The organism is Caldicoprobacter algeriensis (genome assembly GCF_023838525.1).
GTDB classification, from domain to species: domain Bacteria; phylum Bacillota; class Clostridia; order Caldicoprobacterales; family Caldicoprobacteraceae; genus Caldicoprobacter; species Caldicoprobacter algeriensis.
This window is the reverse complement of sequence record NZ_JAHUQD010000001.1, coordinates 172,780-230,450: the sequence shown is the minus strand read 5'-3', so window position 1 is coordinate 230,450 and position 57,671 is coordinate 172,780. Positions and strand designations below refer to the sequence as shown.

The 57,671-nt window shown below is 46.5% G+C and carries 51 protein-coding genes, 1 tRNA gene, 1 other RNA gene and 1 pseudogene (2 of these 54 only partly in view); 47 read left to right on the top strand and 7 right to left on the bottom strand.

Annotated features, from left to right (window positions below; all coding sequences use genetic code 11):
* The 29 genes from floA to gyrA form a co-directional block, all read left to right on the top strand.
* Window positions 1-448: the final stretch of a flotillin-like protein FloA gene (floA, locus tag KVG29_RS01195; protein WP_252225838.1), read on the top strand. 548 nt of this gene lie to the left of the window's left edge; 448 of the gene's 996 nt are visible here — the last part of the coding sequence; the start codon falls outside the window, past its left edge; its stop codon occupies window positions 446-448.
* 30 nt (window positions 449-478) lie between these two features.
* On the top strand, window positions 479-976 hold the full coding sequence (locus tag KVG29_RS01190; RefSeq protein WP_252225836.1) for a hypothetical protein: 498 nt from the start codon (window positions 479-481) through the stop codon (window positions 974-976).
* A 183-nt stretch (window positions 977-1,159) separates the two neighbouring features.
* Complete coding sequence (gene yqfC / locus KVG29_RS01185) at window positions 1,160-1,435, top strand: sporulation protein YqfC (protein WP_252225834.1); 276 nt, start codon at window positions 1,160-1,162, stop codon at window positions 1,433-1,435.
* An 18-nt stretch (window positions 1,436-1,453) separates the two neighbouring features.
* Window positions 1,454-2,647 carry a sporulation protein YqfD gene (gene yqfD / locus KVG29_RS01180; RefSeq protein ID WP_252225831.1) on the top strand — a complete coding sequence of 398 codons (1,194 nt, stop codon included), beginning with the start codon at window positions 1,454-1,456 and terminating at the stop codon, window positions 2,645-2,647.
* A gap of 55 nt (window positions 2,648-2,702) precedes the next feature.
* Complete coding sequence (locus KVG29_RS01175; protein WP_420840507.1) at window positions 2,703-3,674, top strand: PhoH family protein; 972 nt, start codon at window positions 2,703-2,705, stop codon at window positions 3,672-3,674.
* Entirely contained in the window at window positions 3,652-5,943 is a 2,292-nt protein-coding gene (locus KVG29_RS01170; protein WP_252225827.1) for an HD family phosphohydrolase, read from the top strand. The genes KVG29_RS01175 and KVG29_RS01170 overlap by 23 nt, the downstream gene beginning before the upstream one ends.
* Complete coding sequence (gene ybeY, locus KVG29_RS01165) at window positions 5,918-6,454, top strand: rRNA maturation RNase YbeY (RefSeq protein ID WP_252225825.1); 537 nt, start codon at window positions 5,918-5,920, stop codon at window positions 6,452-6,454. Before KVG29_RS01170 ends, ybeY begins: the two co-directional genes overlap by 26 nt.
* A 37-nt stretch (window positions 6,455-6,491) precedes the next feature.
* Window positions 6,492-7,199: a diacylglycerol kinase gene (locus tag KVG29_RS01160; protein ID WP_252225824.1), complete on the top strand. Its 708-nt coding sequence runs from the start codon at window positions 6,492-6,494 to the stop codon at window positions 7,197-7,199.
* A gap of 13 nt (window positions 7,200-7,212) precedes the next feature.
* Window positions 7,213-7,608: a cytidine deaminase gene (locus KVG29_RS01155; protein WP_252225822.1), complete on the top strand. Its 396-nt coding sequence runs from the start codon at window positions 7,213-7,215 to the stop codon at window positions 7,606-7,608.
* A 16-nt stretch (window positions 7,609-7,624) separates the two neighbouring features.
* Window positions 7,625-8,524, top strand: a complete 900-nt coding sequence (gene era, locus KVG29_RS01150; protein ID WP_420840506.1) for a GTPase Era — start codon at window positions 7,625-7,627, stop codon at window positions 8,522-8,524.
* Window positions 8,525-8,621: 97 nt separating this feature from the next.
* The gene (locus tag KVG29_RS01145; RefSeq protein WP_252225821.1) at window positions 8,622-8,780 is read left to right on the top strand and encodes a YqzL family protein; all 159 of its coding nucleotides are present in this window, start codon (window positions 8,622-8,624) and stop codon (window positions 8,778-8,780) included.
* 6 nt (window positions 8,781-8,786) lie between these two features.
* Complete coding sequence (gene recO, locus KVG29_RS01140; RefSeq protein ID WP_252225819.1) at window positions 8,787-9,542, top strand: DNA repair protein RecO; 756 nt, start codon at window positions 8,787-8,789, stop codon at window positions 9,540-9,542.
* Window positions 9,543-9,768: 226 nt separating this feature from the next.
* Window positions 9,769-12,393: a pyruvate, phosphate dikinase gene (gene ppdK / locus KVG29_RS01135; protein ID WP_252225817.1), complete on the top strand. Its 2,625-nt coding sequence runs from the start codon at window positions 9,769-9,771 to the stop codon at window positions 12,391-12,393.
* 239 nt (window positions 12,394-12,632) lie between these two features.
* Window positions 12,633-13,625 carry a deoxyguanosinetriphosphate triphosphohydrolase gene (locus KVG29_RS01130; protein ID WP_252225815.1) on the top strand — a complete coding sequence of 331 codons (993 nt, stop codon included), beginning with the start codon at window positions 12,633-12,635 and terminating at the stop codon, window positions 13,623-13,625.
* 227 nt (window positions 13,626-13,852) lie between these two features.
* Window positions 13,853-15,685, top strand: a complete 1,833-nt coding sequence (dnaG, locus tag KVG29_RS01125; protein WP_252225814.1) for a DNA primase — start codon at window positions 13,853-13,855, stop codon at window positions 15,683-15,685.
* Window positions 15,682-16,767, top strand: coding sequence for an RNA polymerase sigma factor RpoD (rpoD, locus tag KVG29_RS01120; RefSeq protein WP_252225812.1), 1,086 nt, complete (start codon window positions 15,682-15,684; stop codon window positions 16,765-16,767). The genes dnaG and rpoD overlap by 4 nt, the downstream gene beginning before the upstream one ends.
* A 319-nt stretch (window positions 16,768-17,086) precedes the next feature.
* Window positions 17,087-17,602 (top strand): hypothetical protein, encoded by a 516-nt coding sequence (locus tag KVG29_RS01115; RefSeq protein ID WP_252225811.1) that lies wholly within the window; start codon window positions 17,087-17,089, stop codon window positions 17,600-17,602.
* A 132-nt stretch (window positions 17,603-17,734) separates the two neighbouring features.
* A tRNA-Ile gene (locus KVG29_RS01110) sits at window positions 17,735-17,810 on the top strand.
* A gap of 261 nt (window positions 17,811-18,071) precedes the next feature.
* Entirely contained in the window at window positions 18,072-18,773 is a 702-nt protein-coding gene (locus KVG29_RS01105; RefSeq protein ID WP_252225809.1) for a tRNA (adenine(22)-N(1))-methyltransferase, read from the top strand.
* On the top strand, window positions 18,746-19,870 hold the full coding sequence (locus KVG29_RS01100; protein ID WP_252225807.1) for a Nif3-like dinuclear metal center hexameric protein: 1,125 nt from the start codon (window positions 18,746-18,748) through the stop codon (window positions 19,868-19,870). The genes KVG29_RS01105 and KVG29_RS01100 overlap by 28 nt, the downstream gene beginning before the upstream one ends.
* Window positions 19,871-19,954: 84 nt before the next feature.
* Window positions 19,955-20,695 carry a zinc ribbon domain-containing protein gene (locus KVG29_RS01095; RefSeq protein ID WP_252225805.1) on the top strand — a complete coding sequence of 247 codons (741 nt, stop codon included), beginning with the start codon at window positions 19,955-19,957 and terminating at the stop codon, window positions 20,693-20,695.
* Window positions 20,696-20,754: 59 nt separating this feature from the next.
* Window positions 20,755-21,123, top strand: an RNA gene (gene rnpB, locus KVG29_RS01090) — RNase P RNA component class A.
* A gap of 111 nt (window positions 21,124-21,234) precedes the next feature.
* The gene (locus tag KVG29_RS01085) at window positions 21,235-21,471 is read left to right on the top strand and encodes a CopG family transcriptional regulator (RefSeq protein WP_252225904.1); all 237 of its coding nucleotides are present in this window, start codon (window positions 21,235-21,237) and stop codon (window positions 21,469-21,471) included.
* Entirely contained in the window at window positions 21,461-22,867 is a 1,407-nt protein-coding gene (locus tag KVG29_RS01080; RefSeq protein ID WP_252225803.1) for an MATE family efflux transporter, read from the top strand. The genes KVG29_RS01085 and KVG29_RS01080 overlap by 11 nt, the downstream gene beginning before the upstream one ends.
* A gap of 93 nt (window positions 22,868-22,960) precedes the next feature.
* The gene (locus KVG29_RS01075) at window positions 22,961-23,218 is read left to right on the top strand and encodes a YkuS family protein (protein WP_252225801.1); all 258 of its coding nucleotides are present in this window, start codon (window positions 22,961-22,963) and stop codon (window positions 23,216-23,218) included.
* A gap of 159 nt (window positions 23,219-23,377) precedes the next feature.
* Window positions 23,378-24,229: a DegV family protein gene (locus KVG29_RS01070; RefSeq protein ID WP_252225799.1), complete on the top strand. Its 852-nt coding sequence runs from the start codon at window positions 23,378-23,380 to the stop codon at window positions 24,227-24,229.
* 162 nt (window positions 24,230-24,391) lie between these two features.
* Window positions 24,392-25,132: an NAD-dependent protein deacylase gene (locus KVG29_RS01065; protein ID WP_252225797.1), complete on the top strand. Its 741-nt coding sequence runs from the start codon at window positions 24,392-24,394 to the stop codon at window positions 25,130-25,132.
* 182 nt (window positions 25,133-25,314) lie between these two features.
* Entirely contained in the window at window positions 25,315-27,270 is a 1,956-nt protein-coding gene (gyrB, locus tag KVG29_RS01060; protein WP_252225796.1) for a DNA topoisomerase (ATP-hydrolyzing) subunit B, read from the top strand.
* A 22-nt stretch (window positions 27,271-27,292) separates the two neighbouring features.
* Window positions 27,293-29,740, top strand: a complete 2,448-nt coding sequence (gene gyrA, locus KVG29_RS01055; protein WP_252225795.1) for a DNA gyrase subunit A — start codon at window positions 27,293-27,295, stop codon at window positions 29,738-29,740.
* A 709-nt stretch (window positions 29,741-30,449) separates the two neighbouring features.
* Here gyrA and KVG29_RS01050 read toward each other — a convergent pair.
* From KVG29_RS01050 to KVG29_RS01025, 6 genes and pseudogenes are all read right to left on the bottom strand, one after another.
* Window positions 30,450-31,040: a class I SAM-dependent methyltransferase gene (locus KVG29_RS01050; RefSeq protein ID WP_252225794.1), complete on the bottom strand. Its 591-nt coding sequence runs from the start codon at window positions 31,038-31,040 to the stop codon at window positions 30,450-30,452.
* Window positions 31,024-33,681, bottom strand: coding sequence for a DEAD/DEAH box helicase family protein (locus KVG29_RS01045; RefSeq protein WP_252225793.1), 2,658 nt, complete (start codon window positions 33,679-33,681; stop codon window positions 31,024-31,026). Before KVG29_RS01045 ends, KVG29_RS01050 begins: the two co-directional genes overlap by 17 nt.
* A gap of 154 nt (window positions 33,682-33,835) precedes the next feature.
* Window positions 33,836-35,398 (bottom strand): sodium/proline symporter PutP, encoded by a 1,563-nt coding sequence (putP, locus tag KVG29_RS01040; RefSeq protein ID WP_252225792.1) that lies wholly within the window; start codon window positions 35,396-35,398, stop codon window positions 33,836-33,838.
* Window positions 35,399-35,552: 154 nt separating this feature from the next.
* Window positions 35,553-36,785, bottom strand: coding sequence for an RNA-guided endonuclease InsQ/TnpB family protein (locus tag KVG29_RS01035; protein ID WP_420840505.1), 1,233 nt, complete (start codon window positions 36,783-36,785; stop codon window positions 35,553-35,555).
* Window positions 36,778-37,188, bottom strand: coding sequence for an IS200/IS605 family transposase (gene tnpA, locus KVG29_RS01030; RefSeq protein WP_252225789.1), 411 nt, complete (start codon window positions 37,186-37,188; stop codon window positions 36,778-36,780). The genes KVG29_RS01035 and tnpA overlap by 8 nt, the downstream gene beginning before the upstream one ends.
* A gap of 92 nt (window positions 37,189-37,280) precedes the next feature.
* Window positions 37,281-37,499: pseudogene (locus tag KVG29_RS01025) on the bottom strand (transposase); the annotation flags it as partial.
* Between the two features lie 237 nt (window positions 37,500-37,736).
* Between KVG29_RS01025 and KVG29_RS01020 the strand changes: the two are divergent.
* The 5 genes from KVG29_RS01020 (at window position 37,737) to KVG29_RS01000 (ending at window position 41,366) form a co-directional block, all read left to right on the top strand.
* On the top strand, window positions 37,737-38,783 hold the full coding sequence (locus KVG29_RS01020) for a C39 family peptidase (RefSeq protein WP_252225788.1): 1,047 nt from the start codon (window positions 37,737-37,739) through the stop codon (window positions 38,781-38,783).
* 16 nt (window positions 38,784-38,799) lie between these two features.
* On the top strand, window positions 38,800-39,249 hold the full coding sequence (locus KVG29_RS01015) for a hypothetical protein (protein WP_252225787.1): 450 nt from the start codon (window positions 38,800-38,802) through the stop codon (window positions 39,247-39,249).
* 11 nt (window positions 39,250-39,260) lie between these two features.
* A complete protein-coding gene (locus KVG29_RS01010) occupies window positions 39,261-39,587 on the top strand; it encodes a hypothetical protein (RefSeq protein ID WP_252225786.1) in 327 nt (108 codons plus the stop codon).
* Between the two features lie 258 nt (window positions 39,588-39,845).
* Complete coding sequence (locus KVG29_RS01005) at window positions 39,846-40,622, top strand: polysaccharide deacetylase family protein (RefSeq protein WP_252225902.1); 777 nt, start codon at window positions 39,846-39,848, stop codon at window positions 40,620-40,622.
* An 84-nt stretch (window positions 40,623-40,706) separates the two neighbouring features.
* Window positions 40,707-41,366, top strand: coding sequence for a single-stranded DNA-binding protein (locus KVG29_RS01000; RefSeq protein WP_252225785.1), 660 nt, complete (start codon window positions 40,707-40,709; stop codon window positions 41,364-41,366).
* Window positions 41,367-41,439: 73 nt separating this feature from the next.
* Here KVG29_RS01000 and KVG29_RS00995 read toward each other — a convergent pair whose 3' ends face one another.
* A complete protein-coding gene (locus KVG29_RS00995; RefSeq protein ID WP_252225784.1) occupies window positions 41,440-41,952 on the bottom strand; it encodes a LysM peptidoglycan-binding domain-containing protein in 513 nt (170 codons plus the stop codon).
* A 565-nt stretch (window positions 41,953-42,517) separates the two neighbouring features.
* Between KVG29_RS00995 and KVG29_RS00990 the strand changes: the two genes are divergently transcribed.
* The 13 genes from KVG29_RS00990 to fmt form a co-directional block, all read left to right on the top strand.
* Window positions 42,518-42,823: a YerC/YecD family TrpR-related protein gene (locus KVG29_RS00990; RefSeq protein WP_252225901.1), complete on the top strand. Its 306-nt coding sequence runs from the start codon at window positions 42,518-42,520 to the stop codon at window positions 42,821-42,823.
* Between the two features lie 30 nt (window positions 42,824-42,853).
* Entirely contained in the window at window positions 42,854-45,235 is a 2,382-nt protein-coding gene (locus KVG29_RS00985; protein ID WP_252225782.1) for an ATP-dependent helicase, read from the top strand.
* A 46-nt stretch (window positions 45,236-45,281) separates the two neighbouring features.
* A complete protein-coding gene (gene ligA, locus KVG29_RS00980; RefSeq protein ID WP_252225780.1) occupies window positions 45,282-47,279 on the top strand; it encodes an NAD-dependent DNA ligase LigA in 1,998 nt (665 codons plus the stop codon).
* A 128-nt stretch (window positions 47,280-47,407) separates the two neighbouring features.
* Window positions 47,408-50,179, top strand: a complete 2,772-nt coding sequence (locus KVG29_RS12345) for a peptidoglycan-binding protein (protein WP_276576320.1) — start codon at window positions 47,408-47,410, stop codon at window positions 50,177-50,179.
* 157 nt (window positions 50,180-50,336) lie between these two features.
* The gene (locus KVG29_RS00955; protein ID WP_252225778.1) at window positions 50,337-51,326 is read left to right on the top strand and encodes an AIR synthase family protein; all 990 of its coding nucleotides are present in this window, start codon (window positions 50,337-50,339) and stop codon (window positions 51,324-51,326) included.
* A gap of 188 nt (window positions 51,327-51,514) precedes the next feature.
* Window positions 51,515-52,393 carry a YicC/YloC family endoribonuclease gene (locus tag KVG29_RS00950; protein ID WP_252225776.1) on the top strand — a complete coding sequence of 293 codons (879 nt, stop codon included), beginning with the start codon at window positions 51,515-51,517 and terminating at the stop codon, window positions 52,391-52,393.
* A 21-nt stretch (window positions 52,394-52,414) separates the two neighbouring features.
* Window positions 52,415-52,702, top strand: a complete 288-nt coding sequence (gene remA / locus KVG29_RS00945; protein WP_252225775.1) for an extracellular matrix/biofilm regulator RemA — start codon at window positions 52,415-52,417, stop codon at window positions 52,700-52,702.
* Window positions 52,703-52,723: 21 nt separating this feature from the next.
* Entirely contained in the window at window positions 52,724-53,335 is a 612-nt protein-coding gene (gene gmk, locus KVG29_RS00940; protein ID WP_252225899.1) for a guanylate kinase, read from the top strand.
* A 2-nt stretch (window positions 53,336-53,337) separates the two neighbouring features.
* The gene (gene rpoZ, locus KVG29_RS00935) at window positions 53,338-53,544 is read left to right on the top strand and encodes a DNA-directed RNA polymerase subunit omega (protein ID WP_252225774.1); all 207 of its coding nucleotides are present in this window, start codon (window positions 53,338-53,340) and stop codon (window positions 53,542-53,544) included.
* 1 nt (window position 53,545) lies between these two features.
* Window positions 53,546-54,766, top strand: a complete 1,221-nt coding sequence (gene coaBC / locus KVG29_RS00930) for a bifunctional phosphopantothenoylcysteine decarboxylase/phosphopantothenate--cysteine ligase CoaBC (protein WP_252225773.1) — start codon at window positions 53,546-53,548, stop codon at window positions 54,764-54,766.
* 139 nt (window positions 54,767-54,905) lie between these two features.
* Complete coding sequence (gene priA, locus KVG29_RS00925; protein ID WP_252225772.1) at window positions 54,906-57,185, top strand: primosomal protein N'; 2,280 nt, start codon at window positions 54,906-54,908, stop codon at window positions 57,183-57,185.
* A 15-nt stretch (window positions 57,186-57,200) separates the two neighbouring features.
* On the top strand, window positions 57,201-57,662 hold the full coding sequence (gene def / locus KVG29_RS00920) for a peptide deformylase (RefSeq protein ID WP_252225771.1): 462 nt from the start codon (window positions 57,201-57,203) through the stop codon (window positions 57,660-57,662).
* Window positions 57,659-57,671: the 5' portion of a methionyl-tRNA formyltransferase gene (fmt, locus tag KVG29_RS00915; RefSeq protein ID WP_420840503.1), read on the top strand. It continues 980 nt past the right edge of the window; only the first 13 of its 993 coding nucleotides appear in the window; the start codon lies at window positions 57,659-57,661; its stop codon lies off the right edge, out of view. The genes def and fmt overlap by 4 nt, the downstream gene beginning before the upstream one ends.

Below are 57,671 nucleotides of genomic sequence, written 5' to 3'. Positions count from 1 at the left end.
CGTCGGCTCGGCTGAAAGCCACAAGGAAGTGCTGGAGAACCCTGACCGCATTTCGCAGACGGTGCTCAACAAGAGCTTGCATGCCGGTACGGCATTTGAGATACTCTCAATCGATATAGCCGACGTGGATGTGGGAAGGAATATAGGCGCCCAGCTTCAAATTGACCAGGCAGAAGCCGATAAACGCATTGCACAGGCCAAGGCCGAGGAGAGGCGTGCCATGGCTGTGGCCAAGGAGCAGGAGATGCGCGCCGCTGTACAGGAAATGCGAGCCAAGGTGGTGGAAGCCGAAGCAGAAATTCCCAAGGCTATAGCCGCGGCCCTCAGGGAAGGGAAGCTGGGGGTTATGGATTATTACACTATGAAGAATATAATAGCCGATACGCAGATGAGGGATTCCATAGCCAGGATGGGAAGGGAAGATGCATCCGGCGAGGATAAGAAGTAGCGGCGGACGCTAGCCGGGAGATGATGACAAATGCTGGATATAATTATACTGTTTATAGTCATCAGCATGGTAGTAGCCAATATATTGAAGCATACGGGCAGCCCCGGGCAGTGGCCAAAGCCCGATGCTTCGGGGAGGCCCGTAATGCCCAGGGCACCTGATATGACAGGTCATACGGTGAATGAGCGAGACATCTACCGCCGACCCGGCAATCGGCAGGTGCAGATGTCAGGTATAGAGAGGGATGAAACGCTTTCAGCCAATCAAGGGCCTGTAGCGGGCGGCTATGCTGCCCAAGCCGAAGGTTTTTCCATTGAGAGCCCACATGATTCCTCTCTTGAGGGAATGGGACAGGAAAGCTTGAAGGATACGCCGCATGATGTTGGGGTTGGTGCTGTGAAGCTGGAAATTATACCGTCTGATTCAAAACGCCATGTGCTTTCGTTCAGCCGCCATGCCGTAATAAACGGCATTATAATGTCCGAATTGCTGCAGCCTCCCAAGGCTCTCAGAAGAAGGCCGATGTAATGAAATTCCGTCTGGGACTGACATCCATGTTTAAGCAGCACAACGTGCTGTTATAGCGTTTCATAAAAAAGATTGAACCGGGTGAAATAGTAAAATGGCCTCAAGGGCAAAAAAACTAGAATGTTCCATGCATTCTAGTTTTTCTTTTTTTTGCATATTATTTTGTATCAAGGGGGGATTAAGGTGCGAAGAAGAAAGCTGCAGGAAGTAAAAACTACCGTTTCTGAAATGTTCGAGCTTCCAAAGGACATAATGCTCAATCTGCCCAGGATCAGCATGATTGGCAACAATCAGATGCTGGTTGAGAACCATAGAGGGGTGATAGAATATACCCCTCAGAAAATACGCCTTAACTCAACAATTGGGGTGATCCGGGTTGAGGGACAGGATATGAACCTTAAAAACATTGCAGCTGATGATGTCATGATAACCGGCGTGATAAAGCTGGTGGAATTCTAATACGGTCCGGGGTGAAAGGTGTTGCTGATTTTAAGGCTGTGGAACTACATAGTTGGCTATCTGGTTATAAGGGTGGATGGCCTGTCTCTGGAAAAATTCATTAATTTGACGATAAGCAACGGGATCTTTCTGTGGGGGATAAAGCGTTCGGGCTATACCACCATGACCGCCTGCATAAGCATCAGCGGTTTTAGAAAGCTGAAAGGCATTGTGCGAAAGGTAAGGTGCAGGGTAAGGATAGTGGATAAAAGGGGATTGCCCTTTTTGCTGGTTCGACTTCGTCACAGAAAGATGCTGCTTGTGGGGTTGACGGCCTTTTTGATTATACTGTACGGCCTCTCTTCGTTTATCTGGACAGTAGATGTGGAGGGGAACGTCGAAGTGCCCGAGGATAAGCTGCTTAATGCTCTGGCCAAATACGGTATAAGGCCGGGAGCCTTCAAAAAAGGGCTGGACATATCTGCAATTGAAAACCGGTTGGTCATAGATATACCAGATATCTGGTGGGTTAGCATCCAACTTAAGGGTACCAGGGCTATAGTGAAGGTGGTGGAAGCGGCACAACCTCCCCCAATGGTAGATAAGGATACGCCGTGCAATATCGTGGCCAGCAAAGATGGGATTATCCATGAAATGGTGGTACTTGAAGGCCAACCCATGGTAAAAGAGGGCGATACGGTGAAGAAGGGGCAGCTTCTGGTAAGCGGCGTTGTTGAGGACCCCGAAACCCTGGCAACCCGTTTTGTGCACGCCATGGCCCAGGTTACCGCCCGTACGTGGTATGAAGGCCAGGCTGTCTGTTCCCTCGAGGAAGGCCTCACGCGGCGGACAGGCAGAAAGGTGGTTCACAAGTTCATTGACATGGGCCAGTGGGTGGTGGAATACCAAAAAAAGGAAATACCTTTCAAGCACTACGAGGTGGAGGAGAAGAAGGTGCCCTTTTTTGGAGAAGGGCGATTTTTTCCTGTTACCATGATAGTGAGAGAGTATTATGAAGTTGAAAAGCTGCCGGCCAATGCCACGCTGCAGGACCTGAAAGAAATTGCGCAAAAAAAGGCCATGGAGGATGTAAACAAAAAAATCCCATCTAACGCTAAAGTTGTTGACAAACAGGTGAAATACGATATGATAGAAGGTAAGGAAATAAAAGCTACGGTATACGTCGAGGTACTGGAAGATATAGCACAGGAACAAAAGATTACAGTTAAGTAGGGGGATTGTCTGATTGGAGAGCTTCAGAGTTGAAAAGACTATAGAAATTGATAGCATGGAAAAATTGCGTACACTTTTTGGCAACTTCGATGAAAATGTGGAGGTCATCGAGGAGGAAATAGGGGTAAGGATAGTGACCCGTGGGACAAATGTAGTTATAATGGGTAAACCGCAGCAGGTGGAGATGGCCTATGCGCTCATAACAAAGCTGCTTGATATAATAAGCAGAGGGGAGGTTATCGACAAGGCTCAGGTCAGGTATGCCATACAGCTGGTGGCCGAGGGCCGTGAGGACCTTATAGAGGATATAGCCTTCGATGTAATATGTTTGACTTACAAGGGTAAGCAGGTCCGCTGCAAGACGCTTGGCCAAAAGCGTTATGTTACGGCCATTGCCCAGAATGACATCGTCTTTGGAATAGGCCCTGCAGGAACGGGTAAAACCTACCTGGCCATGGCCATGGCTGTAACGGCTTACAAAAGCCGGGAGGTGGGGCGCATCATATTGACCCGCCCTGCGGTGGAAGCAGGAGAGAAGCTGGGCTTTTTGCCGGGGGACCTGCAAAACAAGGTGGATCCATACCTTAGGCCTTTGTACGATGCGCTGTATGACTTGATAGGGCTGGAAAACTATTTAAAGCTGGTCGAACGAGGGGTTATTGAAGTGGCTCCCCTTGCCTATATGAGGGGGCGCACTCTGGAAGATTCATTCATCATACTGGATGAGGCCCAGAATACCACCTCCGAACAGATGAAGATGTTTTTGACGAGAATAGGCATAGGGTCCAAGGCTGTAATTACCGGTGACATCACACAGATAGATCTGCCGCGGGGTAAAAAGTCAGGCCTTGTGGAGGCCATACAGGTATTGAAGGGCATAAAGGGGATAGAATTCGTGTTCTTGACGCAGCAGGACGTGGTGCGCCATGAGCTGGTGATGAAAATCGTTCAGGCCTATGAAAAGTTTTACTCAGGCAAAGGGGGAGCTGAACAGGAGGATATCCGTGAATTTAACAGTAACAGGTAAAAAGAGGGGGAATAGGGCTTACTTGTTTAGTATACAGCCTTTCAAGGGGGTTAATACAGAGCTGCTGTTGAAGGTTGTAATAGGGGTGCTGGCATATGTCAGCGTGTTTGCCATCATGCTGGCCGCTGTTTCGCCCAAAAGGTACGATTTGAAGGTGGGGGATATCGCCACCGAATCCATCCGTGCCCCTCGAGATGTGGAGAACAAGATTGCCACACAGCGAAGGATCGAGCAGGCCAAGCAGAGCGTGGCACCAATATATAGATTGAATCAAGATGTGAAGGTGGAGACTCTTGAAGAGGTCAACAGGATATTTGAAGAGATAAGGATAGTCCGGGGCCTTGCCAATCAAAGGCTTAAAGAGTGGAAAGAGAAGCAAGGGGCAGCTCTGCCACAACAGCAGCTACCGGGAGGAGAGGCTGCGCAGGAAGCCCAGGTACAGCAAGACAATGAGGCCAGTCAAAGTAAGGGAACCGGGCAGAAAGATATATATGATGCTGCAAAAGGGGAGACAGATTACCAGCAGGTATTTGACAGGCAGTTTTTGGAACAGCTCAAAGGGCGCATAAGCGTTGAATTATCAAACGATGAGCTGCTTGCCTGCATCACAGCAGATGAGGCCGAAATTTCTCAGCTTCAGGAACGTTTGATTGAGATATTGATCAACTTGCTGGACTTAAAGATAAAAGAGGATAATCTGCTGGAAGCCAAAAATACGCTGAGGAACGAAGTATTGACGCTGCCTATTTCTAGCGACCTGAGGCTTGTGGGTACTACTATTGGATTGACTCTCCTTAAGCCCAATATGGTATATGACCATGAGGCAACAGAAGCTGAGAGACAAAAGGCGGCGCAAAATGTTGAAAAGGTGATTTACAAAAAGGGGCAATACATCGTTCAAGATGGGCAGCCGGTCACCGAGGAGCAGATTGCTATGCTCAAAGAGCTGGGGCTCCTCAAGGATGAGCTGTTTGACGTGCCGCTCGTAGTGGGGCTGGGGCTGTTAATACTGGTACTGGAGATTGCCGGAATGCTGTACATCCATTACTTTGAAAAAGAGCTTGTCGATCAGCCCCATATGTTTATCCTGATCAGCCTGGTGGTCTGTCTGACACTGGGAGTAAGTTACGGGATGTCGGTTGTAAACCAGTATCTTATGCCTGTTGCCATGTCTGCGCTGCTGCTTACCGTACTGATAAAGCCCAGGATTGCCTTTTTTGTGAACGTTCTCCTGGCCGTATTGGTAGGTATAATGACTCGGGGGCAGTTGGGAGTGGTGGTTGCAGGGCTGCTGGGAGGAATGACGGGGATATTCATAGCTCATTGGTCCCAGCAGAGGAATGGTTTGTTTTTGGCAGGGCTGGGAGCCAGTGCCGCCAGCATGCTGAGCATATCTGGGTATGAGCTGATTGTATCGGGCAGTTGGTGGGCTGCTTTGCGTTCTTCCCTCTGGGGTGGTGGAAGCGGCGTGCTGGCTGCCGTCCTAGCGGTGGGGACGCTGCCCATTTGGGAAAACGTGTTTGGCATCATAACACCTATAAGGATGATAGAGCTTTCAAATCCCAACCACCCGTTGCTGAAGCGCCTACTGAGGGAAGCGCCTGGAACCTATCACCACAGCATAATAGTGGCCAATCTGGCAGAAAACGCAGCCCAAGCGGTGGGTGCAAATGGATTGCTGGTCAGGGTAGGCGCGTATTACCACGACGTAGGGAAGCTCAACAGACCCTATTATTTTAGAGAAAATCAGCTTACCTCCGAGAATCCACACGATAAATTAAATCCCACATTGAGCACCAACATTATCACATCGCATACCAAAGATGGAGTTAAGCTGGTCCAAAAGTACAGGATTCCAAAAGTGATTCAGGATTTTATACTGCAGCATCACGGCACCACGCCGGTAATATACTTTTATCACAAGGCAAAGAATAGTAGCAAAGATGTAAGGTTGGACGATTTTCGTTATACTGGGCCCAAGCCGCAAAGCCCTGAAACGGCCATAGTGATGCTGGCCGACACCGTTGAGGCGGCAGTACGTACCCTGCCCGATCCCACTCCAGGGAAGATAGAGGGCTTGATACGCAGGCTTATAAAAGAGAGGCTGGAGGATGGGCAGCTGGACGAGTGCCACTTGACGCTGAAGGACCTGGATTCCATCGCGATGGCATTTAAAGACGTGCTGTGCGGCATATTTCATGAACGCGTTGAGTACCCAGATGTAGACTTGAAAGAGGAGCGAGATGAAGACGATGATGGTGGACATTAACAACTCACAGGATAAAATAGAGGTAACGCCAGAAATTGAAAGGCTTATAGAGAACTGTGTATCCAAAACCTTGAAAATGGAAGGGGTAGATATCCCAGTTGAAGTGAGCGTGCTGTTGGTGGACGACCAGCAAATCCATCAGCTTAACAGGCAGTACAGGGGAGTGGATGCCCCTACCGACGTGCTGTCGTTTCCCATGCTGGAGTTCGAGGACGGCGGGCAAGGCAACAGGGATTTGCAGGCCGTGCTCAATGCAGTAGGGCATGATGGACAGGCTTTGGTACTGGGGGATATAGTGCTGTCAATGGAAAGGGCACAGCAGCAAGCCCATGAGTACGGTCACAGCTTTTTCAGAGAAGTGGGTTACCTGATAGTGCACGGCATGCTGCACCTCCTGGGATATGACCATGAGCAGGAGCAGCAGCGGCTTAAGATGCGCCAGAAGGAAGAAAAGGTCATGGAAATGCTGGGCCTTTCACGTGATACACAAGGCCCGGAAGTAAGACCTTAAGCTGGCACTTTTATTGGGATGTGGGGATAGAGCGGGGATGAAATCCAGAAATATAATCGACAGCTTCAACAATGCCATAAAAGGCCTTATACATGGATTTAAAACCGAACGAAACATAAAAATACATTTTATTATTGCGCTGCTGGTGCTTATTGCCGCGGTTCTGGCTGACCTCTCCAAGCTAGAGGTTATTTTGCTCTTTATTACTGTAGCCATGGTGATTGCGGCAGAGCTTTTCAACACGGCTATAGAGCGCATGATAGACATGGTACATCCCGACTATCACCCGTTAGCAGAAGCCGCCAAGAATATGGCGGCCGGCGCGGTGCTGGTGACTGCTGCGGGTGCCATGATGGTGGGCTATATCATATTTTACAACAGGATCAATTCGCTTTCATTGGCCTTTGTACGCAGGATTAGGAATGCCCCCATACACGTAACCGTCATCAGCCTCATAATAATAGTGCTTATCGTCATAATGCTGAAATCCTTCAATTTTAGAGGAAATTTTTTAAAGGGTGGCATGCCCAGCGGGCACAGCGCCCTGGCCTTTTCGCTGTTCACCTCCATAACCCTGCTGAGCAAAAGTGCCCTTATATCCACTCTTAGCATGTTGATGGCGCTGATGGTCATTCACAGCAGATATGAGGCCGGGATCCATACCCTGGCCGAAATAACAATAGGTGCTTTTTTGGGCATGCTGCTTACCATAATAGTTTTTGAGCTATTCCAAATTGTGGTCTGATGGGAGGAAGATGATGACGGATATCGACGTGCGAAGGCTGATAGAGGAAGCCTTGAGAGCGAAAGAGAGGGCATATGCACCCTATTCCAATTTCAGGGTGGGAGCTGCACTGCTGGCGCAGGATGGTTCGATTTATACCGGATGTAACGTGGAGAACGCGAGCTATGGCGCCACCTGCTGCGCCGAAAGGGTGGCCATATTTTCGGCCGTAGCTGACGGGAAGCGCAGCTTCAAAGCCATAGCAGTGGTGTCGGATTCATGTGGCTTTACTTTCCCGTGCGGAATATGCCGCCAGGTGATGCTGGAATTTGACATCCCCGTGGTAATTGTAGCCGATAGCGGCGGAACATACAAGGAGTACACTTTGGAGGACCTTTTACCCAACGGGTTCAAGGAATTCGGTGTGTAAGAAGGAGAGTGATTAGCTGTTGTCTCAAGGATTCCGTTCAGGGTTTGTCGCCATCGTGGGCAGGCCCAACGTGGGCAAGTCCACACTTATGAATAGCATGGTGGGCGAGAAGATTGCCATAATTTCGGATAAGCCTCAAACCACCCGCAATCGCATACAGTGCGTGCTCACCCGGTCCAACTATCAGATCATCTTCATCGATACTCCAGGGATTCACAAGCCTAAGAATAGGCTGGGAGAGTACATGGTGCAGGTAGCCAGGAGTGCGCTGGAGGAAGTGGATGTCGTGCTGTTTATAGTCGATATATGGGAGGGCATAGGCAGCGGCGACAAGTTTATAGCCGAGGAACTGAGAAAGGTTAAGACGCCCGTCATCCTGGTAGCCAACAAAGTGGACAGGGTTGAGTCGATTGAGGATGCGCGAAAGATGGCTGAAGACTTCTGCGAGTGGGGCGACTTCAACGAATTGGTATTGGTCTCAGCACTGGAGGGCACCAATCTGGGCAAGCTGGAGAGTACCATCGCGTCTTATCTGCCTGAGGGGCCCAAATATTACCCGGATGATATGATCACTGACCAGCCCGAGCGGTTTATAGTGGCAGAACTTATCCGGGAAAAAGCGCTTGAGCTGCTGGAGGAAGAGGTGCCCCACGGTATAGGGGTTGAGATTACTTCCTTCAAAGAGCGCGAGGATAAAAATATTATAGATATATACGCTACGATATACTGTGAGAAGAAGAGCCACAAGGGTATAATAATTGGCAAAGGCGGTTCCATGCTGCGGGAGATAGGCACGCGAGCCAGGCACGATATAGAACGCCTGCTGGGTACCCACGTGTACCTCGAGCTATGGGTCAAGGTAAGGGAGGACTGGAGAAACAATGTCGTTGATTTAAAAAATTTAGGTTATGATTGACGCATTCGGATGATTTTACATGGAATATGGGTCAAGTATGGCGGAAACCCTAATAAATGTAATAAATATATTTTACACAGACAGGGGGTTTATAGTTATGGTGGATTTATTATGGAGTCTGTTTGAAAAGACCGGCTCGGTTGGCAGTTATCTGCTTTATAAAGCTGTGCAGCGGGTTGAGGGGGAAAGCTATCTTGACCCATCGGTGAGCAGTTCAGGAGAGGAGAAAAAAGTCTATCAAGTTGGGAAGGAATAGGGAATCATGAATATTGTACGTACCGAAGGCGTGGTTTTGAGATATACAAATTTTAAAGAAGCCGATAGGATGCTTACAGTTTTTTCTCCAGATAGAGGTAAGATGCAGGTGTTGGCAAGGGGCTGCCGCAAGCCCAGCAGCCGGCTCCTGGCAGCCAGCCAGGTCTTCTGCTACGCTGATTACGTATTTATAAAGTCAAAGGAAATCTATATTGCTATCCAGGCCGAGGTAAAAAATTCCTTTTATAATATCCGCAACGATGTGGAAAGGCTTGCGTATGGCACATATATTCTGAACCTTACCGAAGAGGCGGTGAATTACGAGGAAGGCAATTTCCGCCTCTTTTATATGTTGTTGCACACCTTATCCCATCTGGCATATGGAGAAGTCAGCTCTGAGGATGTGACACATATATTCGAGCTTAAGCTGATTGATGTGCTTGGCTATCGCCCAGTGCTCGATAGATGCTTGATATGCGGGGAAAAGCCGGAAAGCAACCCTTTGTTTTTTAGCGCTTCTCAGGGTGGAATTATATGTTCCCAATGCAATAACGACATAAAAGATGGATACACTATCCATAGGAGCACCCTTCAAACCATGAGGTATATACTGGATGTGGACATAAGGCGCCTGGGGGGCTTAAAGTTTTCACAGTTTGTAAGGGACGAACTGGACAGCATTTTGTCGTATTATTTGAGCCATAGGCTGGAAAAGAGCATAAAGGTCAGGCAGTTTATAAACCAGCTAAAATACGGCGGATAAGCGTTTTTGCATGTTTTTGCGATATATTGCGGTAAAAAGCTAAAAAGGATATTGACTAAAATAGTAAATTTGGTATAAGATAGTGCAGGATAAGATGCAAATAGGTGTGTTAAATCCATAAATCAAATCAAGAGATGCATAAAAAGATCAAGGGCTTGTTCTAGCCTGAAGCTCAATGACAGGGTTGATAACAATAAATTTCATACATAGAACAGGAGGAAAACGGATGAAGAAATACGTGTATCTTTTCAACGAAGGCAATGCCAATATGAGGGATCTCTTGGGTGGTAAAGGTGCCAACCTTGCCGAAATGACAAACCTTGGTTTGCCTGTTCCACCCGGGTTTACTGTTACCACCGAAGCCTGTACCCGGTATTATCAGGACGGGCAGGTAATAGCTCCCGAAATCGAGGAACAGATATATGAGGCCATGGCAAAAGTGGAGAAAATAGTGGGCAAAAAGTTTGGCGACATAGACAACCCCTTCCTGGTTTCGGTTCGTTCAGGTGCACGAGTATCCATGCCTGGAATGATGGATACCATTTTGAACCTTGGGCTTAATGATGTGGCAGTAGAAGGATTGGCCAAGCAGACCAACAATGAGAGGTTTGCGTATGATAGCTATAGGCGATTCATTCAGATGTTTTCCGATGTGGTAATGGGCATAGACAAGAACAAGTTCGAAAAGATACTCGATGAAATGAAGGAGAAAAAAGGAGTCAAGCACGACGTTGACCTCACAGCCGAGGACCTCAAAGAGATCGTCAAGCGCTTCAAAGAGCTGTACAAGCAGGAGATGGGCTATGAGTTTCCGCAGGATCCCAAGGTTCAGCTTCTGGAGGCCGTGAAGGCGGTATTCCGTTCTTGGAACAACCCCAGGGCCATCGTTTACAGGCGCATGAATGATATACCCTCTGACTGGGGTACCGCTGTAAACGTGCAGGCAATGGTGTTCGGCAACATGGGCAACGACTCAGGAACGGGTGTTGCCTTTACCAGGAACCCGGCAACCGGTGAAAAGAAGATATACGGCGAGTTCTTGATGAACGCCCAGGGAGAAGACGTTGTAGCCGGTATCAGGACACCTGAGCCGCTTGATAAGCTGAGAGAGACCATGCCCGAGATATACAACCAATTCGTCGAAATCGCCGAAAAGCTGGAGAAACACTACAGAGACATGCAAGATATGGAGTTCACCATTGAGCGCGGCAAGCTGTACATGCTCCAGACGCGCAGCGGTAAGAGGACAGCTGCGGCTGCTCTGAAGATAGCGGTAGACATGGTGGCAGAAGGGCTCATCACCAAGGAAGAAGCTATATTGAGGATTGACCCCAAACAGCTGGACGCGCTGCTGCATCCCACATTTGACCCGGGGGCTCTAAAGAAAGCCAAACCGATTGCCAAAGGGCTTCCTGCTTCACCGGGTGCTGCTACGGGGCAGGTATACTTTACTGCTGAGGAGGCTGTAGAGGCAGCCAAACAGGGCAAGAAGGTCATACTTGTAAGGGCTGAAACCTCGCCTGAAGACATTGAGGGCATGTATGCCGCTCAGGGTATATTGACAGCACGCGGCGGAATGACTTCCCATGCAGCTGTAGTGGCTCGCGGAATTGGTACTTGCTGCGTAGCAGGGTGTGAACAGATCAGGATCAACGAAGAAGGCAAGTATTTCACCGTTGGCGACAGGGTGTTCAAAGAGGGTGATTACATCTCTTTGGATGGAAACACCGGTTACGTGTATGGGGAGGCACTGCCAACTCAAGAGCCTTCTCTGACGGGAGATTTCGCCACCCTTATGGAATGGGCTGATCAGGTAAGGACCCTTAAAGTAAGGGCCAATGCCGATACTCCTAGAGACGCTGCTCAGGCATTGAAGTTGGGAGCCGAAGGGATCGGGCTGTGCCGTACCGAGCACATGTTCTTCGACGAAGACAGGATTCCCGCTATGAGGGAGATGATCGTTGCTCGGACAGAGGAAGAGAGAAGAAAGGCTCTCGCAAAACTGCTGCCAATGCAGAAGGGCGATTTCAAAGCCCTGTACGAGATAATGGAGGGCAAGCCGGTAACCATCAGGTTACTGGATCCGCCACTGCATGAATTCCTGCCCCATGACGACGAAGATATCCGTAGCCTGGCAGAGCAGATGGGTATCACCTTCGAAGAGCTAAAGGCTACCGTGGCGAAGCTGCAAGAGTTCAACCCGATGCTGGGCCATCGTGGATGCCGTCTGGCCGTCACATATCCTGAAATAGCCGAGATGCAGACCAGGGCCATTATAGAGGCTGCCATCGAAGTCATGCAAGAGAAAGGCAATACCATACTGCCCGAGATCATGATACCTCTGGTAGGCGAGGCCAAGGAGTTCAAGTACGTAAAGGATGTAGTGGTCAGGACGGCTGAGCAGGTCATGAAGGAAAAAGGAGTAAAGATTGAGTATAAGGTCGGAACCATGATCGAGGTGCCCAGAGCAGCTTTAACTGCAGACGAGATTGCAAAAGAAGCCGAGTTCTTCTCCTTTGGTACCAACGACCTGACACAGATGACCTTTGGCTTCTCGAGAGACGATGCCGGTAAGTTCCTGGAAGAGTATTATAACAAGAACATCTTTGAGAGCGATCCGTTTGCCAAGCTGGACCAGGTGGGTGTGGGCAAGCTCATGAAGATGGCGGTTGAGTTGGGCAGAGCCGCAAGGCCGGATATAAAGATGGGTATATGCGGTGAGCATGGCGGAGACCCGAGCTCGGTTGAGTTCTGCCATCGCATAGGGTTAGATTATGTCTCATGCTCTCCCTACAGAGTGCCCATTGCTCGACTGGCCGCAGCACAGGCAAAACTGAAGGAGAAGAAGTAAAGGATGAAAAATTAAAGAGCAAAAAGCATGGGGATAAACCCCATGCTTTTTTGTTGAATTTTGGTGAAAAATGTACAAGGGAGCACTGTGTTCTAAAATAAAGTTTATTTTTAACTGATGCTGACTACCGTATAATTTCTGCTAATTTTTAATTTAAGGAGGATATCGGGTATAAATGTGGTATATATAATATAGGAGATATAAAAATTTTGATTTTTTGAGAAGGATGTTGAGACTTTATGATCAGACGGCGGATTGAAGAGCTGGAAGAAAAGATTCTTTCGCCGTATGCTTGTCTCAGCAGTCGAACCAGGGGAAGGCGATATCCACTGGAGAAATGCCAGATACGTACTGAGTTTCAGCGAGACCGCGACAGGATACTGCACTGTAAATCCTTTCGCCGGCTGAAGCACAAAACCCAAGTATTTATAGCGCCCGAGGGCGACCATTACAGGACGCGGCTTACCCATACTCTGGAAGTGGCCCAGATTGCACGGACCATTTCCAGGGCTTTGAGGCTCAATGAAGATCTCACCGAGGCCATAGCGCTGGGGCACGACCTGGGGCATACTCCCTTCGGCCATATAGGCGAAAGGTTTCTGGACAGCGTGACCAGCACCGGCTTTAAGCACAACCTGCACAGCCTCAGGGTAGTGGATGTACTGGAGGGCGAGAAAGGGCTCAACCTCACATGGGAGGTAAGGGATGGGATTGTAAACCACACCATGTCGAGTAAGCCGCCGGCCACTCTTGAAGGGCAGGTCGTAAGGATAAGCGACCGCATTGCATATATAAACCACGATATAGATGATGCGCTGAGGGCCGGCATCATCACCATGGATGACCTGCCGAAGGATTGCATTGAAGTGTTGGGCAGGACCCATGGCGAGAGAATCAACACCATGATACTGGATGTAATTGAAAACAGCAAGGATAGGCCGTCAATAAGCATGAGCCAAGAGATAAGCCAGGCCACCGAAAAGCTGAGGTCTTTCATGTTTGAAAAGGTGTACATGGGTTTTGTGGCCAAAAAACAGGAGGAGAAAGCCAGGTACGTACTTGAAAACCTGTATGATTATTTTATGAAGCACCCAGACGCGCTTCCACCCGAGTATCGTTCGCATATAGAGGTATATGGCGTAGAGCAGGTGGTGTGCGACTATATAGCCGGCATGACCGATCGCTATGCTCTCAAGATGTTTTACAATCTGTTTATCCCCTCGGGATGTTAAAGATGGCGTATAAAATTCATGGCAAAAGCTGAGAATACTAAAGATAGAGCCTATGCCCTTATGTAGTTTGAAGGCAAAAAAATAAAAGGTAAAGAAGGAATTTTGGTTTAAATGTCGAATATATGTACCTTATTTGAACGGTTTAAAACTCCTTAAAAAATTTTATAAAATTTAAAGAGGAAAATCAAGAGTTATGTCGAATATATTTTGGGTTAGGTGAAGAGAGAATGGGAACGTTCCTCCCGGATGAGTGGATTGATGAGGTGAGGGAAAGAAACGATATAGTAGATGTGATTTCCGAATATATGCTTTTAAAACCCCAGGGGAAGGGTTTTTTTGGGCTGTGTCCTTTTCATGCTGAAAAAACTCCATCATTCCACGTCAATCCCGAAAAGCAGCTTTACCACTGCTTTGGGTGTGGTGCAGGGGGCAATGTCTTTACGTTTATAATGGCCATGGAAAAGCTGGACTTTGTGGAAGCGGTTAAGTTTCTGGCAGAGAGAGCAGGTATGGCATTACCCCAGACCACAGACGCTGAAGAGTTTATAAGGTCCAAAAGCAGGAGGGAGCGGATATATCAGATAAACCGTGAGGCTGCCAGATATTATCACAAAATGCTGTTTTCGCCTGAGGGAGGACAAGCGCTTTCCTACCTGAAATCCAGGGGCCTAGACTTAAATACCATCAGGAAATTCGGTATAGGCTATGCACCCGATGGCTGGGAAAACGCAAAGCAGCATTTGCTGGGCCTGGGATTTGAGGAGGAACTTCTCATCCAGTCAGGTATAGTGGTGTCTAGCAAGGGCAGGACCTACGACCGTTTTCGCAACCGGGTGATCTTCCCCATCATCAAGCCCAGGGGGCTGGTGGTGGGTTTTGGTGGGAGGGTGCTTGATGATTCGCTTCCCAAATATTTAAATTCGCCCGAGAGCCCTGTCTTTCACAAGAGCAGCACTCTGTTTGGTTTAAACCTTATCAGGGCAGGTTCTTCGCTAGACCACATGATTATAGCAGAGGGGTATATGGATGTGGTAACCCTCCACCAGTTTGGCTTTAAAAATGCGGTGGCATCGCTGGGAACGTCGCTAACGCAGCAGCAGGCAAAGCTCATAAGGCGGTATACCCAGCAGGTGTACATAGCTTATGATGGCGATGTCGCTGGACAGAAGGCTACTCTGAGGGGGCTTGACATACTCCAGGATGCAGGGCTGAGGGTGAAGGTGATTCTGTTTCCCGAAGGCATGGACCCTGATGAGGTCTTGAGAAAATACGGCGCCGAATTTTTTAAGAAGTTGATGGACAAGGCTGTGTCTTTGGTGGATTACAAGCTGGATAAGTTGCGCAGCCAGTATGATCTGAATACTCCCGATGGACGGGCAAGATACGCCACAGAAGCTGCCAGAATATTGATACAGGTGCCCAACCTGCTTGAAAGGGATGTCCATATACAGCGCCTGGAGGCTCAGACAGGTTTTTCTTCCAGGCTTCTGTACCAGCAAATTGGCCAGCTGGAGGGTTCGGCGCAAAAGGAAGGTGTAAAAAGGCATTTGGTTGGTAATAATAGGTATGTCGACAAGATGGCTGCTGGCAGGGAGTCCATGCCTGGTCATATCAAGGCAGAGAGGTATCTGGTCAACTTGATGGCCAGCAGCGAGTGGTTGGCAAAAAAAATAGTTGGGAAGGTTGAAGAAGAGCATTTTGAAGAGCCCATAAACAGGGAAATTTATGGCATAGTTGTTAGTCTCCTTGATTCAGGCAAGGAGATCAGCGTTCCGCAGGTTCTAAGCTGTGTCCAGGACCAAGATAAAATACAGCAAATGGTTGAAATATTTGAGCAGCCTGTGAAGTACGATAATATTGATAAATTTATTTCAGATTGTATAGAAGAGATAATGCATCGCCATTTAGAGAAGCGCAGACAGGAGGTATTAGGGTTAATCAGGAAGATGGAACAGGAGGGGAAACAGGGGACCGATTCCTATAAAGCTCTGCTGAGCGAGATGGCTGTTTTGACCAAAAAGGTCAGTGCAAATCGACACGGAAAGGAGGGGATATTATGAAAAACGATGAAAACAAGCAAAAAAATGACAAGCTGAAAAAGATAAAAGAGCTGATTGATAGGGGAAAAGAAAAGGGCGTTTTGACGTATAAGGAGATTATGGATGTGCTGGAAGACGTTGATTTGGACCCTGAGCAGATTGAGAAGATATACGATACTTTCGAATCCCTCGGCATAGATGTGCTGGATGAAGAGGTGGTAGCTGAGGAGATAAACCCCGAAGAAGACTTAGACCTTAGCCTTCCTGAAGGCGTTAGCATAGATGACCCTGTGAGGATGTACTTGAAAGAGATAGGAAAGGTGCCTTTGCTTACCGCAGAGGAGGAGATAGAGCTTGCCAAGAGGATGGAGCAGGGAGACGAAGAGGCAAAGAGAAGGCTCATAGAGGCCAATCTCCGTCTGGTGGTCAGCATTGCAAAGAGATATGTGGGCCGGGGTATGCTGTTTCTGGACCTCATACAGGAAGGCAACCTGGGGCTCATAAAGGCGGTGGAGAAGTTTGACTACAGAAAGGGTTATAAGTTCAGCACCTACGCTACCTGGTGGATCCGCCAGGCTATAACCAGGGCTATAGCAGATCAGGCCAGGACCATAAGAATCCCTGTGCACATGGTTGAGACCATCAATAAGCTCATCAGGATTTCACGGCAACTGCTTCAGGAGTACGGTCGTGAACCTCAGCCTGAAGAGATTGCCCGGGAGATGGGCATCTCAGAGGAAAAGGTGAGGGAAATTCTGAAAATAGCTCAGGAGCCCATTTCGCTTGAAACCCCAATAGGGGAAGAGGAAGATAGCCATCTGGGAGACTTCATACCCGACGAGGATGCCCCGGCTCCTGCGGAGGCAGCGGCTTATAACCTGCTTAAGGAACAGCTGAAGGAAGTGCTTGATACATTGACGCCGAGAGAAGAAAAGGTCTTAAGGCTGAGGTTTGGCCTGGATGACGGCAGAGCAAGAACGCTGGAGGAAGTAGGAAGGGAGTTCAACGTCACGAGGGAGAGGATTCGGCAGATTGAAGCCAAGGCTTTGAGGAAGCTAAGGCACCCCAGCAGAAGCAAGAAGCTCAAGGACTTTTTGGACTAAGGATTCAGCATCTCTTAAAATAAGAGGAGGTGCTGAATCCTTCTTTGTTTTGAGTGAGGGGTAAAATTAGAGAAATTGGGGAGCGCAAGAGAACAGTAAACCCCCTTCAATTTATTAAGGGGAGGACGTCACAATAGAGTAATAGGGAATACAGCATCAAAGTAATCCCAATTAATATAAGAAATGGGACAGAATAAATAATACCAGAGCAAGTAAATGTTGGTGAAGGAACGGATGGAGAAAGATTTCAAGTTGGGTTGTGTGATAGCTGTAATAATCTTTGTGTGAGTGAATAGGGAAACCAAAAGGGAGAAGGGATTTGGATATGTGTGCTCAACAAATAATAAAATGCCTGATAATTATATTATTAACGATTGGCCTTGTTTCCGGATGTTCATTAAAAGAAGAAAGTGCTGATCTATTTGGCAAGTATTACAAATTGCCCCATAAGATCATTGTCTATAATCATGGGAATAAAGAGGAGATTGATAAAAAGGACCAGCTTTACCATCAGATAATTCAGTTATTGAATCAAATGTTTGCAAAGGTACGGGATATAGGTATAACTAAAACCGCCATTGATGAATATAACGAAAAACAGGCAAAAGAGGTATTGGCATTGGAGTTCATATATTCTGATACTTATGAATTCCATTATAAAGATTGGAGAAGTGAAATAAACAGTGAATATTGCAGATTGTTTATTCCCTTGGATAGACCTTCAAATGCAACCGAGATATTTTTCGGAAATGAGGAAAAATATTTTAATGGCCCAGTGGGGATGTTTGTGGAACCTACCGAGCTGATTGAGTTGGTCAACTCTTCTTCCAAATAAAACTCCATCTAACCCCTTTGGCCAGAAAGAGGGCATGATATTATCATAGAATAACTACATTGAGATTTTTTACCTATTGACTGAATAGTGGGATTGCGGTATAATATTACCCGCAGCTGTGGGGTTTTTTGTGGGCCTTTAGCTCAGCGGTCAGAGCAGCCGGCTCATAACCGGTTGGTCCGGGGTTCGAATCCCTGAAGGCCCACCATTTTATTTGCGTGAATGATGCTTATATAACGTCTAGTGTCAGCTATATCCAGTATAAAGTGTGGGAATAAAAGGGATTGTTGAGGTACCAGTTGGTATTAGTTATAATATGTAGGGGTAACGGTATTTGGTTGTAGCGTTGACTAATGAAGTGTGAATGGTTGTAAAAAATTGCCAAAGTGGAAAATGCTCGATGTCTTGTTGTAACAACAACGCCGGGTAAAAACGGTGTTTTTTTATTAGTTAAGGTGATAGAATGCGGTTGAAAGGCAGACTGCTCAGCGTTGCCGAGATGGTGCCACGTTCAAAGTGCATAGTGGATGTTGGGACTGATCACGGAAGGCTCCCTGTTTGGCTGGTCAAGAGCGGTATTGCAGAGAGAGCCATTGTTACCGACATAAGCGCTGCTTCGCTTAAAAAAGCGGAGGCACTTATAAAGACCCATGGATTGGAAAACATAATCGAACCAAGGGTAGGAGATGGCCTGTCCGTCATACATCCAGGCGAGGCCGATACGGTGGTCATGTCTGGAATGGGTGGCCTGCTGATAAGGGATATTTTGGAGAGCGCACCACAGGTTACAGCTAGCGTTAAGACCTTTGTACTGCAGCCCATGAGGAGCCAGAGTTTGCTGAGAAAATGGTTGGCCGATAATGGATATGCTATAGTGGATGAGTCGCTGGTACGCGAAAAGGACAAGTTCTACGAGGTCATTGTGGCCCGGCATGGCAGGCAGCACATCCCTAAGGATGTGTATTATGATATAGGATATGTGCTCATCAAAAAGCATGACCCGCTGCTTAAGGAATTTATAGAGCACAAGATGGCTAAGACGGCGGCCATCATAGAGCAGTTGGAATCTCAAGGGACGGCGGAGTGTCAAAAAGAACTTGATGAGTTCAAGCGCAAGCTTGAAGATTACAGGGAGGTTTACCAATGGGTAACACGGTACGACAGGTCGTAAAGGTGATGGAGGAGATAGCCCCACCTTACCTTGCAGAGGAATGGGACAACGTAGGCCTGCTGGTGGGTGGGATGCAGGACAGCGTTCACAAGGTCATGGTGTGCCTCGATGTGACCGAGGCTATAGTACATGAGGCCATACAAAAAGGCTCGGATATGATCATATCGCACCACCCAGTTATATTTGAAAAACTGAGGAGCCTGCGCAGCGATACGGGCAGGGAGCGCCTGCTGCACCTTCTCGTTCGCAACGACATAGCGGTTTACTGTGCCCATACCAACCTCGACAAAGCCTCGGGAGGAGTGGATGATCTTTTGGCTGCGCGCCTGGGCCTTCAAGATGTTGAGCCTTTGAGCTTTGACCAGCGGGATAAGCTGTACAAAGTAGTGGTGTTTATTCCAAAGGGCCATGAAGATGCGGTGATGGATGCAATGGCTCAGGCGGGTGCAGGGTGGATAGGCAATTACAGTCACTGCACCTTTCAGATTAACGGAACGGGTACATTTATGCCCCTTGAAGGAACAAATCCTTATATCGGCCAGCAGGGACGCCTTGAAAGGGTGAACGAGGTCCGCCTGGAGACTGTTGTTCCATCTAGCCAGCTGGACGGCGTTATCAATGCTATGGTGAAGGTTCATCCTTACGAAGAGGTGGCTTATGATATATATCCTCTGGCAAACCGCGTCAAAAAGCATGGCCTGGGAAGGATTGGAAGACTACCGCACAAGATGCCGTTTGAGGAATTCATAGAGAAGGTGTGTAACGATTTAAGGGTTTCAAGCATTCAAGTAGCAGGATGGATTGACGGCGAAGTGCAGGTGGTAGCAACTTGCGCGGGATCGGGCGCCAGCTTGATAAACAAGGCTTATTCCAGCGGTGCTCAGGTCTTTTTGACGGGTGAGCTGAAGTATCACGATGCCCAGGCTGCAGGAGAGCTGGGCATGGCTGCCATAGCCGCAGGGCATTATGCCACCGAGGTCTTCATTGTGGAAGAGTTAGTTTATCGTTTACAAAAAGCCTTTGATGCTTTACAATATGAGATAGAGGTATTTGCTGCCGAAACTATGGCTGATATCTATACGACGGTGGGGAAGTAGTTTACCACCTTTTAAATTTTGTGAAAGATGTTCTTTGCGCGGGGGTCGAGCGCTTTATGTGAAGGTTGAAAGGAGGTTGTGCTGATGGGACAGCTGGATCTGCTGTGGGAGTACCAGAATCTTGATTTAGCTTTGGATAAATATGATAAAATGAGAAAAAATTCTCCTTTGAGGAATAAATTGATAGAGCTTAAAAACTATTTGGTGCAGCAGCAAGAACACCTGATGAAACTTAACGAGGAAGCCGAAAAGAAAAACCACATATTGAACCGGATCAATCATGAATATGAGGATATTTTGAAGGCTTTTAAATCGGACTTTGATAAGGTGGAAGGGGGTCAGGTCCGAAGCGTCAAGCAGCTGGAGGAAATGCAAAAGGCTGCAGTGGAGCTGAAAAAAAAGCTGGCCAAGAAAGAGGAAGAGATAAAGGGCCTGCTCAATGATATCCAAGCCCTTTCGGGCAAGCTTGAAGAGATACGTGTTTGTATGGTAAAAGCAAAAAAAGAGTATTCCGACACCAAAGCAGAGTACGACAGCGAGGTTGCAAAGATTCAAAAGGAGTATCAGGAAGTCAAAGAACAGAGAAGCGAGCTGAGAAATAAGCTTGATCCTGAACTGATAAAAAGGTATAACAGGCTTAAGAAGAGCCGAGGTACTGCCATAGTCATGGTGGAGCAAAGCTGCTGTGGTGGCTGTAATATGAGTTTGGCGGCGCTGGTCATTGAAAGGCTAAAAAAGGGAGATGACATTATAGAGTGTGAAAACTGTGGACGCATACTGTATTGGGCCAATAAGACAGATGCTGACGCCAAAAGCGCTGTTTGATAATTTGACAAAGCGCTTGATCCGTGCTATTATATATTGCGCAAATGGAATAGAGCATGTGAGTAAGTCAGGCGATCGCGGCTGCACGTTATAAAAGTGCAGCTGAGGAAAGTCCGAGCTCCACAGGGCAGGGTGCTGGGTAATACCCAGTGGAGGCGACTCCAAGGAAAGTGCAACAGAAATAGACCGCCTGGCATTTGGCTTTGTAGTCAAATGCTGGGTAAGGGTGGAAAGGCGAGGTAAGAGCTCACCAGCAATCCAGGCGACTGGATTGGCTCTGTAAACCCCACCTGGAGTAAGACCGAATAGGGGACATTATGTGGTGGCCCGCCACGTCCCGGGTAAGGTCGCTTGAGCCTATCTGGCAACAGTAGGCCTAGATAGATGATCGCCCTCGACAGAACTCGGCTTACAGACTTGCTCACATGTGGGGAAATCCCGCCGTATGGCGGGGCTTTGCTTTTATATGCTGCTGTTTTGTTGATATACACGTAAAAATGTGATCCACTTAATTACGTGGAGGTGGTACTGTGAAAAAGATGCAGAATATAACTTTATTGCTGCCTAAAGATTTATTACGAAAAGTAAAGCATATAGCTATAGATAGGCAAACTTCTGTTTCCGGCCTTCTGATAAATATAGAAGAAATAGTTATAAAAAAAGATTTGTATGAAAAGGCGAAATGGCGCAATGTAAGTCTGTTAGAAAGAGATAATATTAATCTTGGCACAGAAGGCAAAATTACCTGGAATAGAGATGATTTATATGCATTTTAAACAGCGCATAGGAGCGCTTGTACGCCGCGATGTTTTGAGCCTTACCTTGCCGGTGGTAACCGAGCAGGTGTTTACCATGTCTATGGGCATGATAAATGCCATAATGGTAGGCCAGGTAGGGAGTCAAGCTGTCTCAGCGGTGGGCATGGTGGATTCCATAAACAACATCTTCGTAGCCTTTTTTGTGGCTCTGTCGCTGGGAGGCACGGTGGTGGTGGCACATTACGTAGGCCACGGCAACCGCGAAGAGGCAAACGATGCCACAAAGCAGGCCATGTTTTCGGGACTGATCCTGTCGCTTTTTATCACGCTTGTAACCTGGATGCTGCGCCGCTACATTATATTGGTGCTTTATGGAGCAGCTGAACTTGCCGTCATGGAAAATGTCAACATGTATTTTGGCATAACACTTCTCACTTACCCTTTTATAGCCCTCACTTCTATCGCCTGTGGCGTATTAAGGGGTGCCGGAGATACCAGAACGCCCATGAAGGTTACTATACTGATGAACGCCATCAATATCTGCTTGGGGTATGTATTGATTTACGGGCTCAATATAAGCAATATACACTTTTCTGTATCCATTCCTGCGCTAGGGGTTAAGGGAGCCGCTATCGGCCTTGCGGTAGCACGAGCGGTAGGCACTTTTATGATAATACATGTTTTGGTGAAAGGCTCTAAAGCCATAAAGCTTACTGATTTGCGCTCGTTTAAATTTAATCTACCGGTACAGAAAGCCATATTTAATGTGGGCATTCCTGCAAGCGTTGAATCTTTGCTGTTCAACGGTGGGAAACTCATCACCCAGGTGTTCATCGTAGGCATGGGTACGGCCTCTATTGCTGCCAACTATATAGCAAGTTCGGTGTTTTCCATAGTCAACGTTCCAGGAAATGCTCTGGGTGTTGCTGCCACAACCCTTGTGGGGCAATACATGGGTAGGGGTGAAAAGGAAGAAGCCAGTGACACCATGATGTATTTGACCAAGCTGGCGTCGTTTTGCATGCTGATACTGTGCATGGTTACCTACCCCTTGGCCGTTCCTTTAGCCAGGCTGTACATCAGAAGTGCGGATGTTATAGCCTTATCTGCACGCCTCATTCGCCTGACATCAATAGCCACACCGCTCCTGTGGCCCATTGCTTTTGTGCTACCCGCCGGATTGAAAGGGGCGGGGGATACCAGATACACCATGGTAACATCGTTCTTGGGCATGTGGGCGTTTAGGATTGTCCTGGGATATATCCTTGGCGTTCCCTTGAAAATGGGGGTGGCAGGAGTGTGGATTGGTATGTTTACCGATTGGCTGGTAAGGGGTGTCCTGTACTATTCGAGATTGAAGAAGGGTAAATGGGTGCAAAATGTAGTGATTCAAGACATGAGCAGCATGGCATGATGTATATTTTTGTGTAGAGAAAAGCGGTTTAGCGATGTTGTATATAGATAAAGCCTTTGACAAATAATAAGTGTCAAAGGAGGTTGCGTGATCATGAAAAATATAGCAGTACAGAAAGGCCTAGGCCATGTGGCGACTTATTTAAAAAATGCGGGTTATCGCGTGTTTGAATTTGATACCAGCCAGAAAAACCACGGCGATTTTTTCGATGGTTTTGATGCAGTGGTATTTACTGGGCTTGATGATAATGTTATGGGCATTCAAAATACCAGAGTCAATGTTCCGTTTATAGAGGCCAGTGGAATGACTCCTGAGGAAATAAAAGATGCTATAGAGCGTAAATTACAATAAATGTGAAGATGTGGGTACTTCGAGAGTAAAAGGACCTTAATCTACGATTAAGGTCCTTTTACTTTTTTAAAGGATTTTTCGCAATTATGTAGAATATATTATCAACGAAGAATATCAATTTTTTATTTTTGGCACAAGCGAAGTAAAGGAGGTTATTAGGTGGATAAGAAGGTTAAGGTGTTTACCGACAGTACGGCTGACCTTTCTCCTCAGCAGCTTGAGGCTCTAAATATCTCTGTGCTCCCCCTTTACGTGACTATGGGGGATAAGAGCTATCGAGACGGAGTGGACATAACCACTGCTCGGCTTTACGAGATGGTGGATGAGTTTCAGACTTTGCCCAAGACGGCCGCACCGCCGGTGGAAGATTTTGTTACCGCTTTTAAGCCTTGGGTAGACCAGGGCTATGACGTCATTTTTGTGGGTATTTCGTCCAAGCTGTCGGCCACCGTTCAAAATGCCCTGATTGCGGCCAATGAATTCGAGCCGGGCAGGGTGCATGTGGTGGATTCGCAGAACCTGTCTACCGGGATAGGGTTGCTGGCGGTAAAAGCGGCGGAGCTGGCCATGCAGGGTGTGGGAGCACAGGAGATTGTAGAAAAGGTAAATGCGCTGGTACCCAAAGTGCGCACCAGTTTTGTAATAAGCACCCTTAAATACCTTCACATGGGAGGACGGTGCACATCGCTTCAACTGATTGCTGGTACTATGCTGAAGATTAAGCCACAAATCATAGTCAAGGACGGTGGAATGATAGTGGGAGAGAAGTTCAGGGGTAAGGACAAGAAAGTGCTGGATTTATTCTATGTTAGTCACGTAGGAGATGGGGAAAACGTTGACCTGGAGAGAATATTTGTGACCCATTCTGATTACCAGGAAGGAGCAGAATACCTTGCTGAAAAGCTGAAAAGCGAGCTGAACCCAAAAGAAGTGTGTATAACCTCCGCAGGAGCGGTTATATCAAGCCATTGTGGTCCCGGTACGGTAGGCATACTCTACCTGGAGAAATAGGATGGCGATGAGGGTGGCAAAAAGGGGTTTTCTTTGATGAAAATCCCTTTTTTGTTTTGTTCCAAGGATTTAATGGCGTTTATGGTAAAATGTGCAGCAGGGTGCTATAATACATATGTTAAGAAGTTTTAAATTTTTCATTTTTAGGAAGGGTGAGGTGCCGTGGATGAACTTAAAAAGTTGGACGAGTTCAAAAAAATTGTTGAGGGCAGCGGTAATATAGTCTTCTTTGGCGGAGCGGGGGTCTCTACCGAGAGCAATATACCCGACTTCAGGAGTGCATCGGGCCTGTACAGTGCCAACCAAAAGACATCATATCCGCCAGAGGTGATGCTGAGCCATAGTTTCTTTATCAAGCACCCCGAGGAGTTCTATGAGTTTTATAAAAGCAAAATGGTGTATAGGGATGCAAAGCCCAACGCGGCACACATCGCTCTGGCAAAGCTTGAAGAGCAGGGAAAGCTCAAAGCGGTCATAACACAGAATATAGATGGGCTGCATCAGGCGGCCGGAAGCAAAAACGTGCTGGAACTTCACGGTTCCATCCATAGGAATTATTGTATGAAATGCGGACAGAATTACGACCTGGATTATGTGATGGACAGCGAGGAACTGGTTCCCAAATGCGAGAAATGTGGTGGGATAGTCAGGCCGGACGTGGTCCTCTACGAGGAAAGCCTGGACATGGATGTATTGTATAGGTCCATACACTACGTTTCCAATGCAGATGTGCTGATAGTGGGAGGCACATCCCTCGTGGTATATCCCGCTGCCGGGCTGGTGGATTATTATAAAGGGGACAAGCTGATACTCATCAACAGGACATCCACGCCCTATGATTACAGGGCCAACATCGTTATACACGACAGCATAGGCAAGGTATTGTCTTATGTGGTGGGATGACCTCAAAGACGCTCAAATTAAAGTAAACGCTGGAGAAGAGAGAAGCTCAAGGAATGTTTAACGCTCACCAAGTATTGTAAGGGCGTTTTAAGCTACATGCCAATATCGTTTTGCAATAAAAACAAAAGGATGATATAATAGTATTCAAAACAGAACATATGTTCTTAAGTAGGAGGTTTGTAATGGGGCAGACTTACGAAGTCAGCAGCATACAGGTATTGGAAGGCCTTGATGCCGTTCGCATGCGGCCGGGAATGTATATCGGTTCAACCGGCCAGCGGGGGCTTCATCATCTCCTTTGGGAGATTGTGGACAATGCAATCGACGAAGCAGCCAATGGCTTTGCATCCAGGATTTCGGTTACAATCCACGAGGATAACAGCGTAACGGTGGAGGATGACGGCAGAGGAATACCGGTAGACATACATCCGGCCCTGGGGATACCGGGAGTGCAGGTGGTGTTTACCCACCTCCACGCCGGTGGAAAGTTTAACAACGAAAATTACAGGTTTTCAGGCGGCTTGCACGGCGTGGGTGCATCGGTGGTGAACGCCTTGTCGCGATGGCTGGAAGTGGAGGTAAAGAGGGACGGAAAGCTTTACCGGCAGAGGTTTGAGAGCGTATACGATCCGCAGCTTAAGAAAGTTGTTGCAGGCAAACCCGTTACCCCCCTGGAGGTAGTGGGTAGCGCTACTGGAACGGGCACCAAGGTGCGATTCCTTCCGGATGATCGCATATTTGAAGACGTGCGCATGAATGCCGATATCGTTTCAAGGCGGCTTAAGGAACTGGCCTATTTGAATGGCGGAGTGACCATAGAGTTTTGCGATGAGCGCATAAAAGACGCTGGTAGCAGGCGCACTTTTTGTTATAATGGCGGTATCGTTGACTTTGTAAAGTATCTGAACGAGGATAAAAACGTGCTTCATAGCGATGTCATATATATTGAAGGTGAGAAAGAAGGTATATTCGTTCAGATTGCCATTCAGTATACCGACTCTTACACCGAGAGCATTTTCTCGTACGTGAACAACATTCCTACTACCGAGGGGGGTACACATGAAACGGGCTTTAAGTCGGCCCTCACCAAGGTGTTGAACGACTATGCCAGGAAGTACAATTATTTAAAGGATAAGGACCCCAATCTTTCGGGGGAGGACTTCAGGGAAGGCATTACCGCGGTTATCTCCCTCAAGATGAACAACGTACAGTTTGAAGGGCAGACCAAGACCAAACTGGGCAACACCGAGGCAAGGGCGGCCATGGAGGCCATTGTCTCCGAGCAGCTGGGCAATTACCTTGAACAGCCGGCCAACAGCGAGACGGCGAAGCTGATCATAGAAAAAGCCATAAAAGCGGCCAAGGTCAGGGAAGCGGCCAGAAAAGCCCGTGAAATTGAGCGAAAGAAAAGCAATCTGGAAGGAGCGCCCCTGGTTGGCAAGCTGGCCAGCTGTACCGGCAGGGACCCCAAATTAAACGAGCTGTTTATCGTGGAGGGCGAATCGGCCGGAGGATCGGCCAAGCAGGGAAGGGACAGGAGGTTTCAGGCAATACTCCCTCTGCGTGGCAAGCCGCTTAACGCCGAGAAGAAGAGGCTGGATCAGGTGCTGAGCAATGAGGAGTTTGCCACTATCATCTCCGCACTGGGCACAGGCATTGGTGAGGATTTCAATATAGCCAACCTGAAATACCACAAGGTGATAATACTATCCGATGCCGACCAGGACGGGGCACACATACGGGCCATTTTGCTCACCTTCTTTTTCCGCTACATGAAGGAGCTTATAACCAACGGCCATCTGTATATCGGCTTGCCGCCTTTGTACAGGGTTACCGATGGGAAGAGAGAGGAATACGTTTACAACGATGAGGAGCTCAAGAGAGTCGTAAAGAGTATGGGCAAGAGGTACACTATACAGCGCTATAAGGGCTTGGGAGAGATGAACCCTGAGCAGCTGTGGGAGACCACAATGAATCCTCAAAAGAGGAAGATAATACAAGTGACGGTGGAGGATGCGGCCGAGGCCGACAGGCTGGTAACCATTTTGATGGGTGATAAGGTTCAGCCGCGAAAGGAATATATAAGCGCTTATGCCAATTTCAATAAAGTAGACGTTTTGCAAGAGATGGGAGTGTAGTTGAGGTATGGCATCGAAAAGGATGGATAACGAATTTGTGCAGAATCAGGACAACGTGATTCAAAAACCCTTGGAAGAGGTCATGCATGAGTCCATCATCCCATATGCCGAGTACGTGATTATGGAACGGGCGCTGCCCAGGGTGGAGGATGGGCTTAAGCCGGTGCAGCGGAGGATACTTTATACCATGTACGAGTTGGGCCTCACACCTGATAAGCCACACCGTAAGTCGGCCAGAATCGTGGGCGATACCCTGGGTAAATACCACCCTCACGGCGATGCATCGGTGTATGAAGCAATGGTGAGGATGGCGCAGGATTTCAACATGAGGGCATTGTTGGTGGACGGGCATGGTAACTTTGGCTCCATCGATGGGGATACGGCTGCCGCCATGCGTTATACCGAGGCGCGCCTCACGCCTCTGGCAATGGAGATGCTGAGGGATATCGATAAGGACACCGTCAAGTTCAGCCTGAACTTTGATGATACCCTGAAGGAGCCCGACATGCTGCCGGGGAGATTCCCCAATGTGCTGGTCAACGGCGCTTCGGGCATAGCCGTGGGTATGGCCACCAATATACCCCCTCACAATCTGGGCGAAGCCATAGACGCAGTGATAGCTCAGATGGAAAACCCAGATATTTCGCTTGATGAGCTGCTCAAAATCATGCCGGGACCGGATTTCCCCACCGGGGGGATTATAATAGGTCAGGATGAGATAAAAAAGGCATATGAGACCGGGCACGGCAAGTTTTTCCTGAGGGCTAAGGTAGAGGTGGAAAATGCTCCGGGCGGGAAGAAGCTGCTGGTGATAAAGGAGCTGCCTTATCAGGTTAACAAGGCCGCACTGCTGGAGAAGATTTTAAATTTGAGCGAGGAGAAAAAGGGTGTATTGACCGGAATTGCTGACATTCGCGATGAGTCGGACAGGCAGGGCATACGCGCCGTCATTGAGCTTAAAAAGGATGCCGACCCAGAAAAGATCCTCAATTATCTGTATAAATATTCCGATCTGCAAGTTTCATTTGGAATTAATATGGTGGTCATTGCCGATGGGAAGCCGCAGCAGCTGGGGCTGAAAGCAATTATAGATTACTACATTCGCCATCAAAAGGATGTGGTGACACGCCGCACCAGGTTTGAGCTGGACAAGGCTAAGGCTCGACAGCATATACTAGAAGGGCTCATGGTGGCCATACAGAACATAGACGAGGTGATAGCTGTTATTCGTTCATCCGAGAATCCCGGTAAGGCAAAGCAGAAGCTAATGGATAAATTTAATTTGACTGACGTTCAGGCCCAGGCCATATTGGACATGAGGCTTCAAAAGCTTACTGGTCTTGAGATATCAAACCTCAAGAAGGAGTATGAGGACTTGACCAGGCAGATACGGCGGTTGGAGAGCATACTCTCATCGGAACAAGCCTTGATCAAGGTGATCAAAAAAGAGCTGCTTGAGATAAAGGAAAAGTATGCAGATCCCCGCAGGACAAAGATAATTGAGGATGTCAAGGAAGCCGAGATAAACGCCGAGGACTTGATATACGTTGAGGATGCCGTTATCACCCTTTCTCATAACCAGTATATAAAGAGGGTTCCGGCCAAGTCGTACAGCCGCTCCAGCCGCGATGTCGAAAGCGTTGAGACCGGTGACGGGGATTATATAGAGTTTGTGGTTGAGTCGGCCACCGACCATAAGGTGCTTATCTTTACAGATGTAGGCAACTGTTATACCCTGGCCTGCAGTGACATTCCGGAAGGAAAATGGCGTGACAGGGGCGTGCCGCTGTATACGCTGGTCAATTCCCTTGAGGGCGGAGAAAAGCCGGTGGCTGTACTCTCTGTAAAAGAGTTTGCAGAGGATCAATATGTACAGTTCTATACAGCCATGGGCATGATAAAGAGGACGCCGCTTATCGAGTACGATGCCAAAAAGACCAGGATACAGGCCTGCGGGCTCAATGAGGGAGACAAGGTGGTGGCAGTCGAACTGACTCGCGGGGATAAAGACATCATGCTCATTACCAGTCAGGGGATGAGCATCCGTTTTCACGGGGATGAAGTGCCAAGTGTGGGCAGGACCGCCAAAGGCGTCAAGGCCATGAGGCTTAAGGAGGATGACGAGGTGATCTTTGCCACCGAAGTGGATGACGAAGGAGAAATTGTGGTGGTCACCGATAGGGGATTCGTAAAGCGAACCCTTCTGGTGGATTACCAGCCACAGGGACGGGGCGGCGTCGGCTTTAAGACCATCCGCTTTGCCAGGAATAAATCCAACGGCCGATATCTGGTTGCTGCCTTCTACGTTAAGGAGCCCTATGAAATCATCCTGCAGCAGGAGGATGGCACGGTGACCAGGGTGAGCACCGAATCCATTGCTATAACCGAAAGGGATGGGACAGGAGAGGCGGCCGTACTGGTTTTGATGGACAACGAGGTGTGCGCGGCGTATAGGAATTATAAGGATTAGGGTGAAAGTTAAAGTGTTCAGTAAATTAAAATAAAGGTGAGGTTATACGGCCATGCCTAAATTGCCTGACAGGCACTCTGCAAAGTGGTTTTTTGTTTTAGCGGCTTTATTTTTTTGACATTTGTATCTTTAATTCTTTTAAAAATGATTTTAAAAATGATATTGGAAGCTGATATTAGTTTTAAAAATATTTAAAAATATAATGGTTTTATACTGCTGGCTGCAATTGTTTCTTTAAATTAATAACTATAGAGGGCTGTTTGGGCTTTAAGGTCTATTTTTATCTTTTTTTATCGAATATTGCAGGCATGGTATACATGTTATATCTTGCTGTAAACCGTCCGGCTACAGGTTGGACTGATCTGGTTGCAGTTATGGTGTATATGTTCATTATGGGAATAGGTATGTTGCCTGGAATAGCAGTGCAGTTGATATTGTTTTTCACAAAGAGATGACAAAGGTATATACACCACATGCTTGGTGAATACTAGAAAACAAAACATAAAAAAGGTGTAGAGGGGTACTTTGTAGTCTAATCCAGCAATTTAAGTTTTCAAAGGTCGGTTACACAAAACCAATATTTAGATTTGTAGACTAAAATCACAATTTAAAAAATTTTGAAAAATCCAGGACAGTACGACTACGTAAAATTATACGATAAGTGTGTAACAGAAACAGAAGGGGAGATGTTTTAATCTCCCCTTGATAGTCATATTTTTTGAACTATTACGTTTAGCCATTTCTCATTTTCTCTTCCTTTACGAACATCATTGGTTATCAACATTTCGAGAAGGCGGAAATAAGGATGTCTTTCTATCAAATCAACAAAACTGTTACAATCATAATAATTGAATAATCTTCCATCTTCAGCTGTATTTTCTTTATTTCCGTATTTAAAGGAAGCATATAATATTCCGCCTTTTTTCAATGCATTGTAAATTTTACCAAGAATATCGTCGATTTCGGATCTTGATACATGAAGCAATGAAGCGCAAGCCCAGATACCATCAAATTCTTCAATGAAATTTATTTCTTCAAAGGTCATGTGCAGTGTTTCTTTACCGGTATATTTACTTGAAATCTTTACCATTTCGATAGAGCCATCTACTGCTAAAACATCATATCCCTTCTCTAAAAAATATTTGGTATCACGTCCTGAACCACAACCTAAATCTAGTATTTTACCACCTTGCGGTATATACTTTAAAAATAATGCGTATAGATGTTGCATGTTTGCATCCTTTGTGTTTAAAAAGTATGTTATAGCATTTCTGTTGTAATAATCAATTGTTTGATTCATCTTCAATTCTCTCCTTGTAATATCGTTTTACCCTATAAAGTATTGCATCCTTAAAATGTTTTATAAAATCCTCGTTGTCGATAAAAGGTTCAAGTTTTTTTGTAAGACAAAACAGTTCTCCATCCCGGTAGAAAAGGTTGGGATGGGATAATAGCAAGAATTTTTCAGGATTTTTTCTTGAAAGTGATAAATATTCCTTTTTCCCCCATTGCTTATATTCCTTTGTACTTTTATGCCTTAAGAGGTCGATTCCATTGGAGGGGTTTGAATAAAATTCCTTGAAGCTTTTGTATATATCATCTGGTGTTACTGAAAGTTTTAACTTTCCATTATTGTAAAAAGCAAGCAGTAGCGGAATCTTATAGCTTTTAGTCATAGCGGTAGTTTCAATGCACCTGATAAATTCATGTGCAACTGTGTTGTAAAGAGATTTTTCACGTTCTGTGAGTTCATTGTTCACATGTAAAAAATAGATGTAATCATTGAATATATTTAGATTACTATATCGCTTCATATTTTCATATATTGAGCTATCCATGTATTTAAATAGATCTTGCCTCATAGGTCTATACCCTAGTAGATCTTTTATTCTTTTATATTCGTCATAGATTAAATCTTGTATTCTCTTTACAGCCTCGGCCTGTTTTTTAAAGATATCTATTATTCTGAAATCAAAGTCTACTACACAATCCTGTGGAAAATCAAATTCATCCTGTGAGAAGCTCATTTTCTTTATCTTTTCTGTGTCGTATTTATCGCCACTGAGCAAAAACGGTATTAAATTGGCCTTTTTATAATTCCCTATAAAGTCCAGTACTGTAAGGTAATATTTCCCTTTGGATTTTCTTAGACCTCTTCCTAACTGCTGCAGAAAAACTACCGGTGATTCTGTTGGTCTTAAAAACATTACCATGTCGATTTCGGGTACATCTATTCCTTCATTAAACATGTCAACCGTAAAAATGACATTTATTTCTCTTTTCTTAAGCTTATCAATGGCCTTTTCTCTATTAAGAGCATTTTTTCCCTGTTCGCCACTGTAAACTGCACATGCTCTTATACCATGCTGATTAAAATAATCTGCCATAAATTCGGCATGGTTTCGCGATGAACAAAAAGCAACAGTCCTTTTCTTGTTAAATTTCAAATAGTTTTTCAAAATTAAATCCGCTCTTTTGTGAAGCATCAATGCCTTTTCAAGCTCGTCTTCTTTGTATTTACCATTTACAATAGGAATGTGCGTAAAGTCGGTTTCATCGTAGATTCCATAATACCGGAAAGGAACAAGGTATCCCTTATTTATTGCTTCTTTTAACCTTAGTTCATAAACAACATTATAATCACACAGTTCAAACACGTCTTTGTTATCCAGTCTTTCTGGAGTGGCTGTAAGTCCTAGTAGGAAACGAGGTTTAAAATACTCTATAATATTCAAATAGTACCTTGCAACAGCATGATGGAATTCATCAATGATAATATAATCAAAGTATTCAGGAGAAAAATACAAGGGATTCAAATATTCCTTTTTACCCAGCGTTTGGACAGATGCAAATATTATATCTCTATCTGTTTGTTTGATTTCGGCAAAAAAGAAGCCGGTTGTATCGTTAGGCCGAACTATTTTAAAGGTCCTTTCTGCTTGTTTTAAAATTTCTTCTCTATGAGCAACAAATAATACTCTTTTAAAGCCTATTGAATCAAATGCTGCTAAAAAGGTTTTTCCTATGCCGGTTGCTGCTACCACTATTCCCTTGTTAAATCCTTCTGTTCTGGTTTTTTTGAGTTCGTAAAGGGCCTCAATCTGCGCACCTCTTGGTTGACAATAGGGAATTATTTTTGTGTTGCTTTTTGTGATATCGAAAAAATTGTTTTTTTGTGTTTGATATTCTGTAGCTTCGACTGCTACAGCAGCGTAATTGTTTGCTTCTCCATTTGCATAGAATTCGTTTGTTAATTCTTCTTCTGTTAACTCTTCTTCGATGGATTGTATTTTGGGTTTTTTCCATTTTCGGCTGTATTCCCTTAAAACTTTTTCGGTTATTTCTTCACTGTGCTGATATAAGAAATTGTAAAATTCATTTTTAAAGAAAGAAAAATCCTGGAAATTGGTAGTCTTATCAATTTTATAGTTCCATTCTATTCCATATGTCAGGGCTGATTCAGATATATTTGATGAACCTATAAAAATCTCACCATTGCCATCTTTGTATTCAAATATGTAAGCTTTCGGATGAAAGGGTACATGGTCATACTTAAAAAACCTTAAATCAACATAGTCTCCTAGATTATCTTTAATAAGATAAAGCGCCGAAGGCTGCGTAATGCTAAGATATCTCCCGGTTATAATTCTAATTTTAGCATTTTGTTTTTTGGCTTCTATTAGATCTTCGACGATTAGTCTAACCCCTGATTCCAACAAGAATGAAACGATGATATCTATCTCTACAGCATTTTTTATCGCGTTTCTCAGCTCTGTTAAGAAATCTTGGTTGCCGCCAGTAAAGCATCTGATATTACTTAGGCCGGCTTGCTGAAGAAGGTTTTTGTATCGTTCTTCAATCTTTTTATAAATCTCTTTTATCTGGTTTAATCCAGCTTCATTTATGTAGGAGTCAATTTTAATTGTTTTTTCTGACTTCATAAGACTATTCATTCCCTTGAAAAATTAGTGTTTAATGCTACTTATTAATAAATTATATTGTTATTTCAAGGATTTATCAATAAAAATACGATTCTTTTTCTATAACAAGTAGAAGTTTTGTATATCGGCAATTAAAAATATAAGGCAGCCTGTACTAGACTGCCTTATAATTCTTAACCAGCCTGAATTCTTCTTTCACTTCTTTTGGCGGCTCTTTGGTAAGCAATGATACTACTAATATGGCAATGCATGATGTTACAAATGCAGGAAGCAGCTCATATATTTTGAATATCCCTCCCAAGGGGTTAAGAAACAGTTTCCATATGAACACCGTCGCACCGCCAGAAACCATTCCGGCAATGGCACCTGCCCTGGTGGTTCTTTCCCAGAACAGCGAAAACAGCATGATTGGCCCGAAGGTTGCGCCAAACCCCGCCCATGCAAAGGACACAACTCTGAATATGATGCTGTTTTCGTCCAACGCGATGATCATTGCTATTACGGAGATAACAAGCAGTGTTAGCCTTGTCATGCGCAATACAGTCCTGTCATCCGCTTCTTTTTTGAGGATACCCTGGAATATGTTTTTTGAAAATGACGAAGCGGCTATGAGCAGGTAGGAGTCGGCCGAGCTGATGGTTGCTGCAAGTATTCCTGCCAGGACGATTCCAGCGATTAGTGAGACGAAGAACTCGGTTGACATCAGTATGAAAATATTTTCTGATGCGCTGGGTGTCAGGAATGCTCTAGGATAGAGTATTCTGCCTGTTATTCCTATGACAACCGCTGCTGTAAGCGAGATTATAACCCAAACGGTTGCAATCCTTCTCGAGAATTTGATGTTGCTTGATTTGTTGATTGCCATAAACTTTACCAGCACTTGAGGCATACCGAAGTAGCCCAATCCCCAGGAAAGGATGGATATTATCGATAGCCAATCGTATTTAGCCGGCTCTGTAAATACGGGCATGTTGTTTTCAATTTGCTGCACTCCATTTATAATTTTTGGCTGTGCGATTGAAAATATGTCAAAAAAGCCGGGGATGGCTTCTGCTTTTTCAATTACCAAGGAGATTCCTCCAGCTACAAAAATGCCCGATACCAGGACAACGGTAAGAGCAAAGAACATTATTACTCCCTGCATGAAATCCGATGCGCTTTCTGCCAGAAATCCCCCTATGAATGTGTATGAAACTACAAATAGAGCCCCTACAATCATGCTGTAGATATACCTGGTTCCAAACAGCATGCTGAAGAGCTTCCCGACGGCCACGAAGCAGCTGGCAGCGTATATACTAAAGAATACAAGTATAAAAAGTGCTGCAATGGTCATTATCACTTTTTTATTTTCCTTGAACCTGTTGCTTAAAAAGTCGGGGATTGTTATTGCATCTCCGGAAATGTGGGAATATATGCGCAGCCTCTTTGCCACAAGCAGCCAGTTCAAATAGGTGCCTATACACAGTCCTAATGCCGTCCAAAACGCTTCTCCCAAGCCCGACCAGTAGGCAACGCCCGGAAGTCCCATGAGCAGCCATCCGCTCATGTCGGAAGCCTCGGCAGCCATGGCAGTGACCCACGGTCCCAGGGACCTGCCACCTATGAGGTAGTTATGGCTGCTCTCGCTTGCCCGCTTGGCATAATACACTCCTATGCCAATAACCGCTGAGACATAGATTACCATAGCGATTATGATCTGAAACTTGTCCATATCCATGTTACCATCACTCCTGATTGTTTATGGATTTTACGTAGGTGTACACAATGAATACATTATAAAGCATATTTATGCAGCCACGCAATATGGAGTTTTCAGTGCTTTGACTTCTCCCCGCCCTGGAAGGGGCGAGGATTCTTGACAGCTCCGAATTTCAGGCCGTCTTCCCTACTGGGTGGATATTCCACTCAATAGGGCAACACAGGTGTGGTGTGTACCTCACACCTGTGGGGCAAGCCAATAGCCCTACTACCAGGCTTAAAGAGCCTGTATACTTTCTGTATATGTTTATCGCTCCCACTCCATCCCTGTGATATCTAAAACCACAGCTTTTGCATTCATAGTTCCTGTTTTCTGGCTTGTTTTTGCTACCACACACAGGACAACTCTGTGATGTCCCATTTTCTTTTATAAATTTGACTTCTATCCCCACAAACTCGGCTTTCTCTTCTATCCTTCTTGCTACTCTTCTAAACATCCATTGATGGATTTTTTGATTTGGTACTTTCCCATGTCTTGCCCCATTCCTTATACCCTTCAAATCACCTAATACAATTGTCCCTATACCATTTTTAATACAATACCCCACCAAATAAGATGTGTATTTTTCCAACACATCTCTAATTTGATTGTTAACTCTTCTCAATACTTCCCTCTTTGCTCTCAAAAGCTCTTTGAATTTTCTTGAATCTTTCTGACACTTAGATAATTTTTGCTGAAATTCTCCAAGTTTTTTATTGCGGTATCTTATCTTTGAGTTCAGAATACCACCATTATAGATTAAAACTTTTCTGCCATCAAAACAAACCATCGGATGTATTACTCCAAGATCTATTGCCATGACTCCTGCGGTATTCTCAATTTTTCCTTCTTCTACTTCAACCACAATGTGAAGATAATATTTCTTCTTGTCTTGATGGAAAATCAGCTCTGCATACTTGGGAGCACCTTTTAAACAACACCCTTTTATAACCATTGGTGCTTGTTCCTTCCCATTTGACAAAATCAAGTCTCCATCTTTAAAATGAATTGCGCTTTTCTTAAAAACCACTTTATTATACTTCTTGTTCCTGAATGGTGGTCTTATCTTGGATGTATCTTGGCCTTTCTCCTTTGCCTTTTGTAATTTTTTCAGGTATGCCTGATATGCAGTCCAAAACTGCTGGTATGCTGCCTGTTTGCTTTGACTGTGAAGTTTAAAACTCTTTTGATGCAGCCACCATTCCATATACTGGTCAAATGTCTTTCTCGAAACATGTATCCCTTTTGCTTGTATCCTTTTAAAAAAATTTACTGCTTTAGAGTAGATTTTACCAGATACCATTGAAATTTCTCTCGCTAAATCTTGATATTCTTCTGGAACTGACAAAATATATGTCCTATCTATCCTTTTCTACCTTCTTCCATTGGCTCTCTATATACTTCTTGATGGTTTCGGCAGATACATTACCTGCAGTTGCCACAAAGTACGCTCTTGTCCAGACAGAATCTCTTTGTTTGTACTGGGGAAACTTTTGTCCTATCTTCCTGCCAGTAGCGCCCTTTATAACATTAATAAGTTCGCTTGGAGAATACCTTGGAAGTGCAGAAATAAATAGATGAATATGGTCAGGCATTATTTCAAGTGCTAAAATATCAAACTTGTATGTCTTGGATAGTTCCCTGATTGTTTCTTCAACTGTATTTTTTACCTCAGGGCCTTTTAAAAAGTCTTTTCTGTACTTTGGTATCCAAACAAAGTGGTAGTTGATTAGGAATTTAGCATGTCGTGTGGATTTGTAGGTATTCATTCTAAACCAACCTTCTTAATTCCAAGATTTGGTTTAATTATATCATACTTGGTTCTCAGTTTCAACCCTTGCATTCATCCCCGCCCTGCAAGGACGAGGCTTTCTGCAGAATTCTTGTAATAACCGTTACGATAATCTTCTCTTTCTTTAGTCCTTTCATATGGTTCGGCTTTAATCTGTTCGGTAGCCTGTGCCTGCAGTACTTGATTCAATACAGACTCTAGTAACTTAGCCATACCTTCATCTTTAGCTCCTTTTAAAAAAAGATAGTGCAAAATTTCAGAATCAATGGTAATATTGTATTGAGCCATTTCTCATCCCTCCAGTTAGTTTTGGTTTTTACATTTTTAATTCTAACCAGAGGGGTGGGGGTGGCTCAACCCCTTTTTACACAATTATATGGACTTAACTGATAAAAAAGCCTTGCTTTTTCTGAAGCAGGGCTTTTACTTTTTAATATCGATTCAGAGAGTGATCTTCTTAACAATGGAGTAACAGAAGAACTTTCTGTCTAGAAAGAAGGCGTAAGGTTCAATAGCATAACTCCTTTGTACGGGTTAGATAACAATATCAATGCTTATCTGTTTGAATTATCATATGAAAACAATGTTCCTGCTGGCTATATAGTTGTAAACACTAATAGAAATAATCCCCCTATTGTGGAGTTTTCATTTAGTCAGTTACCATTTTTATACCAGGCAGAGAAAAACATTAGAAAGACAGAAAATATTTTGGCTGCAACTAAAAAGAAATTTTACTATTTGGGCGGATTAACATATGTAATTGGTTTTAATGATGGTAGACAAGAAGTATATTATGATATTACAGTCACGCAACCGATCAGCAAAAGTAAAACTGAACTTCAACAAATTGAATTAAACAGTTTTTCTTATAGTGAAGAGTGTGATGTTTCCAAAGAGTGGGCAGTGCTGTTGGATGATTCTGCTCAGGGGAGTAATCCTCCTGTTGGTGAACCGATATATATACCTGGAAATTACGAAAGTGGATGGGAAGACTGTACGTATGACTGGTGCTACGGGATGGGAAATTCTTACTTTACAACGGGTTATCCTGGTTTTCAGGGGCCAGATAACTGTGCGCCTACAGCAGGAACAAATTACTGCAAGTATTGGACGTTGAGGGACCCATCTACATTCAGCAGTTTATACCCTGGAAACTGGGCCACTTTGCACAACACCCTGTATGTGTTGATGAAGACAAATGAAGGTCACAAAGGAACTTATGACTCAGATTTAAGGACTGGCTTGGTTAATTACATTGATTCAAGATGTCATACAAGTCCCACATCAAGCTATAAATATAATGCGAGTACGGTGTCAGATTTTGATACATGGATTAAGGCGGAAATAAATAATGGCAGGCCGGTAATATTAAGCTTGCAGCAAGATCAATATTACAATAAAGAAGGTGGTCATGCTGTAGTAGGGTTTGGATACATCAGATATAAATACTCAGGGGCGTGGAGGAGTCATTATATTTTACTGGCAGACGGCTGGCGTTCCATTCCCGACAGATATATACACTATCAAACGGGCAGGGATCACATGAACGTTATAAGGATCAATCCATATTAATGTTGGAGGGAAGGAAGTGAGCTGGATGAGCATAAAACGGATAATATCTGTTATTTGTGTATTATTATTTCTAGCGGGCTGCCAGAACGATAGTGCTGGGTCACGCGAAGCTGAACCTCGGGTATATGAGGAAGTGAAGCTGGGTGAAGTATACAGCGATGCTTTTGAGGGAATAACAAAAATAAGGATTATGAGTGGTCACGGGAAAGAGCTGTTTATTGATGACCAGGTAACCATAAACGATATCATTGAGAAGTTTAAAGAGCTGGTGATAAAGCAGCTGCCCCCGCCCAAAGAAGATTCTACAGGCTTTTCATATTCCCTGAGCTTTTACAGGGGTGAAGATATATCCGTAGTTATTACGTCTGGATTATGGAGTGTCAGAATAAATAGAATAGATTATGAAGTCATACCGCGGTCTTTACTGCATGATATTGAGAAGATGATAGAGAGCTTGTATGATTAGTCTGTGTGGTCATGAAAAAAAAGCTTGCTTATAAAGATTTTTCCCAATTACGGCTGGGTGATAATTTGCAGAAGGTGGAACAGATTGACCCTGTTATACCGTTGTACAGGAGAGTTTTCGATGAAGCAACGGATCACGTGCTTAAGCTGAATAAGGAAATGGGAATATATCTGACCTCTGTGCACCTGCTTACAGACGGTATACTCAAAATTGAATACGACAGGACAGATGACGGAGAGTATGTTATCACAAATATTGTGTATAATGAAGATTTTATTCTTAATGGATTGGATGGGCAAACATGCTACAGAATACATGAAGTGGATTATGTGGATTAAATAAAGTTATAAATGCCAAAACAGGAATAATAACAATAACGATTGAGGGTAAAGAAATAAAAGGTAGAGTAAAAATTGGGGGGCAACAAAAACAGAGTATGCCTAACAATCCGTCGAAGGAAGCAATTATAACCTACTATGCAATAGATAGAGCAGGAGCTGAATAAAACACATGTTCAGCTCCTGCTCTTTTTTTGTCATATCCTTGGTTACATCGCAATAAATTAATAGCAAGGTGTTATAAGCGAGGTGCTGTACATGAGGGTCATATACGTATCCAGAATACAGGCCATACGTATGCTTGTGGTGCTTGTGCTGGTTATAATCTCCATAATATACACTCAGACCACACAGTATGACGTCATAAGCGTGTTTTTAAACACCAAGCGGGAACTGCCGATATACTCGGTGGAAACCGATGAGAAGAAGATTGCCATATCCTTTGACGCAGCCTGGGGGGCTGAATATACTGACGAAATATTGGATATATTGAAGAAAAGGAATATCAAGGCCACGTTTTTCCTTGTGGGGTTCTGGGTTGACAAGTATCCCGAAAAGGTGAAGAGGATTGCATCTGAAGGCCATGAGATAGGCAATCATTCCACCACCCACCCACACATGTCCCAGCTAAGTAGCCAGCAGATCCGAATGGAGATTGAGACCACCCAGAAGAAGATAGAAGAGCTTGCTGGCGACAGGGCTGTTAAGCTGTTCAGGCCCCCTTTTGGGGATTACAACGATAGGCTTATCCTTACATGCAGAGAGATGGGATACTATACCATACAGTGGGATGTGGACTCGCTTGACTGGAAGGAATACGGCGTTGAGCACATGTTCAACCAGGTAACCAAGAAGGTGCGCAACGGCTCAATCGTGCTGTTTCACAACAATGCCAAATACATCGTACAGGCGCTTCCTCTAATTCTGGATCACCTTCTCAAGGAAGGCTATACCATCGTTCCGGTATCGGAGCTTATTTACAAGGACAATTACTATATAGATCACACGGGCCGCCAGAGGAAAATAGGCACATGAAGGGCGAATAAAATGTCCATCAGTTGAATAGCTATAATTTAGATAATGTTGATGTGCTGTTACCGGATTGAAGTGCAAAACGTTATGGATGAAATGACTCTAGGAAGGGAGAGGGATAAAATGGTAGAACACACTTCAGAAAACAACCAGGTTTTGGTGGCCGGCAAAGTAGACTCCCCGCCCACCTTTGCGCATGAGATATACGGCGAAGGTTTCTATAACTTCACCCTGGCGGTGCCTAGGTTGAGCGGATACATAGACCTTTTGCCTGTTACGGTTTCCGAAAGGCTAATCGATATAGGCAAACTTTCGGTGGGTACCGAAGTGATTGTAAAGGGGCAGTTCCGATCATATAACAAATACCTCGACGGGAAAAACAGGTTGATACTTACGGTGTTTGCCAAGGACATAGCCATGAAGAACGAAGAGATAAAAAATCCAAACCAGATTTATCTTGATGGGTATATATGTAAACCACCTGTCTATAGGACGACGCCGCTTAATCGGGAGATAGCCGATGTGTTGCTGGCCGTCAACAGGCCCTACAATAAATCTGATTATATTCCTGTTATAATGTGGGGGAGAAATGCGCGGTTTTCACAGAATCTGGCGGTTGGCCAGCGCATCAGGATATGGGGCAGGATCCAGAGCCGGCCTTACCAGAAAAAGCTGCCCAGCGGTGAAATACAGGACAGGATAGCCTATGAGGTGTCGGTTTCAAAACTTCAACTGATAAACGGGTGAAATAAAGTGTCTTCGGACACTTTATTTCTTTTCTAGGCTTACATATTGTGCTAAAATAAAAAAAGAAGAACCCTTATGATTTGGGTTCTTCTTGAGCGTTGCTTGTAGGAGCGGGTATAAGCAACCGTTGACCGGGATAAATCAGGTCGGGGCGTGGGATGTTGTTGAGGCGAATCAAGGCATCCAGCGGCACGTTAAACTTTTCCGCGATGCTGTAGAGGGTATCTCCAGGCCGTACGATGTATATCTTACCGCCCGGTGGTGGCTTTGGGGGTTCCACGCCTGGTATGAATATCCTTTGGCCGGGATAAATGATGTATGGAGGCGGGATCTGGTTTACCCTTATGAGTTCGGTTAGCGATATGTTGTATCTCTGCGCAATCCTGTACAGCGTATCACCAGGCTGCACGATGTAGTAGAATCCTTCTTCGGGTGGAACAGGCCCTTTGGGGATTTCCAGCAGCTGTCCTGGATAGATCAGGTTGGGATTGGGAATGTTGTTTACGGCGAGAATGGCTTCTACCGTGGTGTTGAATTTCCGTGCGATCTTGTAGAGGGTATCGCCTGGCTGTACTATGTATGTCATCAACTTTCCCTCCTTTAGGCGCTGTATTATTATATCTATATGCGGTATGGCGGGAATATGTTACTGTTTTTTTATGAAATGATGGTTGTTTGGGGATATAATGGTTAAAGGAAATTGCAAAGTTCCTATTTAGTATAACTAGCTGAAGTTTTTTAACCTAGTAGTTGCAAGAAGTTTCCATTCTCTATAAGATGGAGATGAATTGCAAATTTGGTCGGAACGCCCCGAATTCACGCCTGTGGAGATACCAAATGGTGTCGTTGAAGCAGGAAGCTCCATCTTCTATAAGATGGAGTAGTTCACGGAATGCTTACATGAATGAGAAGTATAGGCAGCTATATGTTCTCGATATTTTATTGTGTAGAACTTATCATAAGATGGAATGGTGGTTGCAAGAGCGTCGCGTGGTGTCGTTGTGTCAATTGGGTGGCGCACTGTCGCTGCATATGAGGCTGTTCCAAATACCGCCTGTTGGGGTGGGACAGCCTTAAATGGCGGACTACAAATACCCCAACCTTCTAAACTGGTGCGGCTATTGCACCGTTTAGATGAACGGGCCAGGGAAATGGAATATCGTTCTAAAATCAAGGATGAACTGGTTGACCAGCTGTTTAAGGCCATATTGAGCCTTGAGACCATGGAGGAATGCTACCGCTTTTTTGAGGACCTGTGTACCGTGAACGAGATCAAATCCCTGGCACAGAGGTTGGAGGTGGCCAGGATGCTCAAAGAGAAGAAGACCTACAGCGAGATAGCTGAAAAGACTGGGGCCAGTACCGCTACCATAAGCCGGGTAAACAGGTTTTTGCTTTACGGATCCGATGGATATAATATCGTGCTGGACAGGATATCCAAAAAGCAATCAAGATAAAAAGCGGGTGAAGGTTTTATGTCAGAGGATATGAAAAGCAGATTTCGTGCGCTGAGGGATAAGATAATCGAGCTGCAGTACCGGCATTTGAACGAGATGCAGAGGAAGGCGGTGCTGACCACACAGGGGCCTCTGCTGGTGCTGGCAGGTGCCGGTTCGGGCAAAACGACGGTGCTGGTAAATAGAATTGCACACCTGCTTAAGTTCGGCTGTGCTTACGGGAGCGACTATGTACCAAAAGACTTGACGCTCCAGGATATTGCTTATATGGAGGAATATATAGACCGATGCCAGGACAGCGGTGCGGTAATTCCACTGCCCGAGCGCCTTTTTGCGCTGCTGCGCTACCGGGTTGCCTTTCCGCGCAGCATACTGGCCATTACCTTTACAAATAAAGCGGCGAAAGAAATGAAAGAAAGAATAGTTCAGCTGGTGGGGGAAGCGGCCTATGACATATGGGTCAGTACCTTTCATTCCACCTGTGTGAGGATACTCAGGCGGGAAATCGATAAGATAGGGTATTCTCGAAATTTCGTTATATACGACGATTCCGACCAGTTGACGGTGGTCAAGGATTGCATCAAGGAACTTAATCTCAACGAGAAATACTATGACCCCAAAGAGATCAGAAATTTGATAAGCCGCCTCAAGGATCAGATGGAGGGGCCGAGGGAATACATGGACGGGGTAAGGGGGCAGTTCAGGGAAGAGAATATAGGCCGCATATATCAGCTTTACGAGACCAAGCTCAAAAAGAACAACGCCCTGGATTTCGGCGATCTCATAAACAAGACCGTAGAGCTGTTTCGCTTGAGGCCGGATGTACTGGATTACTATCAGAAGAAATTCCAGTACATACTGGTTGACGAATATCAGGACACCAATATGGCCCAGTACATGCTTATAAAGATGCTTTCGGAGTTTCATGGGAATGTCTGTGCTGTGGGAGATGATGACCAGGCAATTTACGGTTGGCGAGGTGCCGATATAAGAAACATACTGGAATTCGAGAGGGATTTCCCTAGCGCTACCGTCATCAAGCTGGAGGAGAATTATCGCTCATCCCAGACCATACTGGATGCGGCCAACAGCGTCATTCAGAACAATAGAGGTCGAAAGCCCAAGAGGCTGTGGACACAGCGCAAGCATGGCGACAAGGTGCGGATATACCAGGCATACGACGAACACGACGAGGCTGATTTCATATGCCGCCAGATCAAGGATTTGATGCAGCAAGAGGGGCGCAAAGCAGGAGAGTTTGCGGTGCTGTACCGCGTGAACGCGCAGTCCCGCGTGCTGGAAGAGGCCATGATAAAATACGGCATTCCCTACCGGATATACAAGGGATTGCGGTTTTACGACCGCAAAGAGATAAAGGATGTGATTGCGTACCTGCGCGTCATTGTAAATCCGGCCGATGACGTGAGCTTGAAACGCATAATAAACGTTCCCAAAAGGGGTATAGGGCCTGCAACGATAGAAGCGCTTGAGAGAGCGGCGGCAGAGATGGAGGAAAGCATATTTGGCGTTGCTATAGACCTTGATAAGAATGGAGTGCTTTCGGGCAGGGCTGCTGCCAGCGTGAAGGCGTTTGTCGACCTCATAATGCGGCTTATAGCCTTGAAGGATACCATGGGCATAGTGGATTTTGTCCACACGGTGCTGGAAGAGACGGGATACCGTAGCGAGCTGGAAAGAGAAGGCACAATGGATGCCCTGGCCCGTTTGGAGAATATAAAGGAGTTTATCTCGGCTGCCACGGAATTTGAAGAGGCCAACCAGGGGGCTAACCTGGTGGACTTCCTGGAAAACATCGCGCTGGTGTCCGACGTTGACCAGGTGGGAGAGGACGAATCGGCTGTGGTGCTCATGACGCTGCACAGCGCCAAGGGACTGGAGTTCCCGGTGGTCTTTATGGCGGGCTTAGAGGAGGGGCTGTTCCCTCTTGCCAGGTCGGTGGACAATCCGGATGAGCTGGAAGAGGAACGCAGGCTGTGTTACGTGGGCCTCACTCGGGCCAAGCAACGGTTGTATCTTTCCTATGCCCGGAACAGGACCCTCTACGGCAGTTCGATGCTAAGCATGCCCTCGCGGTTTATAAGCGAGATCCCTGAAGAGCTGGTGGAGCCGGCCACGGAAGGATATGCATTCAAATTTGGCGATTTTGGTATCAAAAAGGGTACAAGCGTTGACCCGGTTGTCAGCTTTAACCTGCCCGGGAAGGTGACAAAGGAGAAAACCGGCCCATCTCCCAGGTTTGCGCTGGGGGACAAGGTTCTCCATCAGAGGTTTGGTGTGGGGACCGTAGTTGCCATGGACGGTGAGGGTGCCGACCTTCGAATTCAGATCGCTTTTGAGCAGGGTGGCATTAAAAAATTTATGGCCAACCTGGCCCCACTTAAAAAGCTTTAATGGTAAGACGAAATAATTTTAGCTTTAAGATGGTGTGGTGGTGTGTATGGATATCAAGCAAGCAAGGGAAGAGATTGAAAAGCTCAGGGAAGAGATAAGGAAGCACGACTATTACTATTATGTCCTGGACCAGCCGGTTATATCGGACGATGAGTATGATGCCCTGATGAGGCGCTTGATTTGGCTGGAGCAGGTGTTCCCCGAACTTGTGACCCCCGACTCGCCCACTCAGAGGGTGGGTGGACAACCCTTGAAGGCGTTCGGTACGGTGCAGCACAGGGTACCCATGCTCAGCCTGGCCAACGCTTTCAGCGAAGGGGAGCTTAAAGACTTCGATCGTCGGGTGAGAAACGCGGTAGGCGATGATGTCGAGTATGTAGTCGAATACAAGATAGACGGGCTGTCAGTTGCCCTGTGGTATGAAAACGGGGTGTTTGTACGCGGGGCTACCCGGGGAGATGGATACACGGGCGAGGATGTAACCGAAAACTTAAAGACCATAAGGAGCGTCCCGCTAAAGATCAACAAGCCCTTTACCCTTGAGGTGAGGGGCGAGGTCTTTATGTCCAAAAAGGATTTTGAGGTCCTAAATGAGCAGCGGCGTGAGCAGGGGCAGCCTTTATTTGCCAATCCGAGGAATGCTGCTGCAGGGTCTTTAAGACAGCTTGACCCCCGTGTGACGGCTTCCAGGCCTTTGGACATCTTCATATTTAACCTTCAGTACATAGAGGATGGTCAAATGCCGGAAACCCATTGTGATGCCCTTGAGCTGCTGCGCGAGATAGGGTTTAAGGTCTCCCCTGTTTTATGCCGTTCACGGCATATATATGAAGTTATCGACGTGTGCCTTGGGTGGCATGAAAAGAGGCATTCGCTGTGGTTTGACATCGATGGCCTTGTGATAAAGGTCAATAATTTGAGGCAGAGGGATATGCTGGGGGCCACCACCAAAAATCCCAGATGGGCCATTGCCTACAAGTTCCCTGCCGAGCAAAAGGAGACGGTGATACGCGACATAATCGTGCAGGTGGGAAGAACGGGCGTTTTGACCCCTACTGCGGTGTTTGACCCGGTGCCGGTGGGAGGTTCTATAGTCTCGCGAGCCACCCTTCACAACGAAGATTACATAAAGGAAAAGGATATACGTATCGGGGATACGGTGGTCATCCGAAAGGCTGGGGATGTGATACCCGAGGTTGTAGAGGTCAGGAAGGAAAAGAGGACCGGGAACGAAAAACCCTTCGTAATGCCCAAACGATGCCCGGTATGCGGTGCCGACGTCATACGCCTTGAGGGCGAAGCAGCCACCAGGTGTACCGGGAATGCATGCCCGGCCCAGATTAAACGCCTGGTAATCCATTTTGCCTCCAGGGATGCCATGGATATACAGGGCATGGGCCCGGCTGTAGTGAATCAACTGCTTGATAGAGGGATTATCAAAGATGTGGCCGACCTGTACTATTTGAAGTACGAGGATTTAATCGGAATCGAGAGGATGGGCGATAAATCCGTCAGGAATCTTTTAGGGGCCATTGAACAGAGCAAAGATAGGGGACTTGCACGGCTGCTGTTTGGCTTGGGCATTCCGCTGGTGGGTGCAAGAGCAGCCCAACTGATAGCGCAGCACTTTGGCCACATCGATAGGATAATGAGGGCAAAGAAAGAGGATTTTCTGGAGATTGAGGAGATAGGAAACAAGATCGCTGAAAGCATAGTGGCCTTCTTCCAGGAGGAACAGAATGTCAGGATTATAGAGAAGCTCAAGGCAGCTGGAGTATTGATGGAGCAGCCGGGTTTGTCGCTTCGCGACGAGTCGCTAAAAGGGTTGACATTCGTTTTGACCGGTACTTTGAGCAACTATACGCGCGAGGAGGCCACACGGCTTATTGAGGAAAGGGGCGGAAAAGTTTCAAGCAGCGTTAGCAAGAAAACCAATTACGTGGTGGTAGGCGAAAATCCCGGGAGCAAGCTGGAAAAAGCACGGGCTCTGGGCATTACTATACTCAATGAGGAGGAGTTCAAACAGCTGCTGGGCATAAAATAGTCCTAATTTACTATCTTTGAATCATTGATTTTTTGACAAATTTGTGTTTAAATATGAGATAACAATGGTAAATTTGTCATTTCTTGTTTTATGATCTGCAAATTTAATGAGGGGAAGGGGGTGAAGTATTGGGTAGACGAGTTTTGGCATGTCTGCTGGTTGTACTCATGCTATCAGCACTACTCCCACAGCAAGCTTCGGGGGCTACTCTGTTGAGGCGAGGTAGCCGCGGCGCGGCTGTTCAGCAGCTTCAGCAGCAGCTCATTAAGCTGGGTTTTTTGCAGGGTAGTGCTGATGGTATTTTTGGGCCTCAAACCGAAGCAGCTGTCAGGAGCTTCCAAAAAGCCTACGGTCTGAAACAGGATGGCATAGCCGGTTCGGCAACGCTGGGCAAGCTAGTGGAGGTTTTATCCGGCTCTACAGGAAGCAGTGGCTCATCATCTGCACCTGCACCAGAGCCGCCGTCGCGAAGCGAAAGCTCAAGCGCCCCAATCACCACGACGTTGAGGCTTGGCAGCAGGGGAAGTCAGGTTGTGACGCTGCAAAGGCGGCTGAACGAGCTGGGATACAACTGCGGTGCAGCTGATGGGGTGTTTGGCTCCAGGACGCGGCAAGCGGTGATGGTCTTCCAGAGGGACAACGGCCTGGCAGTGGACGGCATAGTAGGGCCTAAGACCATTGCAAAGCTGTTTGCAGTAAATAATCCGCCACAGAATCAAAATCCTGAGCCTTCTGCACCGCCGTCTAATGATAAGCAAACCAGCGGAGGCAGCGAAAATGGCAACCAGAATGCTACTCCGCCAATCACCACGACGTTGAGGCTTGGCAGCAGGGGAAGTCAGGTTGTGACGCTGCAAAGGCGGCTGAACGAGCTGGGGTACAACTGCGGTGCAGCTGATGGGGTGTTTGGCTCCAGGACGCGGCAAGCGGTGATGGCCTTCCAGAGGGACAACGGCCTGGCAGTGGACGGCATAGTAGGGCCTAAGACCATTGCAAAGCTGTTCCCGGTACAGCCGCCACAGAATCCACAACCGCAACTGCAGCCGCAGCCACAACCTGAGCCCAAGCCAGAACCAAAGCCTGAGCCGGAACCACAACCACAGCCACAACCTGAACCGCAGCCTGAACCCGGTTTTACGCAGTTCCACGGTACGCCGGGGGCGTTGACCGGCAAGGTAATATTTGTGGATGCCGGGCATGGTGGGACCGACCCAGGTGCCACTAAAGAGCATCAAGGCTATGGCCTGGTGAAGGAAAAGGACATGGTTCTTGATATGGCTTTGAGGCTCAAACGTATACTGGAAGAAGCCGGTGCCACGGTGATACTTACCAGATCCGATGATAGGTATTATTCCCTGTTTTACCGGTCGGCTTTGGTAAACACCCATATTCTTCAGACCGAGCTGGCTGCAGTGAAGAAGGATAGGGATGCAGCTGTAGAGGCAAAGCAGGTTAAGGAAGAGCAAATAAGCAAATTGGAGTTTGCCAAGGCAAACCTCCCGCAGTATGAAGTACGGCTGAATGAACTTCAAGGTAAGTTGGAGCTTATTGAAAAGTACGAGGAATACTTGCAGAAGGAGCAGCAGGTAAGTGATGTGGCGAAACAGCTGGAGGACCTGACAGCACAAAGAGATGCACTTATGCAGGAATACCAAGCCATCGTCATCGATACGTCCAAGCTCAATGGGGATGTTCAAAGCCTGAATGCTGCATTGACCGCCTTAGAGGTAGAGCAGGAGAAGAAAGCTGCACTGCTTGAACAGTTCAATAAAGTGAAGGTGGATCTGGAAGCAGTCAACACAGCTCTTAATGAGAATGACGTTGCGAAAGCTACACAAGCAGCAGAGAAGTTCGGCCAGGATATTGGTGATTTAGCAAATATGGTGAATGATCTGGAAATTGATGAGGCAGTGAAGGAACCTGTGATCGGCCCGATCAATCAGATCATCAACGAAGATCTGCCGCAGGTGAAAGAACTTCTAGCGCGTAAAAAATCCTTAGAAGAGCAGCTGGCTCAGGTGGATGCCCAGATTTCAGATTTAGAAGAACAATTAGCACAATTGCAGCAAGATGTAGAAAAGCTGGCCGAAGAGCTGGGACTTCCTGAAAGTCAGGCCGATTTGGATAAAGCGCTGGCAGAAGAGGATAAAATTAATGCAGATTTGGAAGGTGTTAAACAAAGTATCGACAAGATGAAGGCAGATATAGCTAACCTTGTAGATATCGAGAAAGGTATTGGAGAGATAATATCGCAAATTGAAGACAAGCTCCCTGTTCTCGAGCAAGAGAAAAAGGCCCTGGAGGAAGAGATAGCGGCTAAGGAGGAGCAAATTTCAATCTTAAGCACCAGGATCCAGCAGTTTAAGGTATATTTGGACAATCCAGGGATGACCGACAGAGTGGATATATACGCAGAGCAGATGGTAAACGGCAAGAGGTACGCAACTCCCGATTTGGTTGAGGTGTTCGACCTTACGCGCCAGAAATACCAGGATAACTATCTGTTTATTTCCCTGCACTGCAACTCTACTCCAGGTGATGGTGACCAGACTTCAGCGTCAGGAATCAGCGTATTTTACAGGGATAACGGGCCATACGCCTATAACGGTACATACGGCGTAAATGTAGAGTACTACAAGGGATACAATGCCGCAGAAAGAGAGAGGTTTGCAAAAGTTTTACTGCAGCAGCTCAACGCTACCACCAATTTCTCCAAGAAATATACCGTCCCATACAAGGCCGATTTCAGCGTGCTCAGGGAAAATAACGTGATTTCGGTACTGGTGGAGGTAGGCTTTATCAACAACCCCAATGACAGGGCATTGTTGATAAAGGAACAGACCCGTGAGGACGTGGCTGCCGGCATATACAAGGGAATCGTGGAGTATTATAAGAGATAGTTATGGAAGCGGGCTTGATAGAAGCCCGCTCTTTTTTTGACTTCAGAAAAAACCATAGGCTTTTTGTAAAATAAAAACTGTTTGACTTTCAGTTAAATAGTGGTACAATATTATAAGCAAATATTTAAAGATATAATGTGTTAAACGGAGGAAAGACGTGAATATAGGCAAAATATCAAATGAATTCTTAAAAAATCAGATTATTTCGAAGTTAACAATTAAACGCAAAGATGTATTGCTGGGGCCGGGTATAGGCAGGGACTGCAGCATATTGGATTTTGGTGAGGAGTTGTGTATAATTTCAAGTGACCCGATAACTGGGGCGTCTAGCCAAGTGGGATACATAGGGGTTCACATTTGCTGCAACGATATAGTGACCACTGGTGCCGAAGTAGTAGGGGTGACGCTGACCGTTTTGGCTCCACCGGATGCTGAGGCTGCAGACATTGAGCAGGTGGTGGTAGATGCCGAACGTGCGGCCCGGGAGCTTGATATAGATATTCTGGGCGGCCATACAGAGGTTACAGACGCTGTTTCCAGGATGGTACTGTGCCTCACAGCCATTGGCAGGGTCAGGAAAGAAAAGGTGGTATCATTTGCAAGCGCTCAAGCCGGAGACGACATAGTGATTACCAAAAAAGCAGGCATGGAGGGCACAGCCATTTTAGCGCATGACAGAGAAGACCTGTTGTCGCGCCATTTTCCTGAGAAGCTGGTTCAAAGGGCCAAGGATTTTATAAAATGCATTAGCGTCGTGAAAGAGGGCAGGCTTGCCAGTTCTTTTGGCGTACACGGAATGCACGATGCAACCGAAGGCGGTGTGCTGGGAGCCATATGGGAGATCAGCGAGGCTATGAGTAAAGGGGTTGAGATAGATATAAGGCGGATACCCGTAGCTACTGAGACTGCAGCCATCTGCCGCTTCTTCGATATAGACCCTTTGAGGCTTATCTCGAGCGGCTGCATGGTTATAGTGACGCCAGAAGGGGAGAAACTTGTCGAGTTTCTCAACGCCAACGGCATCGAGGCTGCTGTTGTAGGCAGGGTTATAGATGACACCGCTAAATGGCTGTTGACCGAAGAGGGGCGCATTCCTCTTGACCCACCAGGTGCCGACCAGCTTTATAAAGCGCTGCGTTTTACATAAATCTCCTCAAAACGGGGTAAAAAGCCGGTTTTTAACGGATGTAATTTGTGTTATAATACTGATTGAACCTGCGATAGCTGTATTATACAGATTGAATGGTCTAAATTTTGAAAACTGGTCTTATAAATCCGTCATAATTTGGGAATTTCATGACTATAATACAAAACGAAGAAACGGAGACGGTAAGTATGATCTACAGCATGACGGGATTTGGCAGAGGCAAGATAGAAGAACAGGGCAGAGAGATGTCTATAGAAATAAAGACGCTAAATCACCGTTTTTTAGATGTCTATGTCAAACTGCCACGCACTCTGTCGTTCCTTGAAGAGGATATAAGGAGCATGGTTCAGCAGCATCTGGCAAGAGGGAGGGTGGAAGTAACCGTAAGCTACTCTAGCCAGCGAAGCGATGCGGTGGACGTACAGGTCAACCAACCTCTTGTGGAGGCTTATCTGGCATGCTTTAATAAACTGGCGCAGGAGTATAACTTGCGAAATGATATTTCCGTATCATCGTTGCTCAATATTCCTGATGCTTTCGTCGTCAACGAAGTGGAAGAGGACCAGGAAGCGCTCAGGCAGATGGCAAGGGCTCTTATGGAACAGGTACTCCACGAAGCAAAGGAGATGCGCAGGAAAGAGGGAGAAAACTTAAAGGGCGATCTGCTGGAGCGCATAAAGAAAGTAGAATCCATGTTGAAATGCATCGAGCAGCGAGCTCCTCAAGTTGTGGATGAGTACCGCGAAAAGCTGAGAAACCGGCTCAAAGACCTGCTTCAGGGTTCAGAGCTGGACGAGAACCGCTTTAATATGGAAGTGGTGTACTTTGCCGAAAGGTGCAACATAACCGAGGAGATAGTGAGGCTCTTCAGCCATCTCGAACAGTTCAGAGATGCTCTGGAATCTACCGAGCCGATAGGCAGGCGGCTTGATTTCCTGGTCCAGGAGATGAACCGGGAGGTCAATACCATCGGCTCTAAAGCAAATGATTTGACCATAATTAACCTTGTGGTTGATATAAAGAGTGAGATAGAGAAGATAAGGGAACAGGTTCAAAACATCGAGTAAAGCTGAAAAGGAGAGTGTGGTATGAGTATTAAGTTGGTCAACATAGGATTTGGGAATATAGTTTCAGCTAATCGCCTTATAGCAATTGTCAGCCCCGAATCGGCGCCTATAAAGAGGATCATACAGGAGGCGCGCGAGAGGGGTATGCTCATCGATGCCACCTATGGTAGAAGGACCAGGGCTGTCATAATCACCGACAGCGACCACGTTATATTGTCTGCCGTTCAACCCGAGACGGTAGCTCATCGCGTCAATGCAAAAGATAATGTTCCTTCCACTTCCACAGTATCTGAAGAAGAGGAGGAGTAAAGATAAGCAGTGAAGTTCACCATGTTCAATAAAGGGCTGTTAATCGTGGTATCAGGTCCTTCGGGTGCTGGGAAAGGTACTATATGCAGCGCGTACCTCGAAAGAAATCCCCATGCCATACTTTCGGTGTCGGTGACCACACGCAAACCCCGTGTTGGAGAAAAGGAAGGGGTTAACTATTTTTTTAGGGACAAGGAAACTTTTCTCAAAATGGTAGAGAATGGTGAGTTTTTGGAGTATGCCGAGGTTTACGGCAATTATTACGGTACTCCCAAAAAATTCGTTGAGGAAGAGCTGGCTGCCGGCAGGGATGTTATACTGGAGATCGATATACAGGGGGCACTGCAGGTAAAGGAGCGCTTCCCCGAGGCGGTGTTCGTGTTTATAATTCCTCCTTCTATGGAGGAGCTCAAGAAGCGCATTGTCAAGCGTGGAACGGAGGATGCAGAGACCATCTACAGGAGATTTCAAAGCGCCTATGAGGAGTTGAACTATATCTCCCGCTATAATTACGTTATCATAAATGACACGGTGGACAGCGCTGTAGCCAAGCTGGAGGCCATTGTACTTGCCGAAAAATGCCGTGTTGATAGGAACAAAGAGCTGTATTTAGAGCTGACAGGGAGGGGTTGAGAATGCTTTATCCGTCGCTGAATGACCTCATGAAGAGGGTTGATAGCCGTTATACCCTTGCTGTGGCGGTGGCAAAGCGCGCAAGGCAGCTGGTTGCAGGGGCAAAGCCTTTGATTTCGACCCAGTCCAGCAAGCCTGTCACCATCGCAACCGAAGAGATAAACGCAGGCAAGGTATTATACAAACGGACAAAAGAAGGTATAAAGTGAGATGGATGCTGTAAAGGATAAAAAGATCGTCATTGGTATAACGGGCGGGATCGCTGCATACAAGGCAGCCGAGGTTGTAAGCTCTCTTGTCAAAAGGGGAGCACAGGTAAAGGTTATAATGACAGCTCATGCCATGGAGTTCATAAAACCTCTTACGCTGGAAACCCTGTCGGGCAATCCGGTTTACTATGACATGTTTTCCAGGCCCGGGGCCTGGGAGATAGACCATATATCCCTTGCAAAGTGGGCTGACCTGCTGGTGGTGGTACCTGCCACCGCCAATATTTTGGGTAAAGTGGCCCACGGTATAGCCGATGACCTTTTATCCACCACCATCATGGCCACCAGAGCGCAGGTCATATTTGCCCCTGCCATGAACACCAATATGTACACCAATCCCATCGTTCAGGAGAATATGAGCTTTTTAAAGAGCAAGGGGTATATGTTCATCCCGCCGGCTGCCGGAAGATTGGCCTGTGGCGACTATGGCGAGGGCAAGCTGGCCGACGTCCAGGATATACTTGACGTAATCGAGAATTATTTCTCGAGAAAGAGCGATTTAAAAGGTTTAAGGATACTGGTGACTGCCGGCCCAACGAGAGAGTATCTGGACCCTGTCAGGTTTATCAGCAATCCTTCATCGGGCAAGATGGGTTATGCCATTGCCGCCGCATGCGCTGAAAGGGGAGCTGATGTGGAGCTGGTATCAGGCCCTGTATCCATATCGCCGCCACCTGGAGTAAAGCTTTACCGGGTTGAAACGGCTAAGGAGATGTTTGAAAAGGTGATGGAGATCTTTCCGTTGTGTCACATGGTTTTCAAGGCTGCGGCGGTAGGGGATTACCGTCCTGAAACGTACTACCCCACCAAGATAAAAAAGGACAACGACAGATTAACCCTGACGCTGGTAAAGAACCCGGATATATTGAAAGAGCTGGGCAAACGCAAAGGCAAATGTATACTGGTTGGGTTTGCAGCCGAAACGGAGAATATCGAGGAATATGCCATGAAGAAGATGCGTGAGAAAAACCTAGATTTCATAGTGGCAAACGATGTGACCCGGCAGGGCGCAGGGTTTGAGAAAAACACAAATGAGGGCTTATTGGTTACCCGCGAGGGAGAGGTCATCGCCATCCCTCAAATGGACAAAAAGGAATTCGCGCACAGGATAATCGATGAGGTTATAAAGAGATGTCCTGCTTTGTGCCAGGGTTCAAACTGAACTGAAGGGTACCTTGCTTGTACCCTTTTTGTTTAGTTATTCTTTAGTTATTTATTGCAATATTGTTTAATGATTTGTTAAAGATGGTTTGGAAAATGCGTTTACAATATACAGCTGCTTTGTTTGGTATACGGTTCAGATGAGGGGGAGTTTGGTGGAAGGCGGCGTCGTCTATGCTGGTGTGATAATTGATCAGGCCCATCCCTCGCTTGACAGGGTATTCCATTATATAATACCCCCCGAGTTAAGAGAAAGAGTTCAAGTAGGAATGAGGGTACAGGTGCCGTTTGGCACGTCAAACAGGATGGTGGAAGGCTACGTAGTCAGGCTGGATACCGCAGCTGATGTACCAGATGATAAAATCAAGGCGATAGACAGTGTGCTGGATGATTATCCCGTGCTCCCTCAGTCCATGATCCCTCTTATAGGCTGGATGAAAGAAGAGTATCACTGCCTGTCAATAGAGGCCATCAGGTGTATGATTCCTCCCGGCCTCAGAGCCAATGTCAAAAAGAAGGCTCAGAAGCTGGTATTTTTAAACGATTATGGGGATGTGGTGGAGGAGCGCATTGATCATATCGCCAGAAAGTCTAAATACATGACCGATGTATTGAGGTTGCTGGCCCAGCAGGACGGTATACCGCTTGAAGAGGTAAGGGCAGTTACTGGAGCACCGTTGTCCAGCATAAAAAGCCTGGAAAAGCGGGGATGGATTCGCATAGAACAGCAGGAGGTATACCGCAATCCCTGGGATTATGAACCGGATACAGGCGTTCAGCCCAAGGCTTTAACCGACGAGCAGAGATCGGCCATTGAAACGCTGGAAGCGGCGCTCATCAGGGGCTGCGGTAAGTTCCTGCTCCAGGGTGTGACCGGCAGCGGCAAGACCGAGGTGTATATCCAGGCCGCACAAAAAGCCCTGGCTTTAAATAAACAGGTCATCGTGCTTGTACCCGAGATATCCTTGACCCCTCAAACGGTGGAGCGATTTAAAAGCCATTTTGGCCAGCGGGTGGCCATACTGCACAGCGGCTTGTCTCTGGGTGAGCGATATGATGAGTGGCGTAGGATTAGAAACCAGCAAGTGGACGTTGTGGTGGGGGCGCGTTCGGCCATTTTTGCGCCCTTTGAGCGGCTGGGCCTTATCATCGTGGATGAGGCCCATGAGGACAGCTATAAGTCGGACATGCAGCCCAGGTACCATGCGGTGGGGGTTGCCCGCAAGAGATGCGAGCTGGAAGGAGCGGTGCTTCTGCTGGGCAGTGCCACGCCCTCCCTTACCGATTATTACCTGGCAGAGAAGGGGATGTATAAAACGATAAAGATGAAGCACAGGGTGGATCATCGACCTCTGCCGCCTGTGGAGATTGTGGACATGCGCAAGGAGATAGAGCTGGGCAACCGTAGCATACTAAGCGGTGCGCTTTACCGTGCACTGGCCGATGTGTTGCAAAAAGGCGAACAGGCCATACTGCTGCTCAACCGCAGGGGCTATGCACAGTTTGTCTCGTGCCGCTCGTGCGGATTTGTGGTAAAGTGCCACAACTGCGATATATCGCTGACCTACCATGCTTACGATAAAACGCTAAAGTGCCACTACTGCGGGGCCAGCTATCCATATCCCAACGTATGCCCGGGCTGCGGCAGCAAGTACATCAAGCATTTCGGGATTGGGACCCAGCGGGCCGAGGAGGAGATTAAGAAGCTGTTTCCTCAGGCCCGCATAATAAGGATGGATATGGATACCACCTCGACCAAGGGGGCACACCAGCGGATTTTGAGGGCGTTTGGAGAGGGAAAGTATGACATCTTGCTGGGTACGCAGATGATCGCCAAGGGACTGGATTTTCCAAGGGTGACGCTTGTGGGGGTAATCGCAGCCGATACTTCGCTGCACCTGCCCGATTATCGAAGCAGTGAAAAGGCTTTTCAGCTGATAACCCAGGTGGCCGGCCGTGCCGGACGAGGGCCGCGGGGCGGAAGGGTTATCATACAGACATATCAGCCGCAGCATTACGCCATACAGTTTGCAGCGAGGCACGATTACGTTGGATTTTACAGCAGGGAAATAGAGATACGCAGGCAGTTTTTGTATCCCCCATTTTCACACATCATCAGAATACTGATGATGGACGAGAAGGAAGAGGACCTCATAAGGCTGGCCATTGACACCAGAGATTGGCTGAAACAAAGGATTGACGGCAGCCCGGTGTTGAAACAGGGGTTGATTGATGTAGGGGCATATTCGGCGCCTCTCGAGAGGATCAACAACAGGTACCGATGGCAGGTGCTCATCCGCATCAGGCCTGACGACATATACAAACAGGCATATCATCGGCTCATGGATGAGTGTCTGGAAAGGCTGATGGGCGTCAAGGAAACCACCATTGTGGATTTTTATCCATTGAGTCTGCTGTAGAAAGGGATGATTGATTTGGCAATAAGGAGGATCATGATATACGGCAAGGATGATGTGTTGCGCAAGAAGTCCAGACCGGTAGAGAAAATCGATGAAAGGATTCTGGAACTGCTGGATGACATGGCCGAGACCATGAGGCATGCCGACGGGGTAGGCCTGGCAGCCCCGCAGGTGGGGATACTGCGAAGAGTGGTGGTAATCGATGTGGGCGAAGGATTGATCGAGCTCATCAATCCCGAGATTGTAGAGTCCTCAGGACAGCAACGGGGTGCAGAAGGGTGCCTGAGCATCCCGGGAATGAGGGGAGAGGTAATACGACCCGAAAAGGTCAAGGTAAAAGCTCTCAACAGAAAAGGGGAGCCAATCGAAATCACCGGAACCGGATTGCTTGCCCGGGCGCTATGTCACGAAATCGATCACCTGGATGGCATACTGTTTATCGATAAGGTGGTTCCGGGGACGCTGGTGGAGGGATGAATGTGCTGA

Coding starts and splice junctions, on each gene's coding strand:
- KVG29_RS01190 (WP_252225836.1), top strand. CDS start 479: ATGCTGGATATAATTATACTGTTTATAGTCATCAGCATGGTAGTAGCC.
- KVG29_RS01175 (WP_420840507.1), top strand. CDS start 2,703: ATGGAAAAATTGCGTACACTTTTTGGCAACTTCGATGAAAATGTGGAG.
- ybeY (WP_252225825.1), top strand. CDS start 5,918: ATGAAGACGATGATGGTGGACATTAACAACTCACAGGATAAAATAGAG.
- KVG29_RS01160 (WP_252225824.1), top strand. CDS start 6,492: ATGAAATCCAGAAATATAATCGACAGCTTCAACAATGCCATAAAAGGC.
- KVG29_RS01155 (WP_252225822.1), top strand. CDS start 7,213: ATGACGGATATCGACGTGCGAAGGCTGATAGAGGAAGCCTTGAGAGCG.
- KVG29_RS01145 (WP_252225821.1), top strand. CDS start 8,622: ATGGTGGATTTATTATGGAGTCTGTTTGAAAAGACCGGCTCGGTTGGC.
- recO (WP_252225819.1), top strand. CDS start 8,787: ATGAATATTGTACGTACCGAAGGCGTGGTTTTGAGATATACAAATTTT.
- ppdK (WP_252225817.1), top strand. CDS start 9,769: ATGAAGAAATACGTGTATCTTTTCAACGAAGGCAATGCCAATATGAGG.
- KVG29_RS01130 (WP_252225815.1), top strand. CDS start 12,633: ATGATCAGACGGCGGATTGAAGAGCTGGAAGAAAAGATTCTTTCGCCG.
- dnaG (WP_252225814.1), top strand. CDS start 13,853: ATGGGAACGTTCCTCCCGGATGAGTGGATTGATGAGGTGAGGGAAAGA.
- rpoD (WP_252225812.1), top strand. CDS start 15,682: ATGAAAAACGATGAAAACAAGCAAAAAAATGACAAGCTGAAAAAGATA.
- KVG29_RS01100 (WP_252225807.1), top strand. CDS start 18,746: ATGGGTAACACGGTACGACAGGTCGTAAAGGTGATGGAGGAGATAGCC.
- KVG29_RS01095 (WP_252225805.1), top strand. CDS start 19,955: ATGGGACAGCTGGATCTGCTGTGGGAGTACCAGAATCTTGATTTAGCT.
- KVG29_RS01085 (WP_252225904.1), top strand. CDS start 21,235: ATGCAGAATATAACTTTATTGCTGCCTAAAGATTTATTACGAAAAGTA.
- KVG29_RS01080 (WP_252225803.1), top strand. CDS start 21,461: ATGCATTTTAAACAGCGCATAGGAGCGCTTGTACGCCGCGATGTTTTG.
- KVG29_RS01075 (WP_252225801.1), top strand. CDS start 22,961: ATGAAAAATATAGCAGTACAGAAAGGCCTAGGCCATGTGGCGACTTAT.
- gyrB (WP_252225796.1), top strand. CDS start 25,315: ATGGGGCAGACTTACGAAGTCAGCAGCATACAGGTATTGGAAGGCCTT.
- gyrA (WP_252225795.1), top strand. CDS start 27,293: ATGGATAACGAATTTGTGCAGAATCAGGACAACGTGATTCAAAAACCC.
- KVG29_RS01050 (WP_252225794.1), bottom strand. CDS start 31,040: ATGAATCAAACAATTGATTATTACAACAGAAATGCTATAACATACTTT.
- KVG29_RS01045 (WP_252225793.1), bottom strand. CDS start 33,681: ATGAAGTCAGAAAAAACAATTAAAATTGACTCCTACATAAATGAAGCT.
- putP (WP_252225792.1), bottom strand. CDS start 35,398: ATGGATATGGACAAGTTTCAGATCATAATCGCTATGGTAATCTATGTC.
- tnpA (WP_252225789.1), bottom strand. CDS start 37,188: ATGAATACCTACAAATCCACACGACATGCTAAATTCCTAATCAACTAC.
- KVG29_RS01010 (WP_252225786.1), top strand. CDS start 39,261: ATGAAAAAAAAGCTTGCTTATAAAGATTTTTCCCAATTACGGCTGGGT.
- KVG29_RS01005 (WP_252225902.1), top strand. CDS start 39,846: ATGAGGGTCATATACGTATCCAGAATACAGGCCATACGTATGCTTGTG.
- KVG29_RS01000 (WP_252225785.1), top strand. CDS start 40,707: ATGGATGAAATGACTCTAGGAAGGGAGAGGGATAAAATGGTAGAACAC.
- KVG29_RS00995 (WP_252225784.1), bottom strand. CDS start 41,952: ATGACATACATAGTACAGCCAGGCGATACCCTCTACAAGATCGCACGG.
- KVG29_RS00990 (WP_252225901.1), top strand. CDS start 42,518: ATGGAATATCGTTCTAAAATCAAGGATGAACTGGTTGACCAGCTGTTT.
- KVG29_RS00985 (WP_252225782.1), top strand. CDS start 42,854: ATGAAAAGCAGATTTCGTGCGCTGAGGGATAAGATAATCGAGCTGCAG.
- ligA (WP_252225780.1), top strand. CDS start 45,282: ATGGATATCAAGCAAGCAAGGGAAGAGATTGAAAAGCTCAGGGAAGAG.
- KVG29_RS00950 (WP_252225776.1), top strand. CDS start 51,515: ATGATCTACAGCATGACGGGATTTGGCAGAGGCAAGATAGAAGAACAG.
- remA (WP_252225775.1), top strand. CDS start 52,415: ATGAGTATTAAGTTGGTCAACATAGGATTTGGGAATATAGTTTCAGCT.
- gmk (WP_252225899.1), top strand. CDS start 52,724: ATGTTCAATAAAGGGCTGTTAATCGTGGTATCAGGTCCTTCGGGTGCT.
- rpoZ (WP_252225774.1), top strand. CDS start 53,338: ATGCTTTATCCGTCGCTGAATGACCTCATGAAGAGGGTTGATAGCCGT.
- coaBC (WP_252225773.1), top strand. CDS start 53,546: ATGGATGCTGTAAAGGATAAAAAGATCGTCATTGGTATAACGGGCGGG.
- priA (WP_252225772.1), top strand. CDS start 54,906: ATGAGGGGGAGTTTGGTGGAAGGCGGCGTCGTCTATGCTGGTGTGATA.